The organism is Streptomyces sp. NPDC017979 (assembly GCF_044328175.1).
Classification (GTDB): Bacteria; Actinomycetota; Actinomycetes; order Streptomycetales; family Streptomycetaceae; genus Streptomyces.
This window is the reverse complement of sequence record NZ_JBIRGU010000023.1, coordinates 1-54,799: the sequence shown is the minus strand read 5'-3', so window position 1 is coordinate 54,799 and position 54,799 is coordinate 1. Positions and strand designations below refer to the sequence as shown.

General features: G+C 70.6%; 57 protein-coding genes (1 of these 57 cut by a window edge). 21 read left to right on the top strand and 36 right to left on the bottom strand.

Annotated elements, in window-relative coordinates; translation table 11 throughout:
- The 3 genes from ACH4E8_RS34560 to ACH4E8_RS34550 all read left to right on the top strand — a co-directional run.
- On the top strand, window positions 1-159 hold the 3' end of the coding sequence (locus ACH4E8_RS34560) for a hypothetical protein (protein ID WP_398455626.1). The gene continues 186 nt to the left of window position 1, outside the view; the window shows 159 of its 345 coding nt (coding positions 187-345); the start codon falls outside the window, past its left edge; its stop codon occupies window positions 157-159.
- A 396-nt stretch (window positions 160-555) separates the two neighbouring features.
- Complete coding sequence (locus ACH4E8_RS34555) at window positions 556-1,290, top strand: hypothetical protein (RefSeq protein ID WP_398455625.1); 735 nt, start codon at window positions 556-558, stop codon at window positions 1,288-1,290.
- Window positions 1,291-1,352: 62 nt separating this feature from the next.
- Window positions 1,353-1,691 (top strand): hypothetical protein, encoded by a 339-nt coding sequence (locus ACH4E8_RS34550; protein ID WP_398455624.1) that lies wholly within the window; start codon window positions 1,353-1,355, stop codon window positions 1,689-1,691.
- Window positions 1,692-2,561: 870 nt separating this feature from the next.
- Here ACH4E8_RS34550 and ACH4E8_RS34545 read toward each other — a convergent pair.
- Window positions 2,562-2,699, bottom strand: coding sequence for a hypothetical protein (locus ACH4E8_RS34545; RefSeq protein ID WP_398455623.1), 138 nt, complete (start codon window positions 2,697-2,699; stop codon window positions 2,562-2,564).
- 727 nt (window positions 2,700-3,426) lie between these two features.
- On the opposite strand from ACH4E8_RS34545, the gene ACH4E8_RS34540 reads away from it, so the two are divergent.
- On the top strand, window positions 3,427-4,008 hold the full coding sequence (locus ACH4E8_RS34540; protein ID WP_398455622.1) for a hypothetical protein: 582 nt from the start codon (window positions 3,427-3,429) through the stop codon (window positions 4,006-4,008).
- 141 nt (window positions 4,009-4,149) lie between these two features.
- Window positions 4,150-4,626, top strand: coding sequence for a hypothetical protein (locus tag ACH4E8_RS34535; RefSeq protein ID WP_398455621.1), 477 nt, complete (start codon window positions 4,150-4,152; stop codon window positions 4,624-4,626).
- A 98-nt stretch (window positions 4,627-4,724) separates the two neighbouring features.
- Here the strand turns inward: ACH4E8_RS34535 and ACH4E8_RS34530 are convergent, their stop codons facing one another.
- From ACH4E8_RS34530 to ACH4E8_RS34520, 3 genes are all read right to left on the bottom strand, one after another.
- Window positions 4,725-5,996, bottom strand: coding sequence for a hypothetical protein (locus ACH4E8_RS34530; RefSeq protein ID WP_398455620.1), 1,272 nt, complete (start codon window positions 5,994-5,996; stop codon window positions 4,725-4,727).
- Window positions 5,997-6,144: 148 nt separating this feature from the next.
- Complete coding sequence (locus ACH4E8_RS34525; RefSeq protein WP_398455619.1) at window positions 6,145-6,462, bottom strand: hypothetical protein; 318 nt, start codon at window positions 6,460-6,462, stop codon at window positions 6,145-6,147.
- Window positions 6,459-7,385 carry a ParA family protein gene (locus ACH4E8_RS34520; RefSeq protein ID WP_398455617.1) on the bottom strand — a complete coding sequence of 309 codons (927 nt, stop codon included), beginning with the start codon at window positions 7,383-7,385 and terminating at the stop codon, window positions 6,459-6,461. Before ACH4E8_RS34520 ends, ACH4E8_RS34525 begins: the two co-directional genes overlap by 4 nt.
- 282 nt (window positions 7,386-7,667) lie before the next feature.
- Here ACH4E8_RS34520 and ACH4E8_RS34515 point away from each other — a divergent pair, with 282 nt between their 5' ends.
- On the top strand, window positions 7,668-8,303 hold the full coding sequence (locus tag ACH4E8_RS34515) for a hypothetical protein (protein WP_398455615.1): 636 nt from the start codon (window positions 7,668-7,670) through the stop codon (window positions 8,301-8,303).
- A gap of 333 nt (window positions 8,304-8,636) precedes the next feature.
- Window positions 8,637-10,157: a hypothetical protein gene (locus ACH4E8_RS34510; protein WP_398455614.1), complete on the top strand. Its 1,521-nt coding sequence runs from the start codon at window positions 8,637-8,639 to the stop codon at window positions 10,155-10,157.
- An 83-nt stretch (window positions 10,158-10,240) separates the two neighbouring features.
- On the opposite strand, the gene ACH4E8_RS34505 is transcribed toward ACH4E8_RS34510, so the two are convergent.
- Both ACH4E8_RS34505 and ACH4E8_RS34500 read right to left on the bottom strand, forming a co-directional pair.
- Window positions 10,241-11,254, bottom strand: coding sequence for a hypothetical protein (locus ACH4E8_RS34505; protein ID WP_398455613.1), 1,014 nt, complete (start codon window positions 11,252-11,254; stop codon window positions 10,241-10,243).
- A gap of 248 nt (window positions 11,255-11,502) precedes the next feature.
- Window positions 11,503-11,769 (bottom strand): hypothetical protein, encoded by a 267-nt coding sequence (locus ACH4E8_RS34500; protein ID WP_398455612.1) that lies wholly within the window; start codon window positions 11,767-11,769, stop codon window positions 11,503-11,505.
- Between ACH4E8_RS34500 and ACH4E8_RS34495 the strand changes: the two genes are divergently transcribed.
- From ACH4E8_RS34495 to ACH4E8_RS34485, 3 genes are all read left to right on the top strand, one after another.
- Window positions 11,768-12,349 (top strand): 3'-5' exonuclease, encoded by a 582-nt coding sequence (locus ACH4E8_RS34495; protein WP_398455611.1) that lies wholly within the window; start codon window positions 11,768-11,770, stop codon window positions 12,347-12,349. The genes ACH4E8_RS34500 and ACH4E8_RS34495 overlap by 2 nt on opposite strands.
- A gap of 256 nt (window positions 12,350-12,605) precedes the next feature.
- Window positions 12,606-12,944, top strand: a complete 339-nt coding sequence (locus ACH4E8_RS34490; protein ID WP_398455610.1) for a hypothetical protein — start codon at window positions 12,606-12,608, stop codon at window positions 12,942-12,944.
- Window positions 12,945-12,974: 30 nt separating this feature from the next.
- Window positions 12,975-13,259, top strand: a complete 285-nt coding sequence (locus tag ACH4E8_RS34485) for a hypothetical protein (RefSeq protein WP_398455608.1) — start codon at window positions 12,975-12,977, stop codon at window positions 13,257-13,259.
- Between the two features lie 55 nt (window positions 13,260-13,314).
- On the opposite strand, the gene ACH4E8_RS34480 is transcribed toward ACH4E8_RS34485, so the two are convergent.
- From ACH4E8_RS34480 to ACH4E8_RS34450, 7 genes are all read right to left on the bottom strand, one after another.
- The gene (locus ACH4E8_RS34480; RefSeq protein WP_398455607.1) at window positions 13,315-13,794 is read right to left on the bottom strand and encodes a hypothetical protein; all 480 of its coding nucleotides are present in this window, start codon (window positions 13,792-13,794) and stop codon (window positions 13,315-13,317) included.
- Between the two features lie 133 nt (window positions 13,795-13,927).
- Window positions 13,928-15,043: an integrase gene (locus ACH4E8_RS34475; RefSeq protein WP_398455606.1), complete on the bottom strand. Its 1,116-nt coding sequence runs from the start codon at window positions 15,041-15,043 to the stop codon at window positions 13,928-13,930.
- Window positions 15,033-15,359, bottom strand: a complete 327-nt coding sequence (locus ACH4E8_RS34470) for a hypothetical protein (RefSeq protein WP_398455604.1) — start codon at window positions 15,357-15,359, stop codon at window positions 15,033-15,035. The genes ACH4E8_RS34475 and ACH4E8_RS34470 overlap by 11 nt, the downstream gene beginning before the upstream one ends.
- Entirely contained in the window at window positions 15,356-15,922 is a 567-nt protein-coding gene (locus ACH4E8_RS34465; RefSeq protein WP_398455603.1) for a hypothetical protein, read from the bottom strand. The genes ACH4E8_RS34470 and ACH4E8_RS34465 overlap by 4 nt, the downstream gene beginning before the upstream one ends.
- Window positions 15,919-16,593: a hypothetical protein gene (locus tag ACH4E8_RS34460; RefSeq protein WP_398455602.1), complete on the bottom strand. Its 675-nt coding sequence runs from the start codon at window positions 16,591-16,593 to the stop codon at window positions 15,919-15,921. The genes ACH4E8_RS34465 and ACH4E8_RS34460 overlap by 4 nt, the downstream gene beginning before the upstream one ends.
- 555 nt (window positions 16,594-17,148) lie before the next feature.
- Entirely contained in the window at window positions 17,149-17,580 is a 432-nt protein-coding gene (locus ACH4E8_RS34455; protein ID WP_398455601.1) for a hypothetical protein, read from the bottom strand.
- Between the two features lie 35 nt (window positions 17,581-17,615).
- The gene (locus ACH4E8_RS34450; protein ID WP_398455600.1) at window positions 17,616-17,924 is read right to left on the bottom strand and encodes a hypothetical protein; all 309 of its coding nucleotides are present in this window, start codon (window positions 17,922-17,924) and stop codon (window positions 17,616-17,618) included.
- 556 nt (window positions 17,925-18,480) lie between these two features.
- Between ACH4E8_RS34450 and ACH4E8_RS34445 the strand changes: the two genes are divergently transcribed.
- Entirely contained in the window at window positions 18,481-19,341 is an 861-nt protein-coding gene (locus ACH4E8_RS34445; RefSeq protein WP_398455599.1) for a hypothetical protein, read from the top strand.
- Between the two features lie 340 nt (window positions 19,342-19,681).
- Entirely contained in the window at window positions 19,682-20,680 is a 999-nt protein-coding gene (locus ACH4E8_RS34440; protein ID WP_398455628.1) for a DUF6083 domain-containing protein, read from the top strand.
- A gap of 981 nt (window positions 20,681-21,661) precedes the next feature.
- On the opposite strand, the gene ACH4E8_RS34435 is transcribed toward ACH4E8_RS34440, so the two are convergent.
- The 3 genes from ACH4E8_RS34435 to ACH4E8_RS34425 all read right to left on the bottom strand — a co-directional run bounded on the left by ACH4E8_RS34435 (window position 21,662) and on the right by ACH4E8_RS34425 (window position 25,842).
- Window positions 21,662-23,446 carry a UvrD-helicase domain-containing protein gene (locus ACH4E8_RS34435; RefSeq protein ID WP_398455598.1) on the bottom strand — a complete coding sequence of 595 codons (1,785 nt, stop codon included), beginning with the start codon at window positions 23,444-23,446 and terminating at the stop codon, window positions 21,662-21,664.
- Window positions 23,447-23,794: 348 nt separating this feature from the next.
- Window positions 23,795-25,111: a hypothetical protein gene (locus ACH4E8_RS34430; RefSeq protein WP_398455597.1), complete on the bottom strand. Its 1,317-nt coding sequence runs from the start codon at window positions 25,109-25,111 to the stop codon at window positions 23,795-23,797.
- A gap of 341 nt (window positions 25,112-25,452) precedes the next feature.
- Window positions 25,453-25,842 carry a hypothetical protein gene (locus tag ACH4E8_RS34425; RefSeq protein WP_398455595.1) on the bottom strand — a complete coding sequence of 130 codons (390 nt, stop codon included), beginning with the start codon at window positions 25,840-25,842 and terminating at the stop codon, window positions 25,453-25,455.
- Between the two features lie 198 nt (window positions 25,843-26,040).
- On the opposite strand from ACH4E8_RS34425, the gene ACH4E8_RS34420 reads away from it, so the two are divergent.
- The 3 genes from ACH4E8_RS34420 to ACH4E8_RS34410 all read left to right on the top strand — a co-directional run bounded on the left by ACH4E8_RS34420 (window position 26,041) and on the right by ACH4E8_RS34410 (window position 28,938).
- Entirely contained in the window at window positions 26,041-27,315 is a 1,275-nt protein-coding gene (locus ACH4E8_RS34420) for a hypothetical protein (RefSeq protein ID WP_398455594.1), read from the top strand.
- Window positions 27,300-27,845, top strand: a complete 546-nt coding sequence (locus ACH4E8_RS34415) for a GNAT family N-acetyltransferase (RefSeq protein WP_398455592.1) — start codon at window positions 27,300-27,302, stop codon at window positions 27,843-27,845. The genes ACH4E8_RS34420 and ACH4E8_RS34415 overlap by 16 nt, the downstream gene beginning before the upstream one ends.
- Window positions 27,846-28,719: 874 nt before the next feature.
- Window positions 28,720-28,938: a hypothetical protein gene (locus ACH4E8_RS34410; protein ID WP_398455590.1), complete on the top strand. Its 219-nt coding sequence runs from the start codon at window positions 28,720-28,722 to the stop codon at window positions 28,936-28,938.
- Window positions 28,939-29,046: 108 nt separating this feature from the next.
- Here ACH4E8_RS34410 and mobF read toward each other — a convergent pair whose 3' ends face one another.
- The 20 genes from mobF to ACH4E8_RS34310 form a co-directional block, all read right to left on the bottom strand.
- Window positions 29,047-33,264, bottom strand: coding sequence for a MobF family relaxase (mobF, locus tag ACH4E8_RS34405; protein WP_398455588.1), 4,218 nt, complete (start codon window positions 33,262-33,264; stop codon window positions 29,047-29,049).
- A gap of 494 nt (window positions 33,265-33,758) precedes the next feature.
- A complete protein-coding gene (locus ACH4E8_RS34400) occupies window positions 33,759-33,956 on the bottom strand; it encodes a hypothetical protein (RefSeq protein ID WP_398455587.1) in 198 nt (65 codons plus the stop codon).
- Between the two features lie 59 nt (window positions 33,957-34,015).
- Window positions 34,016-34,252: a pRL2-19 gene (locus ACH4E8_RS34395; RefSeq protein WP_398455586.1), complete on the bottom strand. Its 237-nt coding sequence runs from the start codon at window positions 34,250-34,252 to the stop codon at window positions 34,016-34,018.
- Window positions 34,249-34,869 (bottom strand): hypothetical protein, encoded by a 621-nt coding sequence (locus ACH4E8_RS34390; RefSeq protein ID WP_398455584.1) that lies wholly within the window; start codon window positions 34,867-34,869, stop codon window positions 34,249-34,251. The genes ACH4E8_RS34395 and ACH4E8_RS34390 overlap by 4 nt, the downstream gene beginning before the upstream one ends.
- Before the next feature lie 63 nt (window positions 34,870-34,932).
- Window positions 34,933-35,445, bottom strand: a complete 513-nt coding sequence (locus ACH4E8_RS34385) for a hypothetical protein (RefSeq protein WP_398455582.1) — start codon at window positions 35,443-35,445, stop codon at window positions 34,933-34,935.
- Window positions 35,446-35,558: 113 nt separating this feature from the next.
- A complete protein-coding gene (locus ACH4E8_RS34380) occupies window positions 35,559-36,023 on the bottom strand; it encodes a hypothetical protein (RefSeq protein WP_398455581.1) in 465 nt (154 codons plus the stop codon).
- Between the two features lie 61 nt (window positions 36,024-36,084).
- On the bottom strand, window positions 36,085-36,621 hold the full coding sequence (locus tag ACH4E8_RS34375; RefSeq protein WP_398455579.1) for a Pycsar system effector family protein: 537 nt from the start codon (window positions 36,619-36,621) through the stop codon (window positions 36,085-36,087).
- Between the two features lie 6 nt (window positions 36,622-36,627).
- Window positions 36,628-37,107: a hypothetical protein gene (locus ACH4E8_RS34370; RefSeq protein WP_398455577.1), complete on the bottom strand. Its 480-nt coding sequence runs from the start codon at window positions 37,105-37,107 to the stop codon at window positions 36,628-36,630.
- An 88-nt stretch (window positions 37,108-37,195) separates the two neighbouring features.
- Window positions 37,196-37,414, bottom strand: coding sequence for a hypothetical protein (locus ACH4E8_RS34365; RefSeq protein ID WP_398455576.1), 219 nt, complete (start codon window positions 37,412-37,414; stop codon window positions 37,196-37,198).
- Complete coding sequence (locus tag ACH4E8_RS34360; RefSeq protein ID WP_398455575.1) at window positions 37,411-37,776, bottom strand: hypothetical protein; 366 nt, start codon at window positions 37,774-37,776, stop codon at window positions 37,411-37,413. Before ACH4E8_RS34360 ends, ACH4E8_RS34365 begins: the two co-directional genes overlap by 4 nt.
- 66 nt (window positions 37,777-37,842) lie before the next feature.
- Window positions 37,843-38,031: a hypothetical protein gene (locus tag ACH4E8_RS34355; RefSeq protein ID WP_398455573.1), complete on the bottom strand. Its 189-nt coding sequence runs from the start codon at window positions 38,029-38,031 to the stop codon at window positions 37,843-37,845.
- Entirely contained in the window at window positions 38,028-40,181 is a 2,154-nt protein-coding gene (locus ACH4E8_RS34350; protein ID WP_398455572.1) for a hypothetical protein, read from the bottom strand. The genes ACH4E8_RS34355 and ACH4E8_RS34350 overlap by 4 nt, the downstream gene beginning before the upstream one ends.
- Before the next feature lie 103 nt (window positions 40,182-40,284).
- Window positions 40,285-40,656 carry a hypothetical protein gene (locus ACH4E8_RS34345; protein ID WP_398455570.1) on the bottom strand — a complete coding sequence of 124 codons (372 nt, stop codon included), beginning with the start codon at window positions 40,654-40,656 and terminating at the stop codon, window positions 40,285-40,287.
- Between the two features lies 1 nt (window position 40,657).
- Window positions 40,658-42,829: a hypothetical protein gene (locus ACH4E8_RS34340; RefSeq protein ID WP_398455569.1), complete on the bottom strand. Its 2,172-nt coding sequence runs from the start codon at window positions 42,827-42,829 to the stop codon at window positions 40,658-40,660.
- 138 nt (window positions 42,830-42,967) lie between these two features.
- Window positions 42,968-43,201: a hypothetical protein gene (locus ACH4E8_RS34335; protein ID WP_398455568.1), complete on the bottom strand. Its 234-nt coding sequence runs from the start codon at window positions 43,199-43,201 to the stop codon at window positions 42,968-42,970.
- On the bottom strand, window positions 43,201-43,665 hold the full coding sequence (locus ACH4E8_RS34330; RefSeq protein ID WP_398455567.1) for a hypothetical protein: 465 nt from the start codon (window positions 43,663-43,665) through the stop codon (window positions 43,201-43,203). Before ACH4E8_RS34330 ends, ACH4E8_RS34335 begins: the two co-directional genes overlap by 1 nt.
- Window positions 43,666-43,757: 92 nt before the next feature.
- The gene (locus ACH4E8_RS34325) at window positions 43,758-45,614 is read right to left on the bottom strand and encodes a hypothetical protein (RefSeq protein ID WP_398455566.1); all 1,857 of its coding nucleotides are present in this window, start codon (window positions 45,612-45,614) and stop codon (window positions 43,758-43,760) included.
- A 66-nt stretch (window positions 45,615-45,680) separates the two neighbouring features.
- Window positions 45,681-46,103, bottom strand: a complete 423-nt coding sequence (locus ACH4E8_RS34320; RefSeq protein ID WP_398455565.1) for a hypothetical protein — start codon at window positions 46,101-46,103, stop codon at window positions 45,681-45,683.
- A gap of 100 nt (window positions 46,104-46,203) precedes the next feature.
- Window positions 46,204-47,034: a hypothetical protein gene (locus tag ACH4E8_RS34315; RefSeq protein WP_398455564.1), complete on the bottom strand. Its 831-nt coding sequence runs from the start codon at window positions 47,032-47,034 to the stop codon at window positions 46,204-46,206.
- A 118-nt stretch (window positions 47,035-47,152) separates the two neighbouring features.
- Complete coding sequence (locus ACH4E8_RS34310) at window positions 47,153-47,539, bottom strand: hypothetical protein (RefSeq protein ID WP_398455563.1); 387 nt, start codon at window positions 47,537-47,539, stop codon at window positions 47,153-47,155.
- 538 nt (window positions 47,540-48,077) lie between these two features.
- On the opposite strand from ACH4E8_RS34310, the gene ACH4E8_RS34305 reads away from it, so the two are divergent.
- The 6 genes from ACH4E8_RS34305 (at window position 48,078) to ACH4E8_RS34280 (ending at window position 54,778) form a co-directional block, all read left to right on the top strand.
- Entirely contained in the window at window positions 48,078-48,809 is a 732-nt protein-coding gene (locus tag ACH4E8_RS34305; protein ID WP_398455562.1) for a GntR family transcriptional regulator, read from the top strand.
- An 807-nt stretch (window positions 48,810-49,616) separates the two neighbouring features.
- Window positions 49,617-49,772, top strand: a complete 156-nt coding sequence (locus ACH4E8_RS34300) for a hypothetical protein (RefSeq protein ID WP_398455560.1) — start codon at window positions 49,617-49,619, stop codon at window positions 49,770-49,772.
- Window positions 49,769-50,881: a helix-turn-helix domain-containing protein gene (locus ACH4E8_RS34295; RefSeq protein ID WP_398455558.1), complete on the top strand. Its 1,113-nt coding sequence runs from the start codon at window positions 49,769-49,771 to the stop codon at window positions 50,879-50,881. The genes ACH4E8_RS34300 and ACH4E8_RS34295 overlap by 4 nt, the downstream gene beginning before the upstream one ends.
- An 89-nt stretch (window positions 50,882-50,970) precedes the next feature.
- The gene (gene dnaB, locus ACH4E8_RS34290) at window positions 50,971-52,368 is read left to right on the top strand and encodes a replicative DNA helicase (protein WP_398455557.1); all 1,398 of its coding nucleotides are present in this window, start codon (window positions 50,971-50,973) and stop codon (window positions 52,366-52,368) included.
- A gap of 90 nt (window positions 52,369-52,458) precedes the next feature.
- A complete protein-coding gene (locus tag ACH4E8_RS34285) occupies window positions 52,459-52,803 on the top strand; it encodes a hypothetical protein (protein WP_398455556.1) in 345 nt (114 codons plus the stop codon).
- 1,387 nt (window positions 52,804-54,190) lie between these two features.
- The gene (locus ACH4E8_RS34280) at window positions 54,191-54,778 is read left to right on the top strand and encodes a hypothetical protein (RefSeq protein WP_398455555.1); all 588 of its coding nucleotides are present in this window, start codon (window positions 54,191-54,193) and stop codon (window positions 54,776-54,778) included.
- The last annotated feature ends 21 nt before the right edge of the window (window positions 54,779-54,799 follow it).

Sequence of the window (54,799 nt, the reverse complement as noted above, 5' to 3'; positions counted from 1 at the left end):
CCCTGGCCCAGGTTCCTGTGCCCGGAGTGCGGCAGCACCTGGTACTCCAGCGACACCCCGTTCGGGAAGACCAAGCGGTCCGACAGCCAGTACTGCTCACCGCGGTGCCGCACCAGGGCCTGGCGGAAGCGTTCGCGTTCAGCAGGCGTCACCGTGTGACGCCTACCCGTGACGCGATCGGGCGGGTCTGCGAGCTGAAGGCCGCGGGCGGGGATTCGCCGAGAGGCCGGCGATGCGGTGGCCCAGCCGGCGCGAAGGCGGCCGCGCCAAGGTTGACCCCGTTAGGTCCAATGGGTCCGACGGTGGCGTGCAGCCCCCGGAGCATGATCGGGGAACTCGGAGGCCGTCGCGCCGGGACAGGTGCTCCACGCACCCTCCAGAGCCCCTCCTCGGGCCTGTTCCGCATGATCGGCCGGCCCAGGGTGCGCGGGTATCCGTCCAGATCGCGCCGTGTTTCGGCTAGATCGTCCGCATATGCGATGTTCACTGAGTGAACGCTCAGCGTGGCCGTCCGCGAATCGCGGACGCGGTCGGTGGGGTGGCAGGCTGCCCGCCATGGCGAAGAAGATCGACCCCGAGGCCCGGGAGCAGACGCTGGAGGCCGCCGAGGCGCTGCTGAGGGCGAAGTACAGCGGCGGCCGCGGCTGGTACGACCCGGTGCGGGCGATGCACGCCGTGCGCGCGGCCGCCGACCGATACAGCCTCGACAACGCCGAGCAGGCGGAGGTGCCGGCCGACGACGTCCTCGCCGCGCTCACCCAGCTCGACGAGGCCCGCGCGGCGCTGGACACCCTGGAGCGCGACCTCACCCGGGCCGCCCGCCGGCGCGGGGCCTCCTGGCAGCAGGTCGCCGACTCCCTCGGGCTCGCCAGCCGTACAAGCGCCGAGAGCCGGTTCGTCCGCCTAGAGCGCGACGCCGCCACCTACCGCGGCGACCGCTATCCGGAGAAGCAGCGCGCCAAGCGGGCCCGCGACCGGGCCGAGGAAACTTGGTGCCGGGCCAACGCGTCCCGGCTGCGCGCCGCCGTGTGGTCCCTGGCCTGTCTGGACGACTCCTGGGAGCTCCTGGCCTGCACCGCTCCTGCCGAGAAGCTCACCGACTGGCACCGCGAACTCGACGGGCCCGGCCTCGCGGCCCAGCTGAACGCCCTGCGCCACGTCCTCGCCTCCCCCGGCTCTGCGCTGGGGGAGGTTGCCGCAGCCGCCCGCACCGAAGCCCTGGAGGTCTTGGCCGACCTGCGCGCCGCCCGCCACGGCGTCGAGACCCCGACCGACGGTTGGCCCCATTGACCCCAACAGGTCCAACCTCGTGCCACGCGCGCGCGTAGGACGGTTCCACGAAGTTCCACGAAGTGTTCCTTTCGCAGGTCAGCAGCCTACGGCTCGACGGCGAGCGGAACCGCGGCGCTGCCTGCCGTTCGTTGACCGGGCTGAACGACTTCGAGCAGTGGATGACGGCCGTCGCGGTGACGCCCGGCCCTGGCGAGGACCGCCTCGACCGGCTGCGGGACGGCAAGGGGATCGACGGCCTGGACGAAAGCGAACAGGCGGCGTGGGTGCCGGAGACGCCGGCCGACGACGCCCTCGACGTCGAGCTGCCGATCGGCGGCGAGGACCTGGTGCTCCGGGCACACCGGTGCCGGACGAGGGCTTGGCGGAGGCGTTTGCGTTCAGCAGGCGCCACCGTGTGACGCCTGCCTGTGACGCGATCGGGCGGGTCTGCGAGCTGAAGGCCGCGATCGGGCGTTCGCCGAGAGCCCGGCGGTGGCGCCGAGGTTGACCCTGTTGGGCCCAATGGGTCCGCCGGCGGTGTGCGGTCCCCGTCGGCATCCTGCCCGCGCCGAGGCCATGCGCATCTCGCGGTCGAGGCGAAGGCGACGCCGGAGGGCGGCCACTGCCGGCTGTACGGGCGGTCGGGTGAGGTCGTGCTCGCGCGGCACTGCAGTCGATGGCCCTACCAGATGACGCCCCGCGCGCATGCTGATTCCCCGCTGAAGACCACTCGAAGGATGGGGAAAGATCACGAGAGGTTGTCGGCGCCGTGGCGTACGGTCGGGGCCGCCTTCCCCATCCGGGTGAACGGCTAGCTCAGTGCCGCCCCTTTGTCGGTGGGCGCCAGTAAGGTACCTCCCTCCACTTTCGGAACGCCTCATTCCGACCTTTGCATGAGGGAAAGTCCCGGCAAATGCCTCAAAAGACAAGCGCTTGAGTGTCCACCCCCTCACCCATACGTGGCGTGATGTGCATCACTCATTTGAGGGGTGAAACCGGCCGCAACCCGGCTGCGGCCTGGGCCGTTACCGGACAAGCAGGGGTGAACTCCGCAGATCAACATGCGACCAGGCGGTGCGAAATCCCCCCCACCAAGGCAAGATGGGGGCACTGCGGCAATCCGGTGTGATCGATGTCACGCCCAGGGGGCTTTACCTTGCGCTTGCCGCGGTATCTGCATTCGGACATGCGGAGGGCCCCACCCGAAGCCCGCGAAGCATCAAGGTGAGGCCCTCCCTCAGCACTCCGCCTGCAGCGCGGCCCCGACCGTTAGGTCGGGGCTCTTCGCGTTACAACGGCCCGTAGTCCCGCACGATCCGGTAGATCGCGAAGGCCACCGGCCCCAGCCAGCGGACCGCCCGTCGGTGCGGCGGGACCCGCTTGCTGCAGCAGCGGCAGTGCCCCTCCGGCTCGTCCTGCACAGCCATCGGGATCAATCACCCCTTTCCGTGGGACCTACGGATTTCGTAGGACCCGTGGGTGGCCCACATCCTTCGTGGGCTCCCGCGGGGAGCCACGAGTGGTCTCGGGCCCTGGGGGTGACGAATGCACAGCAGCGTACCCGCACGGTGCGGATTCCGCGTCTGACGCCAACTGCCCCCGACAACCGGGTGGATGGGGCACCGAGTGCCAGCTCAAACAGGTGCAGGAAGCATGCACCCTCAACTGGAGGCACCCACCGCACCCTTCGCCCTCCGCTGGGCTGCGACTACGTCCGGAACTGAGTGCCGGGTTCCCCATCGCAAAGTCGCCTATCTCACACATGCATGTGCGGTTGCACGTGAATCGCCCTCCACAACAGCGTTAAAAATATGACTAGTTGGGTGAAATCTCGCCGCCCGTGGAGACCGACAATCAGGCGAAGAGCAAACGATCTTGTTCGCCTGGGCGCCTTCGCGCCCGCCCTGCCGCAGGCCCCGCGCCGGCCCCCGCAGCCCCTTGAACAACGAACTACCCGCCGCCGGCACCGAGGCCGCGGTCGCCGGCGACGAGATCCTTCCGCTCCTGGCGGAACCGCTTGCCCCGCGCCATGGGACGGACGTCCCAGCCGAACGGCATTCGGGCGCCCTCACAACTCCCACCCCCGCCGAGCACCGGCTGCTGCACCGACCGCCCTTGAGGCGACCGAAGCACCTCCGGCTCGTTGTCCACGGCATGAACGACGACAACTTGTACGACCGCGCCGCCGTCGTCCTCGGACAGGACGAGTGCGGCATCCGCTGGCCCTACGGCCTGACGCCCCCGCCACCGCGACTGCGCCATGCCGACCCCGCGGAGTACGACGAACGCGCGTTAAGGGCCCGGGCCCGCCAAGAGGTGGTGGTCGCCTGGGCGGAGCGTTACGGGCTGCGCCTCAGCGAGGCCGGCTGCTGCCCGCTGTGGCTGCGTCGGGACAACAACCAGCCCTGCCGCCCCCGCTACGAAGACGGCGGTCCGTGCACGCGCTACGGCACGCCCCATCTCGACAGCGGCTGGATGGACCACCAGCTCGCCTGGCTCAAGGACGCCCGGCCCGCAGTACTCACCGCCGCCCCGTACGAGGTCGACGAACGCGACGAGTCGCGCCTGGCCTACTGGGAACGCACCGACGCGAGGCTGCGGGTGGCCCGGGGCGCGGGCTGGTACGGCTTCGGCACCGAGCAGATCGTAATGTGGCGCAGCGACCTCCTCACCGACGTCCTCCCCGCCAAACTGTCAGTTGGAACTGTTGGGACTAACAGATCCAACCGTTCCTAAGCAGGGGCTTCCGGACCGCGGGCAGTCCAGGCAGGGCTCCTGATCGCAGGCGGGCATCGACTGATCCGCTGACGCCCTGGCGCGGCTCGAACGGCAGCGTGTCTCCTTGAGCCGGTAGGGCGAGCTGGCAAGGCTGACTCCGTGAGCGAGACAGCGACGAAGAACCGGCTCGCCGCCCGGCAGAACAGGGCGGCGAGGGTGCAGGAGTCGATCGCCCGGGCCGTCCGATGCCCGCGGTGCCCGGACATCACTGCGGAGGAGGGACTGGAGATCCTCGCCCGCGCGTTGGATCCCAAGAACCACCGGTGGTGGAAAACGTCCAGGCCGGTCCAGGAGCGCGCACTGCGGCTCACCGGTGACCCCGCATGGCGCGAGCAGGCGCTGGCCTGGATCGACGCCTACTGGGATGAACACGGCCACGGCCCGACCTGGCGGCACTTCTGGAACGCGCCCGCCCTGTGGCCACAGGACACCACCGGCTCCTTGCTGAACACGGTGATGCGCCAGCTCACGGCGAACGGCTCCTTCGACGGGACCATGACCCCCTTCGGGCTGTGCCGCCACACCGAACCGGAGCCGCTCAATGGGCTTAGCCCTAACAGGTCCAACGCACGCTGACCTCGACGCAGCCCACGGCACGTTCGACTCCCAGCGACTAGGCGAGCCCCACTCGCCGGGGCGGGCAGGGCTCGTTGGACCTGTTGGACCCAATGGGTCTACAGCGGGGTGAGTCGGGCCGCCCGGTCCAGGGCGCGGAGCAGTTCGGGCTCCCACCCGGCGCGCGGGGTGCCGTAGGCGAGCAGGCCGGAAGCGCCGAGGACGTCGAGCTGCACCTGGTGCTCGACGCCGAGCCGCCACGCCTCGCGCAGGGTGCCGCGGGCCTCGTCGCGGGCCCTGCGGCCGGTGGTCGCGGTGGCCCGGGCGTCGGGCAGGGCGGCGAGTTGGCGGCCCGCGTCCTCCAGGCGGCCCATGAGAACGGCGGCCTTCTCGGCGTCGGGGCGCGGCGGGACGAGGTGGAGCTCGGGCGCGGCGACGCCGCGGCGCAGCTGCTCCATCCGCTCCGGGAGCGGGCTCCAGCCCTCGGTCCCACCAAGCTCGATGTTCACCTTGGCGACCGCCGCGGCGTACGCCCGGCCGGCGCCGCGCGGCTGCAGGGGGGTTCCGGCGGGCCGGTGCCGTGGGCCGGTCTCCTCGTCGATGGTGCCGGAGTGGTTCCCGCGCACCGAGACCCACAGCGCGTCCGCGCTGCCGGTGAGCTCGTTCATCAGCAGGCGGCGCACGAGGAACCAGCGCTGCAGAGCGGCCCGGGTCGCGCGGCGCAGCGGGTAGACCTCGACGGAGACCGGATCGTCCGGGCGGGCGTTCTGCGGCCGGCGCACGATGCGGACCTCCTCCAGGGTGGGGGAGAGGTCCTGCAGCCGGAGCGCGCACAGCTCGCCGACCCGGGATCCGGTGTCCAGGGTGACCGAGGCCATCGCCAGCATCCGTACCCAGCGGGGGAAGCCGCGGGTGAGCAGGCCGCCCTCGGCGGTCCAGTGGGTGCGCCGCCCGATGTAGTCGGCGACGGTTTGCAGGCTGGCGCGCATCCGCTCGCGCCGGGCGACGTCGACCGGTTCCTTGCGGGGCTGTTCCTCCTGCGGGCGCAGGTGGACGACCTCCAGGCCAAGCTCGCGCTGAAGCAGCGTCATCACGCCGGAGCGGACGTTCGCCGTGGCCTCGGAGGTGGGCCGCACCCCGCCCCGGGCGCGCAGTTCGCCGGCGAGGGCCAGGCGCTCGTACGCCTTGAGCGCGTCCCGGTCGAAGACGTCCGCCAGGTCCGCGTCGACGTCGAGCGGGAAGTCGGCGTGCCGGAGGGCGCGGACCAGCTCGCGGGCGTGAGCGCGGATCTGCCGCTCGCGGGCCTCGGACGGTGCGGCCCGGCACGCGGAGACGACCGCCTCCTTCAGCTCGGGCATCTCGTCCAGGACGTCGTCGGGCTTCTTCTTCACGGATCGCACGGTAGCCACGTCCGGGCCGCCCTCACGCCAGAACAACTAATTAGACCCATTAGAACTAACAGGCCCAACTATTGCTGGCATGCGGATACACGACAGCCCCGCCATGCAGGCGGGGCTGTCGGAGCCGAGGCGGGCCGGGCTACTTCGTGACCGGCGGCCCGGTCTTGAGGTTCTTCTGGCGGCGCTGCGGGAACGGGTTGCCGCCGTTGTACTCGCGCTCGTCGCGTCGGATCTGCGCGAGGACGGCGGCCTCCACGTACGCGGACAACGACACCGGTACGTCGGCGTCCTCGTCGTCGATCCGCTGCAGGGCGACCACCGTGTTGCGCAGCCGGTTCATGACGGCCGGGGTGACGTAGGCCGGGATCTTCTCCTTGGTGCCCGGGCTGGCCGGCGCCTGGCCGCCCAGTTCCTTGCCGAGGATGCTCCCCTGTCCGAACGGCAGTCCGTTACTCATGCTGCTTCCCCTCGCGGCGCCACCAGCATCCGACCGAGCTGGTCGAAGTCGCGGGTGGTGGTGGACCGTTTGCTGTACTCGCGGATCGACTTGTTGTCGCCCGGTGCCGTCTTCGCGTCGACGGACTTGCGCACCGGGCAGACCAGAGCGCCCGGGTAGTGCTCGGCCATCTCGTTGCCGACTTCCTTGGCGATGTTCGTGATGTCCCAGGCGGACAGGACCGCGGCCACGACCTCGACGTCGTACTCGTCCTGAGCGTTGGCGATCGTCTGCCGCAGGGACTCGCTGGACTTGGCGTCCAGCGCGCTGACCTGGCTCGGCACGATGACCTTCCCGCCGATGGCGAGGGTGAAGGTCGACAGCTTCCCGACCTTGGGCGGGCAGTCGACGATGGTGATGTCCACCGGCGCCTCGCTGCGCTTGATGGCGCGGCGCAGGATGCGCTCTCCGTTGACCGCCGGGTCGTACTCGGCGACCGCGCAGTCCTCGTAGCTCGGGACGATGTAGACGTTCTTGTACCGCGTGTAGTAGGTCGCCTCGTCCAGGCCGACCTCGCCGTACAGCACGTTCTTGAGCGACATCCGGTTCCTGGGCGCCAAGTCCTCGGGGTAGACCGGCTGCAGCCACCCGGTCAGGCCCGCGTCCTGCGGGTCGGCGTCGATGATCCTCACCGTGTAGCCCATCGCGGCCCAGGCGCAGGCCAGCTCCAGGGTGGTGGTGGTCTTCCCGGCGCCGCCCTTGCGGTTGAAGACGATGAACACCCGCTGCTCACCGGGGAGGATCTGGCCCGGGCGCGTAAAGGTGGAGGGGAGCAGGATCCGCGGCTTGAGCCGATTGGCCGGCTCCGTCCACGCCCGTTCGAAGACCGCGGGCATCAGCAGCCGCTCCGGGATCCTCAGCGGCTCCAGCGTTACCTGGACCATGGCTCTCTCCTCATCCGGGCCTGTCCCCGTGCTCGCGTCACCGCCCGACCGTACCGCCTCGTCCGGCGACGGGTGCACCACGCCCCGTTCCGGAAAACCGCAGGCCAGCCCCTTGCCCCCAACAGGGTTGACCCCGTTAGGTCCAACAGGTCCGAGTGGGCTGCCCCGTTGACCAGCAGGAACCCGGACGGCCCACATGCAGGCCCGCGCGCGTGAGGGCCTGTCGCAGAACGCGCGATACGGTCGCGACGGTAGCGGTCGATGTCCGTACGGTCCGCCGCCATGAGATCGAACAACCGCCGCCCCGGCCGCCCCTGCCTACTCACCCCTGAACGGGCCGACGCCATCGAGCGGGCCTCCGCCGTCGGGGCCAACACCTTCCTCGCCGCCGAGGCCGCCGGAGTCTCCCGGGCCACCGTGGCCCGGTGGATGGCCCGCGGCCGCGACGCCGCCGAGGCCCGCGAGAACGGCGAGGACGCCGACCCGCGCGACGAGCCGTACGTGGACCTGCAACGGCGGGTGGAACTGGCCCGCGCGCGGATGGCCACCAGGGCGCTCGCCCGGGTGCTGCAGGCCGGCGCCGGGAGCCTGGTCCTGGAGGAGCGTGTGCGCACCTTCACCGACCCGGTCACCGGCCAGGAGATCGAGGAGCGCCAGGTGCGATACCTGCGGCCGGACTGGCGGGCGGCCGCCTGGTGGCTCGCCCGGGTCTTCCCCGAGCACCACGGGCCCAACGCCAAGAGCTTCGACCAGGTCCTCGACGAGGTCGCCGCCCAGGAGCTCCACCACGACGGCAACAGCTCCGAGCCCACCGAGCTCGCAGGTCTTGCCGACCGCATCCAACTCGCACTCACCCAGGCGGCATCCGACGCTTCGCCGCCCGAACTGCCTGTTCCTGGCCCGGCGTCCTCCGCCTGATGCTCCGGGCCTTTCTGTCACACCAGTCCCACCCGCCACGAATTCCTCGTTTCCTGCTCTCCCTTGTCTTCGGGTGGCCTCTCTTGCTCCCCAAGCGAAGAGGGAGGCGACCCGCGCGATCTCCGAGCGGGCTGTCCGCCACTCCCTCTACTGTGGAACCCAACGGCTAGACGCGTACTGCCGTGCACCGCTGTCCTGGCGCCCACGCCGCCCGGGACGCCGTCGGTCAAGGTCTCTCGGGGCCCGCGAGTTCAAGCACTGCTCTGTCCTGGATCGGCCCCGACGTACACATGGCCGGCGGGAGCGTGGGAGACCGCTGGGTCTGGAGTACGCATGTCGCCGAAGAAGCAGAGCACCGCGGGCAAGAGGGCCCGCGCCGCCGCCCGGAAGGGCGCGAAGTACACCGAAGCCCTCCGCGCCGCCTCGCCCGATCCCGCGTCCCCGGAGTGGGACGACCTGGTCGTGGCCGCGCTGTCCGACGTCGTCGCCGAGCACGGCATCGTGCCCGTCACGGTGATCTGGAACGAGGACGCCCGCCACTCAATGGTCCAGCGCGACAACGGCGTGCGGTGGGGCGTCGCCGAGCCGGCCGCCGACGGCGTCGTCATCCGCGAGGTCCGCGGTGACGTCGGGGTGGTGCCCAAGGGGACTCGGGTGCCCGTGCCGCACCGCCGCGGCGACGGCCAGGTGGACGTCGCCTCCCTGTGGCCGGTGGTCTGGTGCTCGAACGACCAGCCGTTCTGGCGCTACGTCCACAACGGCTGGTCGGTGGAGCAGCCCGGCACCTTCCCCCACGCCCTCGATCCGGTGTGCCCCAGCCCGGACCTGCCGTACGAGGTGCGGATCTACAACGTCCCGGACGGGATCGTGGGCGAGGACCACACCGGCACCACACCGCACTGGTGGACGCGGGCCTGGTGCGACCGTCTCGACAAGGCCGTCCTCCTGGCCGACGTCCTGGTCGCCCACCGGCTGGGCCGCCCGTCCCGTCCGGCCGGCGGGGACTGCGGCGACCTGCGCGCCGAGGTCTGGCAGCACTCCATCGTCGACCTGGGCACCCTGCCCGCCCGGGTCCACCAGGTCGACGCCGACCCCGACCGGCCCGTGGTGCCCCGGCTGCCGTTCAACGCCTGGCCCGAGGGCCGTCCGGCCTCGGCCGAGCCGACGCCGGAGCCGGTCTGGTTCAAGGGGGAGAAGCACGCCCCGACGTACGACCTGCGGGTCTGGTCCGAGACGGACGGCTGGACGACGCTCGCCTGGTTCGTCGGCGGCCGCGGCCCGGCCGGGATCGCCGCCGGCCTGCTGCGGGTCGGAACCGGCGGCCCGTACGCGTGGGCGGAGACCTGGGGGCCGCGGCACCCGGACGCCTGGAATCACGACTGGACGCAGGAGGGGCGGGGCCTGATGGACCGCCACCCGGATGAGTCGTACGCCGAGGGGACCGCCCGATACGACGCGCAGCGCCTTCAGGAGATGGCCGACCTTGCAACCGCGCTCGCCGCGCGCAGCCGTGGTGCGCTCACCACGGAGGAGGCCGCGGCCCGGCTGGAGAAGGGCGGGCAGGAGTACCGCGATTTCCTGCGCGTCGGGCAGGTCTGCGTCATGGACGCCCTTCACGAGAAGCGGCGGGCCGCCGAGGGGGAGGAGCGGCTGCGGGTGCGCGAGGCGCTGGACGCTTTGGAGAAGCACCACCGGGTCGACGGCTGGGTCATCGAACTGACCCGGGCGCACATGGCCGCCAACCGGCGCGATGCGCACTACACGGAGGGCGCGAAGCGGTGGCGGGAGCGGGCGCTGCAGGAGTACCTGGAGCCCAGCCAGGACATCGACGGGGTCGACGGCCTGACCGCCTGAGACCTGTTTCTGAACTTGGCACCCGTCGTTAGGCCGGGGCAGCGGGGGCTGGGGGCCGGCGAAGACCCCCAGCCCCCACCGGGCTACGCGTCGTTCAGCTCTCCCGCGACCTGGTCGCGGGAGACGAGTTCGTCGCGGAACGACGGCACGAGCTTCCCGGCGTTGCCGTACTGGCCCGGCTCTAGCTCACGGACGCGATAGGCGACGGGTGCGCCGGCCTCGCTCCACTCCACCGCGTACACGACGGCGGGGCGCCCGTCGGTGAGGCGGATCCGGGCACCGTCGCCGTGGCCACCGTGCTGCTCAACCAGAAGGTCGTCCAACCAGCTTTTCGGGGCAAGCCACAGCACGCCGGGGGCCTCCATGTAGCCACTCGTGTTCCGGCTCTTCGTCCAGCGCCTGCGCCACTTTTCGACCAGACGGCCGATCGCAGCCCGGTCGTCGGCCTCCTGCCACGTCAGGATCTCCCGGTCGTCGGCGTCGATGAAGTCCGCGTACGCGTCCAGCTGCGGCTTCACCTCGCTCCACCACCGCTCGGCCTCCTTCGTCATCAACCGAGCCGCCGCGCGGTCCAGCGGCTCCATCACCGCGTCGACCGCGGCCTGGTCGTCCGCCTCGACGGCCGCCCGCAGCTCTGCCCGGCCGGGGCGGAACTCGGGGTGCTGGTCGGTGAGCATCGCGTAGACCAGGTCCAGCAGCCACGTGGCGTCGCGGGCGAAGAACGACCCCTCGGGGTAGGTCGCCGTCGGCGGCTCGAACCGGTTGCACAACTCTCCGGCCCGGCCGATCGGCAGCCTCGCCGCCCGCTGTACTTCGAGCCGGACAGCCTTGGAGTCCTCCGGCCGCCACGGCCGGCACAGCCCGCCCGGGTGCACCGTGCCGTCGCAGTCGGTCGCGCACACGGCGCCGGCAATCGGGTAGAGACGCGGGGGAGTGGACTCCCGGTCGGCCTCGGCGGCCGCCGAAGTGCCTGTCAGCGAAGCGCTGACATTTACTTCCGGGGTGGCGGTGAGGCGGCGACGGGCTGCCGTGTACGAAATTCCTTCGCGCTCGGCAAGCTCGCGGGCCGCGTACTTGAGATGCTTGTCGGTGGTCACGGTCGTCTCCAGACAGGCGAGAGATCCCACGCATCCCCCGCCGTGGATAACCACGGACAGCGGACCAATGCGGCACGTGAGGCTGAGCCCCTTGTCCTCAGTGCCGCTCCCGGCGTGGGCGGGATCCGGCTCGGAGTCAGGCCGACGCGTGACGGCCACTCTCAAGGTAGCGGGCCGCCCGGCGGGCCGTCAGCCCATTAGACCCATTAGATCTAACAGGCCCATACGGCTCCTTGAAGGGCGGACGCTCAGGCCCCCGTACGGATGCCTTGGAAACCCGGGCCGAGGCCGCGCCGCCTCGGCGGCCTGCGGAGCGCGGACAGCGGCGGCGCGGCGGAGGGCTGCTCCGGCTCCTGGCCGTCGACGTCGATGCCTAGAAGCCGGCGGGCGACGTCGGTCGCGGCCGCCACGGCGGCCAGAGCCCGCGCCAGTTCCGGCCCGGCACTGCCCAGGGCGTCCGTCAGGGTGTCGATCGTGTCGAGGACGTCCTCGGCGGCCGACGAAGGCCCCACCATGGCGGCGGTGCGCCGGGAGCTGGCCGACGACCCCGGCGCCGGCACCTACGCCGCCGAGATCACCCGCGAGGCCCTCCGGCTGCTGGAGCCGGGCGCCGCGGTGGTCCTCGACACCGAGACGACCTCTCTCCTGATGGACACGCTGGTGAAGCCCACCACCGAGATCACCCCGGAGGCCCGGTGGGTCCACGGGATCTCCGACGAGGACGTCGCCAACGCCCGCCCGTTCGACAAGGTCCTCCCGAAGCTGAGGACGGTCACCAAGGACCGGACCGTGTGCGCGTACAACGCCGACTTCGACCGCACGGTCGTCCTCGGCGACATCGCGCGGGCCGGCAAGAAGCCCATGCACCTGGAGCCCTTCGGGAACTGGTACTGCCTGATGGAGGCGTACGCCGCCTGGCTCGGCTCCCGCCGCTGGCTACGGCTCGGCGGCGGCCACCGCGCACTCGGCGACGCCCAGGCCGCCCGGACCGTGCTGATCGAGATGAGCAAGGGCCGCGGGACAGAGTTCGCCCCGCGCCCGCCCGCCCCCGGGCGACCCCGTGCCCGGCGCCCCGGCCGGTACGGCCCTCGCTGAGGCCAGCACGCCGGGCCGCCGCTAGACCCCCGGAAGACCATTTCCATACTCCGCCGTCGGCCCCCATTAGACCTGTTAGAACCAACAGGTCTAATGGGGGCCCGTCCGGGCACCGGCCGCCTCTCGGGTGAGGGAGTGGCGTCGGTGCCGCCCGGAGCCCGGCGCACGGTCTACCAAGAGGGGAGACCGGACTGGAGCAGAGTGGAGAGCGGGGAAGCAGATGACTTATCGGCCGTGGCGCGAGGAGCCAGGAGCCATGGAGTGGTTCAGGGAGGTGAACGCCGCGGACGAGCTGCGCGGGCCCGGCGTGCCGTTGGAGGAGCTCCCGGGGTTCATCGCGGGCCGCCTGGCGGTGGAGCGGGCCTGGCGGCTCCTGGACGACCCGTCGGCTCCCGGAGCTCTGACTGAGTCGCGGACCGGGCTGCGGTCCGCGCTGGCGCTGCTTCCGCAGTCGCGCCCGGACCAGTTGTGCTACGAGGAGCGGTGGCGCAGCCGGAGGCGCTACGGGGGCGAGTCGCTGGTGTGCAGTCGGCCGACGTGCGGCCGGTGCCTGCCGCTGAAGGCCGCTCTGGAGCACGGCTCCCCAGTGGCGTAGCAGAAGCCGACGTACGGGGAGAATGCCGGGGTGACCTCCACTCAGTCTCCCCGCGACCGTGACCGATCCCCCCTCGGGCGCGGCGTCTCCACCTTGATCCCGCAGTCCGCTGCTCTGTCGCCGACGGACCGCGCGGCGGCCGCGCTCGCGGCGATCCACACGGTCCCCGTCCACGTCGGCGTCCTCCAAGCCGCGATCGTGCTGCTGGAGGAGATGGGCCGCGTCTCCGAAGACGAGACCGCCAAGGCCACGGTGGACAGCACGGTCGCCCTGCTCCGCGAGGCGGTCGAGCAACGGCCGGACCGCGGCAGGTAGAGCGGGCCCGGGCGGCACGTCTTATGGGACGGCGGGTTCCCGTCGGTGAAGCCCGTCAGGTGCGGGCAAGCGCCCTCTCCTCCTCCGCGTAGACGGCCAGGCGTCGCGCGACGTCCTCGGTGAGCGCGCCGCGGTCGACCATGCGCTGCTGGGCAGGGGTGAGTTGCACCCATGCCGGCACCGGGGGCTCATACGAGGGAAGCGGCAGTTCGTCGAGCCGCCCCAGGTACTGGAGCCTGACTGCGGCCATCACGGTGCTGGGCCGGGGCACCGCCTCTCCCTCGATGAGCTGGTGGGCCTCGTCGAGCATGTGGCCCTGCGCGTCGATCCGGTCGCAAGACCAGCCCCCGGCGAACGGGTTCCAGATGAGGACGTGGGTGCCGTGCAGACCGATGCACAGCGCCACTTCGGGGGCGGTCACATACCGCTCCGGCCAGGTGAACCCGCTGGTGTCCCAGGTATCCGGGCCAAGCACGGCCACCACCGCGCGCAGGTAGGCGGAGGCGGGCCCGTCGGGCGTCGAGAAGGTGTTCATGTCCGTCATGGTGCCGATCCGGCCCGCCCTGCGAGCCCTGACGCGCCGCAGCGAGACGTCTCGTACGCGAGGTGAAGCCCCAGACCTGTTGCGGTCCGGGGCTTCACCGGGGGTGTGGGCTTTCCGCGCCGGGTCAGGTGAGTCCGGCGGAGGCGTTGTCGTCCCAGCCGTCCTCGCGCTGCATGTAAGCGAGCATCGAGCGGGAGTGGCGGGCCCAGCCGCCCTGGTCGGCAATGGCGACGGCGTCCTTGCCCTTCGTCCGGCCGATGGAGGCCAGGGCGATCCGCAGGGAGTGCCCGGTCCAGTCGATGGGAACTCCGGCCCGGGCGGAGATGCGGGTGATGGCGCGGGTGACGGAGTCGGGGGTCATGCCGCCGGTGACGTTGCCCCAGCGGTCGATGCCGACGAACGCGGGGGCGGACGACGCGCTCCAGCGGGGGTCGGCCTCGGCGGCGAGCCGGGCGCGGTACGCGCTCCAGGCCCGGACCGGACAGATCACCGGGTCGCCCGCGTACAGGATCTTCGCGTCGCGCACCGAGTGCTTGGTCTTGCCGGTGAGGACGGAAACGACCAAGCCGCGCGGGTGCCCGACGACGTCGGCGGCGAGGAGTCCGGCGGGGTCCTGGGAGCGGGAGGCGTAGTGGAAGCCGGTGAACACCAGCGCCTTGTCGCGGTCGCCAGTCAGGGTGTCGGGGCTGGTGCGGGCGATGGCGTACAGCCCCTCGACGGTGCCGCCGACCGCCTGCCCGCGGCCGCGCCGCTCCCCGGCCTGGAGCAGCCGGACGGCCAGGCCCTCCAGCGCGGCGCGGGCCTTCGCCTGGTCGTCGCCGGAGACGGTGACACCGCGCTGGCGCAGGCCGACGACGGCCGCCGCGAGATGGGTGGAGGCGGAACTCGGCGCGTACCCGGCGCCGTTCTGCTGGCCCTCGCGGAGCATCCAGGTCACGAACGCGACCAGCGAGCCGCGGGTGGCCTCGGTCTCGGGCAGGCCGGTGGCGGCGCAGAACCGGGTCCACACCGTCCACGACTTCCGGTAGGTGTCCACGGTGTTGTCCGGGGTGATCTCAGCGGCGACCGAGTCGGCCAAGTCCTCGGCCTCGGCGAGGCGGCGGGCGGCGTCGATGCCGTGACGTTCGGCCCATCGCTCGATGAGCGCCTGCCGTTCGGCGGCCGCCGCCGTGTCCAGTGCCGGCGAGAACCCGTCCGGCTCGGCGAGGCCAATCGCGGCCGTTGCCGGCTCAGCGGTCACCGATCCCTCCCTTCGAGCAGCCGCGGGCGGCCAGCCACCGCTCCACCGCTGCGAGTTCTTCCTTGGCTTGGCGATACGCCGCCCATGTGCCCCGACCGTGAAGAGCACACCCTGCGGACAGTGCGTTGCTATCGGCCCACTGCCAGAAGGACCGCATGGTCAACTCGGTCATCTCCTCGTGCCGCTCCCAGGCGATGCGCTCGGTGGCCGCGGCCTCCACCAGGAGGGGGAAGTGCTCAGCCATGTAGGCGGCGCGGTCATGGAGGTAGGCGGCGAAGAAGGCCCGTGCGGTCGCGTCGTCTTCCAGCGCCGTCATCGCTTCTCCGGGACCGGGACGACGGTGAGCCGGGGTGGGCTGTACCCGGCGGGGGCCCGCTCGGCGACGAACAACGCCCGGGCCATGTCGTGCTCGCTCCGGGTCGACCGGCCGGTGCGCGGGTGCAACCGGGTGCCGGCCGCGAGCAGTTCCTGAATGTCCGGCTCGTCCTCGGGCACGTCGGCGCGCTCCGGGTACGCGGTCGTCTGCACCAGCGTTGCGATATGGCGCAGCAGGGCGTAGAGCTCGTGGGTGTCGCTCGACTTGGCAGCGCCGTCGGCGACGGCCCGAGCGAGGGTGCCGTCCCGCCGGGAGGCGATGGCCCTCGCGGCCCAGGCCCGGTCCGAGGGCGAGCGCACGTAGTCGATCTTGCGGTCGCGCATCTCTGCGTAGCGCGGCCCTGCGAGGGCAGCGTCGACGAGCTCGTGCATCCCCTCCACGGTGGGGCCGTCCGCCCAGCTGACCATCCACCAGGCTCCGCTATCGAAGGCCAGTTCCACGCGGGCGCCGGCGGTCTCAGATAGGTGTCGGGCCAGCAGAGCGGCCTGACGGCTGCGGCTCACCGTGCCTCCCCCTCGACGCCGCGGCCGGCGTGCTGGTGCGCCGTGGCCAGGGCCGTCGCCCGGCCGAACAAGTAGGGGCTGGTGCCGGTGAAGCGGGCGTGCTGCCAGGCCGTGCCGTCCCAGTGGCGCCCCTGAGAGCTGCCCTCGAAGACGGCCCACCGGTCGGGAGTGTCGGGGTCACGGGCAACGACGAACTCGCCGATGCTCTGCCCACCGTCCCGGGGGCAGGGGACGCGGTACTCGGAGACGAAGGCTGCCATCTCGGTCGACGACGCTTTCTCCTTCTCCTCCCACTGCCGGAACTCCTCCTCGTCCTCGGCGTCGTAGAAGCGGACCTCGCACCAGCGGGTGTTGTCGAACCCCTCGACGTCCTTCCACTGGGAGGCAACGGCGACGAGATCGTTCCACGTGCTGGAGATCTTCTGGATGCGTTGCAGGCTCGCGACGCCGCTCGCCTGCGCCTCGGCCACGACCTCGTCGCGGAACTCGTGGCTGAGAGAGCCAGCGAAGCCGGGCACCACGGTGCGCAGGGCGGCGTTGGTCCGGAACTCCTCGGTGTCGACCTTCACCGCGGGCCGTTGGTGGATGAGCCGGGCCATGAGGAAGCGGGTGAGCGCGTTCACGTCGTCCAGGGCGAGGTCGACGGCGTAGCGCAAGGGATCGGTGGTCATGCGGCGGGTTTCCCTCCCTATCTCCGGCGCCCGGGTTGACGGGTCGCCATGTCCCGTTCTGTCGCGTCGGATAAGGAGAGGTTATCCGACGTCATGCCGCCGAACGAGGAGATCCTCGCGCCCCGTTCCGACTGTTTTTGTGATCTTCCTGGCGTACCCGGAGAAGTCGGCTAACCGGCCCCGCGACGGCCCGTAGGGCTGCCAGACTCGGCCTTCCAGGAGGGCACTTCCTGGCACACCCCCTGAAGGAGCGGGGGGCAACACCGCCCGGCGAGCCGGGGGCGGGTGCCATCACCGGAGAAGACACGTCACGTACAGGAGTACGGCGCGGGTCCGGCTCCGTGCGCGCCGGAACACCTCTGTGTACACCGACATCCTCCGCGAAGCCCTGCCCGAGTTCCTCGGCAGCCTCGCCGCCACCCTCGCCGTCCTAACCGGAGCCGGGGTTTTACGGAAGGTGCGCGCCCGTCGCAACGCCACGCGACCTCCCCTCCCCCCGGTCCGGAACGAGGACGCCAACTGACACGCCGCCCTGACGCCTGACCGCTGTGCCGGTCAGGCGTCAGGGCGGCGCCGTTCCCGGTACGCCTTCTGGCGGCAGGCTCCGGAGCAAAAGCGCCGTGGCCGCCCAGTGCGCTGGAGCTTGTTCCAGGTGGCATCCATCGGGCGTCGGCACTGAACGCACAGAGCGGCGAACTTCTCCTCCATCCGCCACTCCCGGAGCAGCGCACGCAGGCCGGCATCAATGACCAGCATCCCGTCGTCCGCGTCGCTCATAGATTCGCGGACATGCATGGATCGACTCGGGTGACGGAGGAATGAGGCGCCCAGGCTGCAGAGCCGGGGAACCTCGTCCAACGGGATCTGGAGCTCCTCTGCTATCCGTTCGTTCGAAGCGTTGTAGAGCACAACTGCCAGGAAGGCGACGGCGTAGTTCCGGTCTATGGTCCGGAGGAGCTCCGTGATCTCGTTGGTCCGCTTGACCAACGGCCGAGGCGTGGTTCTTCCTCGCCAGCGCTGGCTCACTGCTCTCCCCTCCGGGCGACAGCCGGCGTCATCCGCACGAGAACCACGGAGGGGTCAGCGGCGTCCGCTTCGGGGCTCGGCGCCTGAGGGAGCGCAGGGGGCGACACCGGCTTCCCCCAGGGCAGCAGTCCGCACAGCGACGAAATGACGTGGCTCAACCCCAGCAGTACCTGGGGCAGATCCCTGCCATCGGCCCGCCGAAGGATCAGCACGATGAGAACGCTGACAACAGCCAGGATGCAGAGCAGCGCAACAAGAGCGAACGCGGCGAGCCAGACGGGCACGCCGGCCACGGAACCGATCATCACGAGAGCCGAGCCTCCGGATACGAGAAGAGCCCCCGGCGTCTTCTCCGGGGGCTCGGCTGGAAATGCAGAAGGCCCCCGCTTCTCACCAGAGAAGGAGAGCCCACAAACCAAAAGGGCGCACTGGTGCGCCCTTGAATGCAGGCTCTCACAGGACGTCCAATGGCGTCAACCCTCGCCCACCTGCAACTTGTTGGGCCCGTGAACGGGTCAGGAGTTTCGTAACGCACCGCGCTGCATCCACAACCTGACCAACGGGGTGGGTCGCCTCATCGCCGTTACACCGAGTGGAGGGGGAGTCTCGCATTCGGTCGAGGCCGAACATCCGGTTCACTGCCTGCTTGATGGTGAGTCCGCCCTGCTCCCGACGGAGACACCGATGTCGAACGCCACTGATCGGGTCGCCAATCGCCACCAGCTTCGTGCCGGTGCGTTGCACCCGTCATGAGGACGGCGGCCTGCGGTCGTTGGACATGGTGACCTCGTCGACGACCAGGACGTAGGCGCCGGCGAGGGGCATATCCGACGCGATACCGTTCCCGGCTACCGTTCCGCCATGACCAGCACACCGCCCCGCCCCCGCTTCTCCATCCGCGTCGGCCTCACCGCCGCACCAGATGACGACGGCCCATTCGAGGACGTACCCGAACACCTGCTCCGGCCCCTCCAAAAGTGGGTCGACAGTGCGCTCTGCTACCAGGGGCACCCGCAGCCTGAAGTAGCCCGTCCCATCTGTCTGCGCCTGCGCATACCCCCATCCCTGAGCCGCTACGGCGAGGAGCAGTACGTGCTGCCACTCAGGCAAACCACAGGCCCTCAGTTGCTGGATGTGGTGGACGAAATTCTCCGTTCCCGGGCTGCATCTGAGCGGGAGATCGAGGTCCTCGGCGAAATGCTCGACGACGCCGGATCGGCCTACCGGGTCAACGAAGCCTGGGACGGGCTGGAAGAACGGGTCATTCCGACGATCCGCGACGCGGTGCGCCAGACAATCTCCGACGCGGTGGCAGGGCCCGCCGCCGGGTCAGCCGCCGACCACCTCGCTGCGGCGTGGCAGGCAGCCTACGGGCGCGGCCCGGACCCGGTACGCGCATACAGCGAGGCCATCAAGGCGGTGGAGTCCGCGGCCCACGCCGTCGTCCAGGCCAACCATCCGAAGGCGACCTTGGGCACGATGCTCGGCGAGATGGGCAACGCCCGGCACAAGTTCACCACCGCGATCCCGGCCCCGGCTGGCCAGGACCCGCTGGCCCCGGTCGAGGCGATGATGCGCGCCCTGTGGCAGGGGCAGACCTCCCGGCATGGCGCGCAGACCGTCACGGTGCCCGAGACCCTGGAGGCCGCCAGGGCCGGCGTTCACCTCGCGGCCGCCCTGGTGCAGTGGTTCGTCGCCGGCGCCGTCGTGCGCACGCCCTGACGGGTAGTTGGCCTGATCTGCCGCAGGGCAGTGCGTTGTCGCCCCGTACCGACGCCGCGAGAAGACCTCAGATTTTCTCGGCGCCCGGGCCCGACTCGCAGAAAGGATTCCTCCGGTAGACGTGCTGTGATTGCACCGTCAAACCGGTGATTCCGACGTAGCCCACACAGACCCGCCGCAACGGGTTCAATGGGTGAAGCGCCTTCGCTCTTCTCCGTGTCGGCTTCCATCCCGGTCTCGCGGACAATAAGACGTTTGCGTGAGCGGCTGGTATTGGGATGGTAGTCCGATCCTCAATGACGAAGAGGATGGATCGTGGCTCGGCGTGCGTCGCAGCAATATGCGATTGCACAAGAACAGCGCGTCGAAGATGCCTCGAAAGCCTTGCGTTAGAAGGTGCATCTACTGCCATCATCCCGTGGATTGGTACGAACGCCACGACACCAAAACATGGCTACCTCTGCTCCTTCAGGAGTTCCCTTCCCCTCTACTCCCCAGGCGTTACCACTGGTCCGTCTTCAATGGTCTCGCATACCTCGGTGATGGCGGAACCAGCTACTGCCGCATTGCTCATCCGGCAGTCTGCTCAGCGCTAGAGCATGATGACGAGCGGGTGCTTCGGGGACTGCGCCGGCGGTATGCGGTCGAAACCAGGTCGTGGATCGAGAAAGGTGAATTCGTTCCGGCACCTAGGGAGGTGTTGGAACATGATGTCGTCGAACAGCACGTCCCGAGGGACGTTGCGATCCGGCACGTCATCACGTACACCTGTTGGACCTGGCTCGCCCCTGCGGCAGTGGATCAGGTTCAGTGTGTTGCCCTGGCTGCGTCCACGGGCGAGCGTTGCAAGAATACGGTACTTGACGACGATCTCTACCAGGGACATTGGGCGCAGGTTGACATCCCTATGCCGCCCGGTAGGGCAGGTCAGGAGACTTTGTGGGCGGGGCAGCAGATGTGGGTCTACGATCTGAACGCCCTCTTCCCGAATGAATACAGTCGGTGGCGGCACCAGCGCTGCTCACTCCACGAAAGCGGCGGTGCGCCAGATGCGACGATGCCGCAGTGGGTCACGTTCGACACCTTCCGGCACCAGGATTTCGTCACCTACGAGCGGCCGAAGATGTCTCATGAACGCAGGCGCGAAGACCACCCCCTGCTGAGCCTGTTGCGCCCGGTGAAAGACGCTTCCCAATGCAACGCCGACAATTGCACCAATCGGAGCTACCAAAAGGAGAACGAGAAGTGGCTATGCTGGGAATGTAATCCCATTGCTATTCGGCGAGCGAAAACGCATGCAAAATGGCAGAGGGAACCTCAAGAGGACCCGCCATTTTGATTGAAGCAGCCTCTTTGCGTCGCCGATGGTCTACTTACTACCTGCGTTCGCAGATCTCATTCCCTAGACAGGGGCTGCGGATACCTCTTTGAGGATATCGGCCCGCCACATCACAATTTGAGTAGTGCCGGATCCGTACCAACCCGTTCCGAGTGCGGTGCGAAGGCGTTGGTCCTCTCCGGTCCACCAGGACAGCCGTTGCTCGTCCTCGTCCAGCACGGTGTAGGGAGCTGCGGTGAGGGCGGCAGGGCGGCCACCGTGAAGCCAGAAGGTCACGTGATCCAGCCAGTGCGCGTCCTCGGCCGGCGGGGCGTAGTACGCGCAGTCGCCTGGGCAGCGCCTGCTGGCTCGTCGCTGAAGCCAGCCGGGGCAGCACCCGGAGGTGCTCGCCTTGAGCCCGTAGTGCTCTGCCCAGGCGGTGATGGTCTCCTGTGCTCCTCGGCGGTCTACGCGAGCTTCTTCGTAGGCAGCGTCGGAATCGTAGGTGCGTCGTAGGGGTGTGGCGAGACCGTATGGCCACGCCACACCGCGGGGCGAGCGGCCGAAGACGGTGGTGGCGCGGGTGATCAGGTCGGCACCCCGGTTCGGTGATGAGGGCTTCGCCGTTCTGGGAGCGGAGGGTTGGCCGATCGTCCCGTAAGTACGTCCCGCCACCCGCTCTTCGGGCACCGGGGCTTGCCCGACGTCCCTCCGCCAGTGCCGGAGACCGGCGTCAGCCCGAGCTGCATGCATGCTGCGCAGCGGATCTTGCTCGACGGGATCGAGGCTGAAGCGGACGGCGATCTCGGCGACTCTGCGCACCGCGGCTTGCTTCCGGGGGGCTTGGCACGGAGTTCCCGGTGTGGCGCCGCAGCTGGTGCACGCGTGGGCCAAGGCGTATTCGTGCAGCGGGGGAAAGGGCTCCGCTTCCGTTCCCGAGCGTTGTGTGACCGCCATGCGCTTCTCCTCAGGTCCGTGCCAGGGGCTGGTTCTCCCTCTGGGTCAGGAAGGTGAGGGTCCGAGCCGGTCCCACGGGGAGGAGGGCGGCCGCTCCGGTGGTGCGGGATGTTCCGTACGGGGCGGCTGGTTCGCGGGGTTGCCGTCGGGGTGGTTCTCGATCCAGGAGAGGCCACCAATATCCAGGTGCCGTCGTGCTCGCGTGACGGCGACGTACGCGAGCCGGGCATCTTCCAAGTCGAGTTCACCCGGAAGGGCGTTGCCCTCCAGGTCGCGCTCCCGGGAGATGGGCTCTCGGAAATCTTGGGCGATGCAGACGGTGTCCCATTCTCGGCCCTTCGCCTTGTGCGCGGTGGAGACGGTGACCTGGGCTTCGGACTCGGAGTGGAGGCGGTTCATGGCGTCGAGCACCTTTGCCACCCCGTGCTTTTCGATGATCTCCACCAGCGGGAGGAGGTCTTGGCCGTCCGGGTCCTCCTCGGCGTACTCCATCAGTTCGTCCCAGGACTGGAAGAGGACGAGATCGGGGTGAGAAGCACGGCGTCCGGCCTTCAGGTCGCCGGCGGCCTTCGCCAACTCGGTCAGCGACTTCTTGCCACCGACCAAGGCGACTCGCTGTCCGTCGTCCAGCAGCTTGAAGATCTCGGCGATCGCGCCCCCGTTGGTGCGGCAGAGCACCGCCTCCGCCTTGTCCAAAGGGCCGATGCGGGTGTCGATGCTGGGGGTTCCGCGTAGTCGCAACGGCGACTCCACGATCGTCAACCAGCGGTTTGCTTCCTCGGCGAGCAGCTGGCCGAACCGGAAGGATTGGGAGAGCGTCAGCTGCTGTCCGTGGAAGTCGGTCATCACGTCGCGTGCGCCGCGCCATCCGTAGATGGCCTGGGCCGAATCGCCCACCATGATGAGCTGTGCGTGTGAGCGCTGAGCGGTGAAGACCTTCTCCATCACCGGGTTGGTGTCCTGCGCCTCGTCCAGCAGCAGGTAGTCCACGTAGAGCCGAGGCTCGGTCAGAGCCCAGATCTTTAGGGCATGGTTCGGGTCGAACCGCACGAGTCGACCTTCTGGGTTCTGCACGTCGGCCCAGGCGCGGCGGGCGTACGGGAGAACGATGGCGGCGAGGTCTCCTCGGAATGCATCGTCGAGGCCGCGGAGTCGGGGGACGTGCCGCGGCCCGATATCAGCGTCGTCCGAGTAGCAGAAGCGAGCGAGGGTCGCCAGGGAGACGTAGGAGATGGTCTTGTGGGTGAGCGCACGCTGGCCCAGGCGCAGCATGGACTTCGGGGAGATACCGAGGCGCTGTCCGACCTTCCAGCTGGGTTCCCGGGGTTGCCCCAGGCGTGCTCCGTATCGTGCTCCGACTGCCTTCATCGCCAAGGAGTGCCCGGTCCGGCATTCCACGTGCGGCGGGAACTTCAGTTTGGCGTCCTCGACAACGGGCCTGTTGAACGCCAGGAACATGCCGCGTCGGGCGTCTTCCCGAGCCAGCATGGTGAGGGTGGTGGTCTTACCTGTCCCGGCGCCGGCTTGGAGCACGAAGTGGTCGCCGGCGCGCTTCGCCTCGATCGCGAGTTCCTGCTCGTGCGTGGGCGGCGGGCCGGCCTGCCGGGACGTGCGGGTCCGCTGCACCGGCATGTTTCCGCTGGCGTGCTGGCCTGCTGTCTGTGCGGCTGGTCGGGATAGGGCGTCGAGGTACTGCTGGGCGAGGTTGATTCCCTGGTCCAGGAGTGCGTCGGAGGCGCCGGTGCGGGTGCTGATGCCGAGTCGGAGGTTCAGGCTGGCGTTGATCTCGGCGTAGGCACGCCCCGTGCGCAGAGCGATGATCGTGATCATCTTGTTCAACCGTGCGCCACGCGATAGAGGCTCCGTCGGGCGCTGAGGGACCGGTTTGGTCTTTCGCTGGGGTGTGGCGGCGAATAGGGACATCTGGTCGTCCGCCGAGCCGTCGCCGGGGGGAGGTTCTGGTGTCCCCTTCGGCTTTCTGACCATCGTGGTCCCCTTTCTGCGGGACGCGACCGCCGGACGAAGAAATGCCCATACAGGCATGAAAAGCTCCTATACCACAGGTAGTGACAATCTCTCTGCGGTAGAGCTCCGTGTTTCCCCGGTGACCGCTTCGTCGTTGACGGTCAGCCTGAAGCGGGACCTGAGAAATCTCGGTCGCCCGGTGCCCGGGTTCGGTCACTGGCGGGGAGGACGACAAGACGCGCATAGCGGGTTCGCTCCGTCACCGTACCGACGGGTGAGGCCCCTGCACGTTGCGCACGGTCCCACTTGCTCAGGCCCACATCCCAGGCGAACCGCCACGGCTGCGCGGTCCTGCGGTGGCTGAGGCACCGTCGGTCGTGCCGCTGTGGGTGCCGCGCTGGGCGGGCGAGCAGGCGGTCGCGGCTGCGGGGGCACGAAAGCGGCCAGCGGCCGCTGGTGGAGGGCCTTGGGCTTCGCACCGAACTGTCTCGTCGACGAAGTGGTCGACGAGGCCGGGCTGGGGAGGGTGATGCCGGCCGGGATGAGGGCGGTGGTCTCCCGTGGCACGCTGGTGGCGCGGGACTGCTCCAGCCGCTGCTGGTAGGAGCATTCCCGGGGGAGTGGAAGGCGCTCTGGCTCGGCGGGGTCGTGGTCGTCGACCGCCCCCGGTTCGGGATCAGCCACCACGTCGGTGGTGGCGTCCAGGTACCGCTCTCGGTCGTGGGCGGTGACCCACATGTGTGCTGCGCGGGGGCGCCGGCCCGGCTGGACTGGCAGGTAGAGGGAGACGTATTCGCCTGCCGCGGTGGCGGGGATGAGCCGGTCGAGGTACATGCCGAAGGTGGGGGCCCAGGTTCCGTGCCACTGATTGCAGCGGCCGTATCCCCGGTCCGGGCACGGTAGTGGGTTGCGGCTGTCGCACTTCTTCAGCTTCAAGTCCTTGACGCCGCCGCGCACCAGGAGGGCGTTGCCGCTGGAGAACGCCTCCAGGGGCATCTTGTCGATGCGGGCCCAGGGGGTGCGCTCGATCAGGGGCGCGCTCTCGTCGTCGGTGGTCCACAGGGGGCTGAGCCCGTCGGCGCGAGCGATGTCGCTGCGTTTGGTCACGGCCTGGGCGGTCGCGTAGGAGAGCTGGATCTCGCAGCCGAGTTCCACTCCGGCTCCGTGGACCAGGACGTCGGTGCGCCGGCGTCCGTTGGGTGCGCGCGCCTCCAGTTCGGCGGTGAACCCAGCCCTCTCGGCGGCGGTGGCGATGCGCTCTTTCAGCGCCCGGTGGCGTGGGCTCTCCGGCGCGGTCGGGTGACGTGCGGCCGTGCTGTAGTGCACGGCGACCGGACGCCCTCTCTGGAGTCGCAGGAACATCCACTGCGGGCAGCCTGGGTCGTTCTCCCGGCACTCCAGGCACTCCAGATCGCCTTTGGCGGTTTTGCCGTACAGGGACTCCCACAGGAGCCGGTCTTCACGGACGTCGAGGTCCAACTCGGAGAGGTTGATGGCCCCGAGCTGCTGGTGGAACACACCATGCGCCATACCTATGACGCTACGACCAGCCACTGACAATTGACAGAGCGTGAAACTCTGTCCATGGTTCACCTCTCGTGGGCCGTCCTGCGTGTGCTGCTGTGGCCGCGGCGATGACGAGGACGGCTCCTACGGTGCGGGGGAGGCGTCTGGTGTTTTCGGGGCAGGGTGGTCGAGGGCGCCCGGGTCGGTGGTCCATTCCGTTCCTCCGCCGAGCGGTCGGAGCCAGGCCATCGGGCGTGGTGGGTCGCCGTCGGGGGCGATGGCGAGCAGGGTTCCGCGTTGGCCGGTGGCGGCGTCTTCGACTTCTCGGCCGAGCCAGGGGTGATCGTGGTGGAGCAGGCCGCGGCTCACGAGGTCTCGCCGCCTGAGGTGGCGAGCGGTGCCCAGGTGTAGCGGAGGCGTACGCCGCGCTCGTGGAGCCAGCGGGTCTCGCGGTGGCGAAGCTCGTGCGCGGACTGCGGGGCGATGGCGGCGGGCCAGCGGACGAGCACCGTGGCGACGGCGCCGTTCTGCGCGAGTTCCCGGACCCGCCGCCATCCTGCGCGGCGGGTCGGGTCGGGTTCGCCGTACTCGTCGGTGACGACTTCGGTGATCGTCAGTCCGCGTTCCCGGGCGACGGCCTCGCCTTCCGCCAGGGCGCGTTCCGTGGGCAGGTTGGGCATCAGGGTGCCGCGGTCGACGCAGACGTACAGCACGGCCCGAGCGGTCTCGGTCCGGGGTGTTCCTGCACTGGTCATCGCTGCCTCAGCAGGTTGGTCACGTTGGCGCCCCGCCGCGCCCCGGGGGATCGAGCGCGGCGGGGCCGTACGCGACACCTAACCGCCCGTCTCCGCCTGGTGGGTATGACGAAGTCGGCCGGGATGTCCTCGGCGCGACTGACGAATTGGCCGTTCCATTACCTGCGGTCGGTCGGGCGCAGGCCCTACGGTGCTGCCGTGGCGGAGACCAGGAACGCGTCCTTGGCCGCCTGGATGGCGGCGCGCCAGATGTCGGCCGCGGAGTTAGCCGACGCGGTCAACGGCGCCATCGCCGGGTTCACCGGCCGGCTCGGCACGACGTCCGAGCGCACGGTGTTCCGTTGGCTGTCCGGTGAGAGCCGGTGGCCGCAGGAACGTCAGCGTCGTGGGTTGGAGATCGTCACCGGTCTGCCCGCCACGGCTCTTGGCCTTCTGCCTCGGGGGAGATTCCGGCCCGTTCCAGCACTGGAGGACGCCGACGTGCGCCGTCGTCAATTCCTCGGCGCCGTCGGTACCGCGGTCGCCGCCACGCCTCTTCCCCTCGCGTCGGCTCGGCCGTCGCGTGTCGGCACCGGTGATGTGATCCGGCTCCGCGACGACGTCGAGCGCCTGGTCGCGGTGGACGCCGAGCGCGGCGGGAACGGCTTGGAGCAGGCCGCTCTCGACGGGGCGGCTGAGGCGCTGCGGCTGCAACAGCAGTCCGCCACGCAGCGCGTGCGGAGAGGGCTGTTCTCGCTCGCCTCGGACTTCACCGCGACCGCGGCGTGGTCGCTGATCGATGCCGGCCGGCTCGATGGTGCCGACCGGCACCTGGACCGGGCGCTCACCCTCGCGGGCCTAGCGCAGGACTCCGAGATGACCATGCAGGTGTGGAACTTCCGGGCGATGCTCGCACGCCAGCGCCGCGACTACGCCCAGGCCGTGGCTTCCGCCCAAGCCGCCCAGGCGACGGGCATCGCCCGACGCAGCCCACTGCACGCCTCCCTCGCCCACGCCCGAACCGCTGTCGGCCTCGCACACGGCAAAGATGCCCGCGCTGCGCTGCGCTGCCTCGGCCGCGCTGAGGACGCCTTGGCCAAGGCGGACCTGCGGGAGCCGCGCTCCACCTGGATCGCCTTCTACGGGCCGGCGGAGCTGTACTCGCTGGCCGCGATCGTGCGGGACGTCGCGGGCCACCCCGGGCCGGCGGAGGCCGCCGCGCACCACGCTTTGGCCGCGCTGCCCGAGGGCTATCGGCGCAACCGCGCGCACACCACGGCCCGCCTCGCCCTCGCGCAGTTGCACCAGGGCGACGTCGAGGAGGCGTGCGCGACCGGCACCACCGTGTTCTCGATCATGGCAGGCACGCCGCTGCCGGGGCGGCTGCAGCAACTCCTGGGCGACTTCCAGCGCGAACTGATCACCCACGCCCCCTCCGCACGCGCCACTCGCGCGTGGATCGACCGCCACCAGACCGAATGGAGCAGCCTGTGACCGGCACCGTCGAACTCCGCCGCTTCCAGCACGAAGACCTGCCAACCATCCGACAGGTCCTGCTGGACGTGCACGCGGACGCCTACGCCGACGCGATGGACGACGAGTTCAACCAACGGTTCCCCTGGTTCGTGGACCACTGGGGCGGCCAGGCCGGGTTCGACTGCGTCATCGGCTACGACGACGAAGAGCCGGTCGGATTCGCCTACGGCGCCCCGGCCACTCCCGGTCGGGAGTGGTGGCGCGAGCACCTGGAAGAACCGCCGGCGAACGACTCGACCTTCAGCGTCTCGGAGCTGATGGTCCGCCCCCGGTGGCGGAAGACCGGCACCGCCGAACGCCTCCACACCACACTCCTAGCCAGCCGCCGGGAGGCACTGGCCGTCCTCCTGGTCGACCCCGACCACCCCAAGGTCCAAACCCTCTACGAGACCTGGGGATACACGAAGGTCGGCAACCGACAGCCATTCCCCGACAGCCCGAACTTCGCCGTCATGCTGCGCGATCTGCGCAGGCCGTCCCCTTCCTGACCCCACCCGTCAGCACAGCCGCAACGCCCGGGGCACGTCGTTGCTGTCCAGCGGATATTGCCCCTGTTAGGCCCAATGGATCTAACAGGGGTCGTTCATCGGAATCACCCGGAGGCCGGCCGAGATGCCCGTGCGGTCTCGCCAGGAGAACCCCTCGAACTGCCCCCGGTGAAGGGCGATTCTGCGAGGATGAGCGCGCTCGTGTTATTGACCGCACGAGAAGGCAGGCCGCAACCGGAACACACCGGACGCGGAAGACAGGGGCCGCCCGGCGAGCCGGGGGCGATGCCGACAATCCGGATGCGACACGCGTACAAGGAGTACGGCGCGGGTCCGGCTCCGTGCGCGCCGGAACACCCTTGTTTCAGCTTCTTCGTGACGCCCTCCCCGAGTTCCTCGGCAGCCTCGGCGCCGGTCTCGTCCTAGCGGTCGCTGCCCGCCTCTTACGCCGGCGGCGCAGGGACGACCCGCCCCAGCAGACCTCCGACCACACCGGACAGTCGCAGTAACGGAGCCGTCCACCCGCCCGGGGCCGGCCAGCACGTTGGACCGGCCCCGGGGCCCGAGGACGATCCACACCAGGGTGGTGCCCATCGCGCCCCGCTTGCACGGGAAGAACGGGGCCGGAGGCGACGCGGAGAAGAAGGAGCTTGTCCGCGATGCGCGGACGTCATCGGCCCGGGGCGGGCTCCGCGTGAACGGCCTCCGGTATGTCGGGTTATCCCGACATACCGGGGCCTTGTGTCAGCCCCATGCCGACATAAGGCCCTCGATGTGTCCGGGAAACCCGACACATCGATCTTCGGGTGGATCTGCCCGGGCAGCCGCCCCGGACTCGGTGGCGGAGCCTCCGGGCGCAGCGCAGGCTGGAGCCATGGTCCCGATTACCGTGCACGCTCCGAGCCGTACCGGGGGCCGCAGGGTGTCCGCGGGTGATCAGATTCTGGGGCTGGCGTTCTCGGACCACGACTTGGTGGTCTTCCTGGAGCGCGCGGGCTTGGAGGAGGCCCAGGCCCTCGTCGACGCCGACTCCGCGCTGATCGAGTGGCGCGGCGCCCCCGCGCACGTCTACCCGAGCCCGGCAGAGCACTGACCGGGCGCGAGGTCGCGTCGCTGCTGCTCAGCACCTGTTGACCCTATTGGGTCCAATGGGTCTATCGAGGGGCTGGTGTCGGAGGGGAGGGGTCGCTCGGGCATGCGGTCAGTACTTCGCTCCTCGCTGCTGGTGCCGGTGCTGGTTGGCCGTGGGGGCGGCGGACTGGTGTTGGGCGGCTTGCTTGCGGCTCGGGGCGGCGGGCTGCTCGGCGCGGTCGCGGGTCTCCTGGTCGTGCCGTTCGGGATTGGTCTCGCGGATCGTCCTGCGGATGGTCTGCTCTCGATGGATCGTGTCGATGTAGGCACGCCAGTCGGCGGCCTCCCGCGTCGCGGACTCGCTCCGGCCGTGCGCGTCGTTGCGGCGGCGCAGGTCGCGGGTGTCCATCGCCAAGGCCCGCTCGGGTAGGGCGGTGCGCAGTTCCTGGAGGCGGAGGGCGAGGTCCTCGATGGTGGCCGGGTGGTCGCCGGTGGCGCCGAGGGCTTGGGTGTCCGTGCTCCCGGTGAGCGTGGTCCAGGCGGCCTTGTGGGCGTTCTCGGCGGCGTGCTGGGCCCGCTTCTGCTCGCTCTCGGCCGCGATGCGTTGCTGGTCGAGGTGGCTGGTCGCCTTCTTCACCCCGCGCTTGGTGGAGAAGGCGAGGGCGAGCTTGAGGTGTCCGGCCTTGCGGGCGGTCGCGGTCTGGTCGTACTGGTTGCGCAGTTCTAGCGCGTGCTGCTCAGCCGTGCGGGCGGCCTTCTGCTCGGCGCGGGCGCGGGTCAGCAGGTACTCGGCGGCGGTGAGGACGATGTCGGCTCGGGTGGCGAACTCACGGCCGCGGCTGGTTCCGCTGGCGGCCGCGCGGGTCAGCTGCTCGGCCCGCTGTCGGTACTCCTCACGGGCTTGACCGGCGACGCTCTCCGCCGCTTCTGCGGCCTGCAGATACGCGGCCTGTCGGCTGCGGAGGTCCTGGTCGGACAGGTCGCCGTACGGGCGGGCGTCGGCGGGCGGGATGGCCCGCAGTTCCTGCGCACGCCGGATGGCGTCGAGCCGGGCTTGGTGGTCGTCGGACAGCCGCAGGCCGTCCGCGCCGCCGGTCTCCCCGGTGTCGTACGCGGGCAGCTCGGCGTCGTCTGGACGGTGGTCTGGCCCGGAGTGCTCGCGTTGGGCGCGGCGGGCGGCGTCTTCCCACAGTTGCCGCTTTACGAAGGTGGACTTCGCCCGGGCCGCGCGCACGCTGCGCTCGCGGGCGGCGCTGGCGTTGCGTAGGGCGGCCGCGGCCTCCTCGTGCGCGGTGAGGCGGTCGGTCTGCCGGGGCAGCGGGACCGGTTCGGGGGCGGCCCGGAGTTCGTCGGAGATCATGCCGTCCGGCCGCGACTGCCCGAGGTAGGTGGCGAACGCGTGGATGCTGCGCTGCAGGAGCTCCGTCTCGGTGCGGGCGGCGCCCAGTGCGCGCTGGGTGCGTTCGTCCTCGACGACGTCCAGCGGCAACCAGAGGTGGTTGGCGTCCTTGCCGCGGGTGATGCCGGGGTAGGTGGCGTAGGCGTTGCAGCCGTGCCCGTACAGCAGCGCCGTGTGGCAGGTCATGCCCTGGGAGGCGGCGACCGTCATCGCGTAGCCGAGGGAGAGGGCGCCGCCGGCGATGGCCTCGGGGTCCATCCACGCGGACACCTCCGTGGTGCCGTCGGGGGCGGACAGGTCTTTGGCCCGCCAGGTGATCTGGACGCGGTGGTCGTCGGTGATGGCGGTGACCTTGGCGCGGTAGCCGTTGAGGACGTCCGGCTGGGCGGGGTCGCGGCGCGAGCGGTAGTCGTTGACGCGGACGCGGACGACGTCGTTCTCGGAGAGCACCAGGGTGCGCCCGCCGGGCAGGGCGTAGGTGTGCATGGTGTCGCCCAGCTCGCCGTTGTGGCGGCGCAGCTCCTGGGCGCCGGCGTTGAGGAGGTCGACGTCGGCGTTCCGGGCCGCGAGGACGGCGAGGTTGTCCAGGAGGTCGAGTTCGTCGGGCCAGGCCGCGCGCAGCTTGTCCCAGGCCATCAGCATCTGGGAGCGGGCGTCGTCGGCGGTGGCGGCCGGGTGGACGCGCTCGGCGGCGGCGAGGAGTTCGAGGGCCTGGCGGTGGTCGCCGGTGCGCCAGATGTCGAGGGCGGCCCGTTCGGAGTCGTCGCGCTGGCGCCGGTTCTCATCCAGGGTGAGGCCGCCGACGAGGCGGTGCACTTCGCGGAACCATCCGCCGATCCCGACGGCCTGGAGCTGGAGCGGGTCTCCGATCGCCAGGACCTGCGTGCCGGTGCGGGCCGCCTCGGTCAGCAGCTTCGCCGCGGACCGGTCGTCCGTCATCACCGCCTCGTCTACCACCAGGACGTCGATCCCGGCCAGGCCCTGGCCGGACTCGATCCGCTTCAGCCAGGACGCGACGGTGCGCGCGGGGATCGCGGAGGCGTCCTGGAGGCCCTGCGCGCCGACCGCCGACAGGCACGCCCCGGCGTAGGTGGTGCCGGTGGCGTCCCACGCGATCCGGCACGCGTCCATGAGCGTGCTCTTGCCCGCGCCGGCGACGCCGACGACGGTGTCGATGCCGTTCCCGGCGGTGAGCAGCCGGGTGACCACCGCGCGCTGCTGCTCGGACAGCTCGAACCCGGCCGCCACGGCGAACACCGACATGGCGGCGTCGGCCTGCTCGGTGGTGAGGCGGACGGTGTTGTCGCCGAACCGCGCGCGGGCCTGGGTGACGGCGACGTCCTCGGCGCCCAGGACGTCGCGGGTGGTGTACCGGTCGGTGCCGCTCATCACCGTGGAGCCGAGGTGCGGCAGCGCCACGGCGTAGCCCTCGACGCGCAGGACGTCGTCGACCAGGCGCTCCAGGTCGGTGAGGTCGGCGCTGCCGAAGCCGTACGGCAGGGCGTTGACGACGGCCGCCATCAACTCGGCACGGGTGAAGTCCTTCTTCGTCGCGGTGACGCCCGTCTCGGGGTCGAAGACGACCCTCGCGATGTCGTCGGGCGGTGGGACGCGCGGCCCGCCACCGGGACCGTCGACCGCGGCTCCACCGCCTGGGCCGGGCGGACCGGGCGCGGCCGCGGCGACCATCGCGTCCACGTCGACGCCCAGGGCCTCGGCGCGCTCCCGCCAGCTGGCCCGCATCCCGGTCGCATCCGCAGTGTGCTTCGCACGGCGCGTGGCGGCGGAGACGCGCAGCTTGTCCTGCAACGAGGCGTCCTCGCCGGCGGTCTCGTTCACCAGGGCGCCGCGCCGGGAGAAGCTGTCGCGCAGCTGCTCGGGGACTCCCTCGACCTCCCACGCACGGGTCGTCTCCGCCTGCACGCGCCGTACGCCGAACCGCTCGTGCGCCAGCTCCCGGACGCGGGCCTTGAAGACGGCGTCGAGCACGGCGGCGTGCCGGTACAGGTCCCGCCCGGAGTTGGCGATGCTGCGCCACTTGCCGTCTTCGCACAGCGCCATGTTGGCGATGACCACGTGCAGGTGCAGGTGCGGGTCGCCGGGCTGTCCGTCGCCCATCGGACGGGAGGCGCGGTGCTCGACGGACCAGCCGAGCAGACCACTGGTCGCGATCCGTACCGGCTCGCCGTCCTCGCTGCCGACCGCGTAGCCGATCAGCTGCTCCGCTACCCGCAGGGTCTCGTCCTTCGCCTCGTGGACCAGCTCCCGGTACGCGCGCTCGTCCAGCTCCGGCAGCAGCGCGTCCAGCGTGCTGTCCGACTTGGGCAGGTCGAGCACGAGGTCCCACCCGCGCACCCGGGAGTCGACGCGCAAGTCCTTGTGCCCCCACGCGGACGCGACCGCCTCCTTGCCGTACACCGCATCGAGGTCGATGCCGGTCGCGCGGGCGAGCTTGTGCACGGTCTCGATGTGCAGCCGCTGCGCCTCGCCCTTCCGGTTGACCATCCGCTGCTGCTGCGCCAGCACCTTCTGCTGCTTCGCCTTGCCCTCCAGCAGCGCGGCGGGCTCGACGCCCTCAGTGGCGGCCTTCGCCTTGATGGCGCGCAACAGCGGGGCGACGCTCAGCGTGGCCTTCTCGTCGGCGCGCACGGACGTCTTGGTCGTGATGAGCCGGGCGCCGGTGGTGGGGTGGCAGCCCTTCATCAGGCGGCGGGCCGTGGCCTCCCCTTCGACCGTCATCACGGTGCCGGACTTGAGGCCGACGGTGTCCAGACCGGAGCCGACCCACACCAGGACGCCGTCCGCGTCCGATTCCAGTCGGTAGTCGACCTGGTCGTCCTGCCCAGCCTCGGCCTGGCGGCCGGCCCCGTCGACGACGCCGCACCCGGCCTGCCGGCCGAGCCGGTAGTCGACCTGCTCGTCGGCGTTGATCTCGGTGACCCATGCCATCCGGCGGCCCCTCCCCGTTCCCGCACCCTGTGCGGTTGTGCAGTCGTTCGTCCTCCCGGCCGCGGCCGGGGTTCCCCGACAGGGGAACCCCCTTTGTCCATGCCTGCTTTTCGATCTTGATCAACAGGAACAGCCGCCTCATCAGGCGCACGGGCAACAGGAGGGTCGTCGACAGTAACTCCGGATCTCCGGCTGACCAAGAAGCCCCTGATCAAGCATCCGGTTCAGGCCGGTATGACCGTTGCCCTGTGCCGCCCACGGTCTTCCTGCGACGCAGCCGGTCGGACCAGCCCCGGGCCCCGCTGCCGGCCCGCCGAGCCGGTCACCGAGACCGGAGGGGGTGTCCGCGGCGCACGGGCACTGACAGCAGAATGATCACGGACGGTGAGCAGCAGGCGGCCTCCACCCGCCATCGGGACCGGTCCCTAAACACGACGAGGCCCCCGTCCGCAGGGATCGCGGACGGGGGCCTCGGGTGGTGCACGCTGGGCGGGTCAGGCGTCGTTCGGCTCGCCACGGGTGAGGAGTTGCCGCAGCATCTCCCGCAGCTCTTCCTGCCCCTTCTCCAGCCGGTCGAGGGACGCGGTGTGGTTGGCCAGGGCGATGGTGTGCTCCGTCTGCTTGTCGATCACCCGCTGAATCTTCTCGTTCAGGATGCGGGCCATCTCCTGGCCGATCGGGTCCTCTGGCATGGCACCTCTCGTTTCAGTCGTTGTCCAGTGTGCCGTGTCGTCAAGCACGGCGGGGTCGATCAGAGGTTGCGGACCTCGACCCCGGCGCCGCGGCCAGGCGGGCGGGGGACGACGGACAGCCGGACCGTCGTGGCGTCGAGCGGGACGAACTGCATCGCGTGGTGCGCGCCGCGGCCGTCGCCCAGGGCGTCGGGCTCGAACGCCTCGGCGGGCAGGTCCATGCTCCCGCCGTTGTGCATCAGGAGGGCCACCAGCGCGGCGTGGGACATGTCCGCCGGGCTCGGCAGGCCGCTCACCAGTGGCCGCCCTCGGCGCCGACCGTCTTGGCCACCAGCGGGGCGACGTGGCGGTTGATGGCTTCCACGGCGACGGCGACGGCCTGCTTGGCGTCGTCGACGAGCAGTTCCTCGACCGGCCACTTCCCGGCGGGCTGGTGCAGCGTCCAGCCGTCCGCCGGCACGCGCAGGGTGGCGGCCAGGAGCAGCGCGGGCTTGGACTCGTCCTCGGGGGCCTGCAGGGGGCGGGGGCCGTCGGAGGAGTACGCGTACCGGTCGGTCTCCCAGTCGCGGACGGCGGCGTACGGCGGGCGCACGCTCGGGGCGAGCTGGCCGTGCTGGACGGGGGTCTCGACCTCGACCAGGAGGCGGCCGTCGTGCTGGGACTGGGTGATCCGGACGGCGCCGACGTCGGGGCGGATGCGGACGTAGCCGGGGGACATGATCGGCCCGGTGCCGACGCTCCAGGCCCACACGAGGAAGGCGGCCGGGTCGGTGCGGTCCTCGTCCCACAGGTCTTCCAGGTGCTGGGCGAGGTAGCGGCCGAAGCGGCTGTCGAGCGGGGCGTTGCTGTCGCCCATCTCGCGGTCGTAGTCGTCGGCGACGGCCACGAGGGTGGTGCCGGTCCAGGGGGTCACGTTGAAGCTCCTCAAGAGGAGCGGGGCCGGTTTCGGCGGCCCCGCCGGGTTGGTCGGGGAAGGTCAGCGACGGAACGGGTTGCCGAGTTCGCCGTGGACGAGGGCCCGGACGATCTCGGCGACCTGGGATGCGCCGGCCTGCGAGGCCGGGGCGGCGATCGTGAGGAGAGGGGCGCCGCGCGGGGTGTCGGCCCCGCGCTCGACGATGACGCTGGCGCGGGGGCCGAGCTTCGCGCTCAGGCCGATCTCGTCGGAGGTCAGGGCCTCCAGCAGGTGCCGGGCCAGGGTCAGGGTCTCCTCGACGGTGCGCTCCTTCTCCGGGCGCTCGTAGCGGCGGGCGACGACGTCGAGCGCTCCGCTGGCCAGGTCGACGGTCCATCCCCACTCGGCGGCGGTGACGCCGTGGCGCTCGCCGGCGGACCACAGGTCCGTGAGGAGTTCGGCGGCCTGCTCCAAGACGCTCGGCACGTACAGGGTGTTGCGGTGGGAGCGGCCGGCCTTCACGACGGCGGCGTACGCCTCGCTGGAGTAGGCGGGGCCGACAGCGGCGACGCTGTCGGCGGTGGGGTCGGTCATGGTTTCCTCTCGGTGGGTCCGGGGGCCGGTTTCGGCGGCCCCCGGACCCATGCTGTCGTGCCGGGTGACGGTGCGGGCGACTTCCCCGGACGTCCCCGTTGGGGGTGTTGGGTCTAATGGGTCTGGTCGGTGCGGACGCGGTCGCGGCGGGGGTTCCAGCCGGCGCAGTGGGTGCGCTCCTGGCCGCCCGCGTCGCGCACGGTGATCTGCCAGACCGGCCACGTCCCGATGGGGCGCGGGCCGGGGTCGATGGCGACGACGTCGTAGGCGCTGGCCTCGTCGCCGTGGTCGTAGCGGCCGCCGACGACGCGGGGCCCGATCTGGGTGGCGATCCACTCCTCGTACGTCATCTCGAAGCCCTCCTCCCGGTCACCCAACAGCTCGGCGGGCATGGCGTTGCCGCACTCCTCGCAGTCGCTTCGCCCGCAGGTGGTCACGGTGCCGCAGGCGGCGCAGGTCCACGACGGGCGGCCGCACTTGTGGCAGGCGTCGTACGACGGCGGGTTGTCCGCTCCGCACGTGCACCCCCACGCGCGGCCGGCGCGCTTCGCGGCGGCGAGCTCGGTTTCGTAGGTCATGTCGCTCCTTGTCAGAGACGTTGGCCCTGTTGGGTCCAATAGGCCCAACAGATGGGTGGGGTTAGGCGAGGGCCGTGAGAATGCCGGCCGCAAGGGCGACGAGGGCGACGGCGGTGAGGTCGACGGCGAGGCGCAGTGCCGCGTATTTACGGCGGGCGATCTGGGAGATGTAGATGAGGTGCCCGGCCCGGTCGACGGGGCTTCGCAGGTCGTCGAGCACCTCGGTGGGCGTGCATTTCGACCAGTACAGGAAGCTGCCGCGGCGGGCGCCGCGCAGGCGGGGGCGGACGGCAGCCAGCAGGACGGTGAGGGTCGCCGCGATCAGGCTGGCGGTGCCGGTGCCGAGGAGGACACTGGCCTCGGCGGATAGGGCTCGGCCGGGCATGAACGCGAGGAGGGCGGCCAGCGGCAGGGAGAAGGTGCTGAGCAGCACACCGCTTTTGGTGTCGGTCCGGCTGATCTCGGCGAGCACGGTGGCGGTCGCGGCTTCAAGGCGCGCGTCGATGTCGGCGTCGGCGTCGCGTTCGGGCGCGGTCTGCTCCACGGTGTTGGGTGACAGGTGGATGCCCAGGCGGCCCAGGAGCACGGTGACGGTCACGGCGGCTCAGCGGACGTTGTTGTGGTTCTTGGCGAACAGGCCCTTGGTCGTGCTGGAGACGTTCGTCGTCTCCTGGCGGACCGTGCCGGCGTAGTGGTGGTGGTGCTCGGTGTGCGCGTCGGCCCTGGCTGCGCCGAGGGACCGCAGCAGCGACCCGACGGCGAGGACGAGGGCGACGGGGGCGGCCGCGCCGATGGCGAGCGCTGCGGGGTCGACGGTGCCGAGGGTGTAGAGGACGAGGCTGGTGGCACCGCCGAGGGGAAGGGAGGCAGCGCCGGCGGCGAGCATCACGCCGGAGACATCCGTCGCCTTCTGGGACATCGGCGGACGGCCCGGCTGGACGACCGGTGGAGTGGTGCCGACCGTCGGGAGTGGCGCCGGGTCGCGGTACGACGTCGGCCCGTACGCCGCGTCGATGAGCTGGCGGGCGGCCTCGGCCTCGTCGTTGGTGAGGGGGCGGTCGGCGGCGGGGCGGTCGTGGTCCACTGGGGGCTCCTTCTTCGTCGCGTTGGGGAAGGGTGGCCGGGGCCCGGAGGCGTCATCTCCAGGGCCCAGGTGCGGTGCTGGGGTGCTGCTACAGCTCTTCGGCGTTGAGCGACCAGAAGTGCGTGATCGGCGGCGCGTAGGTGCGACCGCTGGGGGCGCGGGCCATCATGCGCGTCACCGCCTGCTCGACCACGAAGTCGTAGACGGTGCTGCGGGTGGTGCCGGGGTCGACGGTGATGACGTCGTTCGCGGTGACGAGTCCCACGCCGGGGATCTCCAGGGTGAGGACGTAGTGGAAGTGCCTCACGCGGCGTCACCGTCCTCGGCGCGCCAGGTCCACGCGTCGCCGTCGGCGGCGGCCCGTTCGGCGGCGTCGGCCAGGAGCGCCGCGGTTCGGGCGTCGGCCGGCTTCATCCGGTTGCGGGCGAGGCGCCGCAACGGCGGGGCGAGCGTGGCGACCTGGGCGGTGGGGATGCTGCGCGTGGTGCCGGCGGGGGAGCCGGCCGCCTCCCGCAGAAGCTGCACGACAAGCTCGCGCTCGTCATGGTGCAGCAGGTAGGCGTATTCGGCGACGGAGAGCAGGACCCGCGCGGGGTGCCGGTCCTCGCCGTAGAAGTCGCCGCCGTGACTGGTGACCAGAGCAAGGCGCGATGCCTCGGTGGTGGGCATGGTGCGTACCTCCTGAGCTGAGTGGTGGTGCTCGGTTAGCTGGTGAGTTCGGTGCAGGTGGCCGTGTCAGGCGGGGTGGTTGGGGCAGCGGTCTTCGAGGCGTCCGTTGCTGCGGGGGCGGCTCCAGCCGCGCTCGATCCTCAGCAAACGGCGCAGTTCGGTGTGGGTGTAGGGGATGTGGCGGACGGGCCAGTGGCCTTCCGCGTCACAACCAGGGGCGTCGCAGCGGACGACGAGGTAGCTGTCGGCGCTCATTCGCTGGTGAGTTCGTTGTAGGCGGCGGTGATGTCGGCTTCGGTGAGGCCGTCTTCGGCGACGGCGTTCAGGACGAGGTCGAGGTCAGCGCCGGGCATCATGTCGAGGAAGGTCTTCACGCGGTCGCGAGCGGCCGCCTTCTTCGTGCCGCCGCCGCGGCGGCGGCGGCCGGTGCTGCTCTCGCCGGCGCCCTCTTCGGCGTCGGGGTCGGGGGCGTACCAGTCGTCCAGGAGCGGGCCTAGTCCGGTGGTCTCTTCGTCGGTCAGGCGCCCGATGGTGTCGGGGAAGAGGTCGGCGAGGACCTGTTCGCGGTCGTCGCCGCCGAGGTCGACGTAGAGGGTGCGCATGAGCACGGGCTTGCCGCCTCGGACGACCCAGCCGATGCCGCCGATGCCCTGGGCGTCCTCGGGGTCCTCGGCGCCGTCGGCGATCTGCTGGAGGGTCAGGGTGGAGCCGCCGTACTCCTGGGGGAGCGGCTCGGGCATGTCTTCGGCGCTGATCAGTCCGTTGAAAGCGCGGCGGACGGCGCTGACGTCGCCCACGTTGAGGGTGATCTGCCGGCCGTTTAGCCGGAGCTGGTTCCGCATCGTGCTGGTCTGGCCGTCGTCGACTTTGCCGTCCTGACCGGAGACCTTGATCCCGATGCCGTATTTGCGGCCCTGGACGGAGATGCGCTCACCGAGCTGGGTGATCTCCTGGCCGTAGCGGGGGCATTTGGTCGCCGCGTTGAATTCGTCCAGATACAGCGACAGCCTCCCGTAAGCATTGTCGGGGGCGCCGGGGATCCAGTCGTGCCCGACCTTCTGTCCCATCCGGCCGCGGATATCCATGAGGGCGACAGCCGTGCGCAGCAGGCGGACCATGTAGAGGGTGCCGAATCCGAGCCGGTCGACGTGGGCGCCGGCGAGGCGGAGTTTGGCGTCCTCGGTGGCGGCGGCCCCCCACACGGTCGCGCCGTCGAGGGAGTCGGCCGCCATGTAGACGATGACGAGCTGCGTTTTCCCGGAGCCGGAGGCGCCGAGGAGGAGGGCGTGGGCGGCGCCGCCGGGCAGGTAGAGGCGGCCGTTGACGGGGCGCCCGTCGAACGCCGTCCCGGCGCGGAAGAAGCCCTCACGGTTGGGGGTGATCAGTTCCCGGGTGGCGTGGACGGTGTCGGCGAGCGGCGGCTGGTCGAAGACGGAGACGAGGAATTCGTTGCCGCGGTCGGTGACGAACACCCGCATCTCGTCGGTGTCCGCGCCGAACGCGGTGCACAGCTTGCGCATGTTGATGCGGACCGGTTCGGACGGGTCGTCCATCTTCGCGAAGTGGTGCACCACGCCGGGGCGTTCGGCCTTCCCGGTGCGGGTGGATCCGGGGGCGGCGCCCTGCTCGCGGCCGATGTTGTGGGCCCACCAGTCGGCGTCGGTCTGCGGCTTGTCGCGCTCGGCTTCCCAGGCGTCGGGGGTGACGGCGATCTCGGCCCAGCCCGGGCCGCCGGTCGACTCGATGATGGTGACCGCTTCGGCGTGCACGCCGAAGGCTGCGGCGACGTCGCGCTTCTTCAGCTCCGGGACGGGCTTGCCGTCGGGGGCCTTCACCAGCGCGGTGAAGTCGAGGCCGTCGGGGCTGTGGCGAATCACCTTGTACAGGCGGGTGTCGCCGGGAAGGGCGGCCCGCTCCCACATCGCGCGGATGGTGCGGGTGAACTCGTCCGCGTCGTCCTCCGGCCCGCCCTCCGGCTCGCCCTCGGGCTCGGGTTCCTCGATGGCCTCCAGGACCTCGACGGCCTGGCGCAGGGGGCGCCCGGAGCGGGACAGCGGGGCGAGCAGCGCCATGGAGACGCCCCAGCCGCCGGCGATCAGGGCGTCCCATCCGGCGCCCGGCAGGTAGAGGGCGGCGCCGTCAACGGCGGCCGCGGACAGGAAGGGCAGCGCCCGCATGCTGGTCTTCAGCGAGGACGCGTCCAGGTTCTGGGCCTTGCGCCAGGCGCGGGCCAGGCCCAGGCCGGCGGCGCCGGCGATGGCCGCGTGCGCGCCGAGGGTGGCCGGGGTCAGGTCGGCGTTCGGCAAGATGGCCAGGCCGATCGCCGCCCCCAAGTACGTGGCACGTTCCAGGTAGACGCGGCGCGGGGTGCGCCGCGGGACCGTGACGGTGGCGATGGTCGCCATCAGTTCCTCCTTCGGGTCGTTCGGGATCGCGACAGAACACAGGGGGGCGGGCCCGAGCGGGCCCGCCCCCCCCTTGTGCCGTCGCTCGGGGAAGTAGCGGGGGTTAGTCCTCGTCGAAGAAGCCCGGCTTCGGGGTCTTCGTCGACCGGGTGGTACGCAGCTCGTCCAGCGGGCCGTACTTGCTCTTGTGCCGGGCCGCGGCTTCCTGGGCCGTGCTGCCGACGTCGGCCGCCGCGTCGCGGGTCTGCCTCGTGTCGATCACGACCCCCCACAGCAGGGTGCTGATGGCCGAGGTCATCTCCACGTAGCGCGCGTCGCCATCGGCGTCGTCCAGCAACCCTGCGGTCTCAGCGGCGAACAGGGCGTTGCCCTTCATCACCGCCTGCACATCAGCGAGGGCGTCACAGGCGTTCTCCATCGCGGCGGCGATGGTGCGCAGGGTTCGCTGGAGCGTGGTGTAGCTGGTGTCGCTCACGTCAGTCCTCCAGGTGGTGCGAGGCGGCGGACGTGGATGCCAGCCCCGCGTCGTTCTTGAGGTCCTGGTCGCGCCGGTAGTCCGCGTTGACCGCGCGGGCCGCCATCCGCGTCTGGTCATACGCCTCCTCGCAGCTGCGGGACATGCGCTCTGCCCGGTACGCCAGGAGGGCGGCCTCCTCCATCATGGTGTCCATCAAGAGGAGCAGGCCCGGGTCGTTGACGTTGTCATCGCTCGCCACGGCCTTGAACATCGCGGTGAGCGCCTCGTTCGCGTTGCTCATGATCTCGGCGGTCTCCGCCGCCTTCTCCTGCGCGCTGCCCGTACTCAACGCGATCCGGGACATCCGCCCCAGATAGCCGCCGAGGTTCAGCTCAGTTCTGTGCTGGACCGCGACGGTCCCGCCGGAGGTCCGGACCTCCATACCGCTCATCGTCGTCCTCTTTGTCGGGGGTGGGTCCGCCGCGCGGGGGGTGTCGTCGGCGGGGGTGATGGGACCGTCCGGCTCGGGGTCGGGGGCGCTGGTTCCGGGCCGTTCGGTGTGCGGCTCCGGCGCCTGCGGCAGCGCCCGCTGCCCGGTCGTCACCGCGGGCCGCTCCGTGGCTGTCGGGTCGTCCCGCGTCCACAGGAACGGGTCCCTCGCCGGCCCGGTGGCCCGGCGCGCGGACGTGGCGGCGTCCTCCCGGTCCATGAAGAAAAGGTCGTCCGGGCCCGCGAACGCGGATTCCGCCTCCGGGTCACCGGCCGGCGAGGACGTCTCCTCACCCTCGTCGGTAGGCGTGGAGGTCTCGGACGCCTCCTTCACGAACCCCGTGTCGTCCGTGAAGAAGAGGTCATCCGGGCCCGCGAACGCGGATTCCGCCTCCGGGTCGCCCGCCGGCGAAGAGGTCTCCTCACCCTCGTCGGTAGGCGTGGAGGTCTCGGACGCCTCTTCCGCCTCGCCCTCGCCGCGCTTCTCGTCGTCCTCGTCGTCCTTGTCGAGGCTGATCACCGGCTTGTCCAAGTCCTCACGACGTTCCTTGAGACGTCGCTCCAACTCGTCGGCGACGGCCTCCGCGAGGGTCTTGTCCTGGGTCTTCGCCTCTTCGGCCTTCTTCGCCGCCCGCTCGTCCTTCGCCGTGCGGTCGGCGTCCTTGCGCGCCTGGTCCCGGTCCTTGGACCGGTCGGCCAGATCCGCGGCCTGCTGCGCTGCCCGCCGCTGGTCCCGGGCCGCCTGGCGGCCCGTGGCCCGCTCCTGACGACCACGGGACCTCTCCAGAGCGGGTGTCGATGAACCCCCAGGCTTGCCACCGCCACTCTTGTCCGACCCCGAGCCGTTGCTCTTCCCCCCGGACTTCCCGTCCCCGGGCTTGCCACCGCCGCCCGAGCCGTTGCTCTTCCCGCCGGGCTTCCCGTCCGGCTTCCCGCCGCCGGACCGGCCGTCCCGCAGCTTCGCCCCGTCAGCGCCTGACGGCTTGCCCTTGCCGTTGCCCTCCGGCTTCGGCTTGGGCTTGCCATCGTTCTTGCCCAGCCCGCCGCCGTTCTTCGGGGCGGAAGTGTTCTTCGAGGCCCCGGTGCCGGAAGACCCCGAGCCCGAAGACGGCCCCGGCTTCCCGCTCCCCGCCCCCTTACCTCCGCCGCCCGACCCTGCGGATCCGCCCGAGGGCACGGTCTTCTGCTGCGCCTGCGCCTGGCGGAGCTTGTTCGCCAGCTCCTGCATCTTGAGCACATGGCCGGCCCGCTGATCCGCGGTAGCGACCTTCGCCTTCATCTTCGCCTCGCGCAGCGGGGCGCTTTCGGTGTGCGCGTCCGCCCGTCGCTGCCGCCAGTCGTCGATCGTCGTGATGACGGTGCGCAGCACGGCCAAGGCGACGGCGAGCGGGGCGGCCGCGGCAAGCGCTCCCGCCCCGGCAGGGGGTTCGGCGGTCGCGGCCGGGCTGGAGCGGAAGGTGTCCGGGAGCCCGGGCATCGACGTGGTCGTGCGCGTCGCCTCGCCGATCCGGGCGGCGTCATCCGCCGCCGAGACCCGGTCGGGTACAACCGGGAGTTCCAGCGTGGTCTCCTCCGGCGTCTCCTCTACCGGGCCGACCCGACGGGGCGGGGGGAGAGGCGGAAGGCCAGGAGGACCGACCGGCGACGCCGGCTCCCTCCTTGTCGGGAGGTGGTGGACCACTCCCTCGTCATCGTCAGACATCCATTGCTCCTTGACAGAGAGTCACGATCTCGTGTACGCGCGCGCGTGTCCGCGCGTCCGCGTGTCCGCGCCTCCGGTTGGGGCCCGGATCAGGGGCCCAACTCGGGGGTTGGGGCCCCTGACCCGCCCACGCGGTGGTTACGTTCGGTAGTGGTTGGCGAAGTGCTCCAGGAGCCGCGCGAGTTCCGCGACGGCCTCCGGGTTGCCCTGCCGCTCCTGCTCCTTGGCGACCCGGCGGGCCTCCTCGGTCCAGGCGAGGACGACCCCCCAGGCGCCGAGGCGCTGGGTGTAGTCCTCCAGCCGGAGCTGGTGGTGGGCGTCCTGCCGGAGCTGGCGGGCCTCGGCCCGCGTCATCGGCCGAGTCGCCGCCATCAGGCGCCCTTCCGCAGGTCGTGCAGCGACGCCGGAACGCCCTTGTCCTGACCGGTCTTCTCCTCGGGCTTCTGCGTCAGCGCGCCGGCGGTCTTGTTGAGCGACTTGGCCGCCAGCTCGCCCAACGCCGCGCTACGGCCGGCCTTCGCCAGCGCCTTGGCCCTGCGCTGCTCGGGCAGCGCCTGGACCAACGCGCTGTGGTCGGCGTGCGCCAGGAGCAGGGCCTCCAGGGCGGCGTACTGCATCTGCGCGCCCTTGACCAGGCGCTTTGCCTGCTTCTCCAGCTTGCGGGACCGGCGGGCGCTCGCCCTGAACCGGTCACCCTCAATGTGCTCGGCGCGGTATTTCGCCCGGATCGCGGCCAGCAGGTCGTCATACACCTCGTGGTCGGTGCCGTGAGACCGCCGGCGCTCCTGGACGAACGTGGCCAGCGCCTCCGGACTCAACAGGTTGGACAGGTCCATCAGGGTCTCCTTCTCGGGGGGCCCGCCCACAAAGGCGAGCGATGAGCGGGCCCAGCCCGCGACGTACGTACCGGCCGGCCGCCGTACGGCCGTCACGGGGGGAGGTGCTTGGCGGTGTCGGCCGGGCTCAACAGCCCCGCCTCGTTCAGCAGCCGTACGGCCCGGTCGCGGTTGCAGCCGAGCGCCGTACGGGCCGCGTTGACGGTCACGAACCCGTCGTCCGTACGGGGCAGCTCCCGCAGCGCCGCTACTGCCGCAGCGTCCGTACGGGCTGCGGGCGCAGAACCCGTACGGGCTGTACGCGCATTGCCCGTACGGGGCGCCGTACGGCCGTCCGTACGGGGCCGAGGCGTACGGTCCGTACGGTCTGCCGTACGGCCGTCCGTACGCTCCTCCCGTACGGGCGGCGTACGGTCCCCGTACGCCGTCGTCGTACGGTCGCCCGTACGGGCCGGCTCCGTACAGGCCGGCTCCGTACGGGCCGTACGGTCGTCGTCCGTACGGGACGGCTCCGACTCCGTACGGACCGCATCCCCCTCGCCGTCGCCCTTCTTGTCGGCGGGCTTCATGAGCTTGTGGACGCGCCAGACGACCGCGACGAACATGATGCAGACGGCGATGATCAGCAGCTGCTGATCATCGGCCTCGGGGGTGGCGAGGTGGTAGGTGATGTTCGCGCTGAGCATCAGCAGCAGCGCCGGGTACACGTCCCGCTCGCGCTTGAACGCCACGACGCAGTAGATGTCGATGCAGACCGGCAGCAGCGGAGACCAGGGGCCGAAGCCGACCATCATGGCGAGCTTGTACTCGCCGCTGGCGGCCAGACCGATGGCGGCGAACAGCGCGCACCAGACCATCAGGTCCCAGAACATCCGGGACATGCTCTGCTTCCGCTTCGCCCACGTGTTCTTGCGGGCAGCCGCGGCACGGGCCCTGCGCAGATCGGACTCGGCGCTGCGCTGAAGCTTCTCGGCCCGCTTGGTGGCCTCGACCGCCTCCTGCATCACCTGCGTCTTCTCCCGCGCGGCGTCGGCGAGGATCGCCTGAGCCGCCTTACGGGCCTCGGCCTCAGCGTTACGCCGCATCTGCGCGGCCTCAGTCTCCAGCCGGTCGCGCTGCACTTGGCGGTCGCGTTCGTGCTGCTCGCCCAACTCGCGGAACCGCTCCTCGATCTCAGCGCGGGCCTCGGCAGCCTCCTTGCGGTGCTGCTCCAACTCGTCCTCGATCTCCGCCCGCCGGGCGGCGAGTTCCTCGTCCAGGTCGATCCGTGCCCGGCGTCGAGCTAGGTCGAGGTCGGTGTCCAGCGCGGCGCGAGCCGCGGTGATCTCCCCGGCCTGCTGCTGCGCCTCGCCGAGGATCCGTGCCGCGTCCGCCAGAGCGGTGCGGTACGCGGCCTCGGCCGAGGTGCGGCGCATGTCGACCAGTTCGACCGCCCGCTGCTCGGCGTCGGCCAGCAGCAGGCGGGCCTGCTCGTTGGCGGCCGCCGTGACGTCCTCGGCCGTCTGCTCGGCTTCCGTGCGCGCGGCGTCAAGGAGTTCCTTGGCCTCCTGATCGGCGGCGGCGCGGAGGGTGTCCGCCTCGCCGCCGGCCCGGTACAGCCGGTCTTTCGCCTCGTCAGCGGCCTCGGCCCTGATCTGCTGGGCCGCCTCGTCGGCAGCCTGTCGGATCGTGTGAGCCGTCTCCTCGGCGTGCTCGCGCAGGAGGGCCGCCTCCTCGGCGGCCTGCTGGCGGGCGAGGGCGAGGGTGTCAGCGGCCCGGTCCATCAGGTCAGCGGACCGATCGCGCATGTCCGCGATCCGGGCCTCCGCCTCTTCCCGCACCTCCGGGCTCGGCGGCACGGGCGCCGCCGGCTCGGAGCTGCGGCGCTGCGGCGGGGGCATTGTCTTCGGCGGCGGCTTCGCGGCCGCCGTCTTCTTCCGGGTGCTGCGGGTGCCGGTTCGGGCCGCCACGCCAGCGCTCCTTTCGTGCAGGAGGTGGCCGCCGGGAGGCGGCCACCTGGTGTAGTGCGGTCCGTTTCAGTGCCGGTGGAGTCGAGCGGCGAGCCGGTCGACCTCGCCTCGGACCCGGGCACCGGCGTGGATGATCCGCTGACGGATCAGCAGGTCGCCGCCGTAGCGCAGGCGGTCGTCCGCCCGCCGGCCGGGCCCGACGAGGACGTAGGCCAGGTGGTAGTCCAGCCACGTCGTCCGCGGCCCGCGGATCGCGGACGCCAGCGTGGTGACCGCGTACAGGACGGCCGCGTAGGCGATGACGGCGACCGCCGTCGTACGCCGGTAGGCCCTGGCCCCCAGGCCGCCGATCGGCCCGTGGGCCAGGGCGATCTCCAGCAGGTTCTGGTAGACCTCCAAGTCGACCGTCGACCACGTCTCGACGTCGCCGTGCTCCCGGCGGAACTGCTCGACGGCCATCACGGGGCTGGCCATTTCGGTGCGAGGCATCCTGTATCCCCTCAGTCCTGGTCGTAGGGCTTGCAGGGGTCGGTGTCCTTGTTTCCGCACCAGTCGCAGCCGGTCACGGGGCCGGCCATCTCGGTGGAGGTCATCGGGCTTCTCCCTCAGTCGCGGCCGTGCTGGAAACGGCGCCGGCGGGGCCGGGGCCGTGGGGGTCGATGCCGAGCGTCTCGGCGTGCTGGAGCAGCAGGCGGGAGACCTCGCGGACCGCGCCGGCCGGGTCGCTCGCGGACAGTGCCAGCGCGAGTTCGGACGCGATCTCCGCGACGTGCGCCCGGTACAGAGCGGCGGCCACGGACTCGGCCACCAGCCCGACCGCGGCGGTCTCGGCGTTCTGCACCGCCGTGTCCCGCTCGCGCTCCGTCTGCTGGAGCCGGCCGGCCTCGGCGAGTTGGTCAGCCGCCGGCCGTTCCAGCCGCTCCATCAGCTCTTGGATCTCGCCCGCGAAGTCCGGCGCGGGCAGCCGCGGCAGCGACTTGGTGCGGATCTTCCAGCCCTCGGCCGGCCCGTCGGAGCCCTCGCCCACCTCGACCCAGTCGTCCCACGGGAGTCCCGAGGCGACCATCGCCGACTTGGGGTCGCGGTACACGCTGTGCACCACCCCGTCGTTCACCAGGACCGATACCGGCGCTTCGGCCGCCTTACCGGTGTACGCCAGCGCGCCCAACAGCAGAGTCGTCAGCCGGTCAAGGTCCGCGGTGCGGATCTCGGCGGCCACCCGCTCGGTACGCAACTCGGCGATCGTCTCCGCCAGGTGCTCGCGGACCTCGTCCTGACCGGCCAGGTCGACGCGGTAGGACTCAATCGCGGCCACAGCCGCGGCGAGGTCGGTGCGGAGGGCGGAAGCGAGTTCCGCGCCGACCTTCAGGGTTCCGAGCGTCGACGTACGGATCAGCCGGACGGGCAGACGCGGCTTCATCGACGGCCTCCGACCCCGGAGACCGCCTGCCCGTGACGCCGAAGCTCGGCCTCGGCACGCCGTCGGGCCTCTTCCGCCTTGCGAACGGCCTCAGCAGTCTCCGACTGCTTCTTCGCGCTCACAGCAGCGTGGAGGGGTCGACGGTGGCGGCGCCGGTCAGCACCGCAAGCTCCTGCGAGGTCGCCCAGCCCTCCGGGATGAGCACCCGGAGCTGGACGGTGCCCTGGAACATCGTGCCGCAGACGGCGAGGCGTCCGCTCGCCAGCTTCCCGGGCCGTGCGTCGTCGATCTCGGCGAGCAACACGAGCAGAACGCTCTTGGCGGCGGGGGTCACCGTGATCGTGGCGATGATGCTCGACGGGGCCACGGTGAACTCGATGTTCAGGCCCAGCCGGGCCAGCTTCTGAACCTGCTCGAACAGCGGGAACGCCTCGGCCGTAGCGTCGGTCAGCTCCTCGGTGAGCCCGATGTGGTCCAGCGGCAGGCCGGACGGCATGATGGTCATGCGGATCAACTCCCTGTGAGTTCTGGTGGTCCGTGCAGACCCCCGGCACACATGGCGGTGCAACGCCGTGCCGGGGGTCGCGCCGTCTGTACGGCGCGGTGAGCGGACAGGGACTCGCACCCCGGCCCCACCCCTGGGGCCCACTGAAAATCCGCTCTCGGGCTGCCAGCGGCCAACCCCCCGCTCAAGACCTCACCGGCTGCAAATCCGCTGGTGAGAGGGTCATCTCGTCCCGAAAGACGGCAGGGGCGCCGCGCCCGAATTTCAAGTCCACTGTTCAGTTCTCAAGCTGCAGTCGCTTCCTTCAGGCCGCCATCACGCGCTGCCCTCCGGGCTGAGAGCCACGAAGCCCTCGTTGCCTCAGCTCATGCCAAGGTCCTCACCTCTGTCGGTTGCCCGGTCAGCGGTGCACGAGAAAAGGTATACCACTAGCGCCATTTATCGCTAGTGGTAGCGACACTAGTGGTTGTGAACTACCCTTACGCGTACACCGCTGCACCCTGCAGGTGCAGCGCTAGGCGAGGAAAGGAGGATGGACATGTCCGAGAAAGTTGGGTACGCCGAGATCGCGGCGCACTACCGCCGGCAGATTCAGGACGGGACACTGCCCCCAGGCGAGACGATGCCGTCGCTTCGACAGGTCTGCGAACGGTTTGGCGTTGCACAGACGACTGCCAATCGCGCATACCGAATGCTCAAGATGGAAGGTCTGACTCTCCCTAAGTCCGGCGTCGGCACCGTTGTCGCTGGCCCCATCAGCAACAACATCGCGTCCCGAGTTGCCATGCACGAGAGCACGGGGAAGGCGCTGGGCGGCGGCGAGACGTCACAGATCTTGGAAGTAGGCACCACCGGCGCTGACGAACTGGTGGCTCCGCGGCTCGATGTGGCCCCTGGAACGCCGGTCCACGTTCGTCGTCGCCTCGTGAGTCGAGGTGGTGTACCGGTGCACCTAAGCAGCTCCTACTACCCGGCTTACGTGATCGCTGTGACGCCGGAGCTCACCGAAACCGTGTCCACAGGCGGTTCCCGAGAACTCGCCGCGGAGCGGCTAGGTGTGGCCCAGCAGCAGGTGCTGGAAGAGGTCACTTCTCGCTTCGCCACGGAGTCTGAGAAGGCCGCCCTTGGCCTGACTGCCGGGGACGTCATCGTCACCCAGGTGGTGCGCACCGTGACCCTGACGGATGACCGCGTCGTGGAGGTGGCGGTGAAGGTCACAGGAGGGGCAACGATCCTCCGGTGGTCGACTTCACTCAGCGCTCGTACATGAGTTGAGGTGCCTCAACCACGCCCCGCCCTTGGTGTCGTCGCTCTCGTGCCCCTGGCGCACCAGGGGCACGAGAGTAGGGGTCTGCCGGCTTGAGCCTGGACAGGCCACCAGCCGTCCCGACACACCCAGAATCCACTGGGAAGCACATGCCGGCGGTGGCGAGGAGGATGATGGCCCGCGAAACGCGAACAGGCCCCCGCGGGGGCCTGTCGGTCGCGCTCGCCGGTTGTGGAGGTCGGCGCCGCGATCAAGCACCTGAGAAGGAGGTGCCTGCGATGCGCAGGCTACGCGTGCCCACTGACGGTGGGCCAGCGGAACACCGCGACACGCCGACAGTTGTCAGTGGCGCCCGTCTTGCGGGACGGGTTCGCAAGTTCTCTCCTGGCAGACGGGAAACGGCACCGTTCGCGTGCAGGATCAGGTACAACATCACACCGGTGCCCGGCACGACCGCCGGGTGTACCGCCACCTCATACCAGTTGGTCGCCGGTTTCCCCAACCGGCGGAAGGGGACGACCATGGTCGCCATGTACGCGCGCGCTCCGTAACGCCGAGAGCCGCCCACCTGTTCCAGCAGGTGAACGGCTCTCTCACTGCTCACGACTCGCATCGGCCCACGAAAGCCACTGATCCTGAGTCGTACGTCGGCGGTAACGCCGGGCTCCCGACCCCTCGGGGCCCGGTCACCACCAGCCAGGATAACCGGCCAGCCAAGGTTTCCGCAGCACCGCTCGTGGACCTGTCTAGTTAGCTGGTGATCATCACCGACGTGCGGCTCTCTACCCCGATTGGGAGAGTTCGCACCCCATGCACCGCCCCCTCCGGCTCGCCTCCGCGGAGCACGCGACGCTAACCCTCGCGGCCGCGTACGAAGGCGCCGTGACGAAGACTTCTAAGCAAAAGTGCGCCCTGACCTGCCCCGCCGCCCCGGCCCAGCTCGCCGCCGAGGGGGTGGCCCGATGAGTACCCAGGGCCAGGCATGGGTCGACAAGGTCGGCATCGAGGGCTGCAAGAACTCCGGTGAGCTCCTGGTCCTCATCCGCGTGGGCAACCACGTCGGCGGGGACATGCGCGGCTGCTTCGCGAAGGCCGCGACGCTCGCCAAGGAGTGCCTCATGGGCGAGTCGACGGTCCTCAAGCACCTGCGGAACCTCAAGGCCACTGGTGTGCTGCTGCCGGGCGACGAGAAGCTCGTCGACCACATCCGCGCCGACAAGCGTCCGCCCGTCTACGACCTCGCTGGCGGCCACGAGACGGGATGCCCCGGCGGGCACCCCTCCGACGTGCTCTGCGAGACCGTCATGGCGACGGGTGTTCAGATCAAGCACCCGACGAAGGGAGCACCAGCCACGGGTGCTCGATCTGAACACCCGCAGAAAAAGCCCAGGTCAGCGGGTGCTCGATCTGAACACCCGACCACTGATGCGGGAGTTACGGGTGTTCAAATCGACGCGTCACGGGTGTTCAAATCGAGCGGTAGAAGTAATAAGGAAGTGAAACTTCCTCTCTCTCTACCGGCCGGTGGTCTGAACGGTCTGCTGTTGCCGGGCTCTTCGGCCCCGAAGAACGAGAGAGAGAGCGATGCTTCGCTCGACAAGCCCGCGGCTTCCGCCGCTGCTGCTGCTGCGCTGGTGCCGCCCCCCCGCCCTGAGCCGCATGGTCAGGCCCAGCCGACGCAGCTGCAGGTGGACCTCAAGACGGTCATGGATGCGTACATCGGTGCCCTGGGCGTCTACCCGACGCCGAGCACGGCCGCACGGATCAAGGCTGACGCTGAGGCTCTGCTGGCGCTGGCCTGGCCGGTGGAGCACGTCGCGAAGCTCGCCGGGCAACTGCCGGGCCTGGGCTATACCGACCTGTCTCGGCACGCGGACCACAACCCGCCGCCGGCGCCCAAGGCTGCCCGGCCGTCCGGGCCTCCGAAGTGCGAGCGGCACCCGGCGTACGGCGAGGGCGACTGCCCGCCGTGCGTGATGGCCGAGCGCGAGCGCCAGCGGCGCGGGAAGTCCGCTCCCGCGTCCGTCGATGGCGCTCGGCTGCTCGCACGGCTCCGCGCCGGTCAGAACGCCTGACCGTCCAACCGACGCCCGAACACGGCTGCGGCGGCCACTCCCGTCAAGAACCGGCCGCCGCAGTTGGAGAACCCCCGAAGGAGATCCACATGTCCATCGTCGCACCCGCCGGTCCCGCCGACGGCGCAGACGAGCCCCGACGCCGCGGCTCCGCCGACGGTTTCGAGCGGGTTCCTCCGCAGGACCTCGATGCCGAGCAGTCGGTCCTCGGCGGAATGCTGCTGTCCAAGGACGCCATCGCCGACGTGATCGAGGCCCTGCAGCCCAGGGACTACTACCGCCCGGCCCACGAGACGATCCACCACGCGATCCTGCACCTGTACGGCCAGGGCGAGCCCGCCGACCCGATCACCGTCGCCGCAGAGCTCACGAAACGCGGCGAGATCACCAAGGTCGGCGGTGCCTCGTACCTGCACACTCTGGTGCAGGCGGTGCCCACGGCCGCGAACGCCGAGTACTACGCCGACATCGTCCACGAGCGCGCGGTGCTTCGGCGGCTGACCGAGGCGGGCACCCGCATCACCCAGCTCGGCTACGCGGGTGAAGGCGAACTCGACGAGGTCAAGAGCGCCGCCGAGGCCGAGATCCTTGACGCGCTCAAGGGCCGGGAGCAGTCCGCCGGCTACGCCCCCGTCAGCGAGGACGTGCCTGCCTTCTGGGACCGGCTCGACGCCCGGATGAACGGCACCGCGAAGATGACCGGCCTGCCCACCGGGTTCGCCGACCTCGACTCGCTGACCAACGGCTTCAGGCCCGGCCAGTTCATCGTCATCGGCGCCCGCCCCGCCATCGGCAAGTCCACCCTCGCCCTGGACTTCGCCCGCGCGGCCTCGGTCAAGCACGGCAAGACCAGCGCGTTCTTCTCGCTCGAGATGGGCCGCGAGGAGATCGCCAACCGTCTCTACAGCGCCGAGTGCACCGTCGCCCTGCACCACATCAACGCCGGAACGGTCACCGAGGATGACCTCAACCGCATGGTCCGGCGCACGCCGGACATCGAGGAAGCGCCCCTGATCGTGGACGACTCGCCCAACTTGACTCTCATGGAGATCCGCTCGCGGGCCCGCCGCATCAAGCAGGCCCGGGGCCTGGATCTGCTGATTGTGGACTACCTGCAGCTGATGCAGTCCGGCAGCAGCCGCCGGGCGGAGAACCGCCAGCAGGAAGTCTCGGACATGTCCAGGAACCTCAAGCTGCTGGCCAAGGAGCTGGAGATCCCGGTCATCGCGCTGTCCCAGCTCAACCGCGGCCCGGAGCAGCGCACCGAGAAGCGACCGGTGATCTCCGACCTGCGCGAGTCCGGCTCGATCGAGCAAGACGCGGACATGGTCATGCTGCTGCACCGCGAAGACGCCTACGAGAAGGAGTCCCCGCGCGCGGGCGAGGCGGACATCATCGTGGCCAAGCACCGCAACGGCCCCACCGCGACGATCACCGTGGTCTTCCAAGGCCACTACAGCCGGTTCGCGGACATGACGACCTCCTGAAAATCGTATGTGTGTGCGAATGTGGCCCATCCTGTGCCGTGCCGTCCGGCGGGCCGCCAGGATGGGCCCGCGACCGACCCGAGGGGAACCATGACCAGCAGTGCCGTGAGCGACCAGCCGAGCGAGGGCCGAAAGAAGTACCACCAGATCGAGCAGGGCGACTTTCCCGACGTGGTGGTGGTGCCCTCCTCCGTGATCAACGATCCGGAGGTCTCCCCGAACGACCTCGGCCTGTACGTCCGCGCCCTGCACTACATCGCGCTGCACTACGGGCCGTACGACCTGGACGAACTCGTGACCTTCCTGACCGGTGGCCGGATGGGGCAGCGCGCCGACGGCAATGAGGCCGCCCTCCGCGCCGGCCTCCAGCGCCTGGCGGACGCAGGACACCTGCAGCTCACCTTCCCGGCCGCCGTGGCGAAGCCGATCCGCTGAGCCCGCGACGCTAACCGCAGCGGGGTGGCAGGGTGCCGCCCGTCTCGTCACACAGACCGCCCCCGGCGCACCTTTGTGTCGGGGGCGTCGTGCGTCCCGGGTACCCCGCGGTACCCACCCTCGTGGGGATGCGCCCGACGCTGTTCCGATTCGGAACGGGAGCACCGTTCCGATTCGGAACGCACCCGCTGTTCCGATTCGGAACGCGCGCCGGCCCCCTGCCCCGTCTCTGTTAACAGGCCGTTGCGCCCCCTCTCCAGGGCCGATGGGCGCGGCTAGTCCCGCGCCCATCACCCCAGCTCAGAGCCCTTCTCCGCCCCGCCCTGGCCCGGATGATCACGACCCCCTCACGCTGGAAGCGGAGCAGTAACCCGAGCCGGCGGCGGCGGCGGATTGCCGGGAAGAGGCGGGGTCATGCGCCGGACAAGACCCGTCGGTAACTAGCGCAAGGGCCTGTTAATAGCCCGTTGGAAGGGGGCGCGGCCCGTCACCCATTCGGGTGACGGGCCGCGCCGTGGGGCTGACTCTGAGAAAGAACATGCAGGTCAGAACCAATAAGGAGCCCTCCGGGCACGACCCTCCAAGCCCCATCGGCCCCGCCGATGAACACAGACGCGCTTCGCGCGGCGACCTACAGGAGCAAGGCGGCGCGTCCCTGAGCGGCGCTGTGCGGCTCTCAGGGACTGATCCGCACTCCCCGACGTCGACGTCGAGACAGGCTCCCAAAGGCCCCTTCACGCCCCGTCTCGGGGCTGTTCCGCAAGATCCCTCGGCCCCGAGCAATCGGCATCGCAGCAGACCAGACCGCATATGCGGTAGATCATCCGCATATGCGATGTTGCCCGAAGGAACGCGCGACGTCGCGACGTGGCTCAAGCCGGGCTGCGTGGTGCACGCCGTCGCGTGGCCGACTGGTACGGCGTCGACGACCAGGAGCAACTGGAGGCGCCAGCCGACGACGTCCTCGACGCCGCGCTCCCCCTGCACAAGCTCCGACGGATCTTCGGCTTCCTCGGCGCCGAGGAGCCCGCCGGCAGCAAGGCCACCGCCCGCGACGAGGTCCTGGCGCTTCTGGGCGAACTGCGCGCCGCCTGCACAGCGTCCAAGCGCGGGCAGGGCAGCCCCCGAGCTGACACCTCGACGTCACCGCCCGCCACGCCGTCGACGGCAACCCCGACGTCAGCCCTATCAGTCCCAACAGGTCTAACCCCCTGCCGTGGGAGGCGCCGTGGACGGCGAGAAGCCAGCCAGCCGCATCGGGATGCCGTTCACCGTGGCGATCGCCGGCATCCAGGCGGCAGCAAGGAGAAATCGAATCCGCAGGCGCACCGACCCCGCCATCGTGGACACTCAGCGCGTTGACCCCGCTACCGAGAGGAATCGCCCGATGGCCACCTGGGGAGCCAGCATCGTGATTGCCGAACCCGCACCCACCGCGGCGCGCCCGGCCCGCTACCTCGCTCCGAAACTCGATCCCGACGAGGCGAAGGAGGCCGCCGAGATGACTCCCATCGCCTTCCTCCTCCTGTCCGTCCTCTGCATCCTCGTCTTCGGGGGCGGCGGCGCCGGCGTGGGGTCCATCGCCGCGTCCGTCTTCGGCGAGAGCCTGCGCGTACCCGCCTGGATCGCCTTCGACGTGGCGATCGTCATCAGTCTCACCCTGTCGTACTCCCTGACGGCCCGCTACGGACTGCGCTTCCCCGACGAGCACCAGCGCCTGCGGAAGTTGGCCGAGACGGGCAACGTCGCCTGGTCCTGCCTGCCAGAACCGCAGAAGGCCGAGAACACCGAGCGGCTGCGCTCGATGAACGCCGCCGCCCGCCTGCTCGTGGTCAACTCGAAGAACGCCGAGGCCAAGAAGGTGCTGGAGCAGACCTCCCAACACCTCAACGACCTGGCCCTCGCCGTCCTGCCTGCACAGCGGAAAGCAGAGGCCGCGGCGATCGAGCCCGTCGGACCCAACGGGTCCGACTGAGAACCAGCCCCACAGCGCCCC

What these genes read in the sequence shown, in the direction of transcription:
- ACH4E8_RS34330 (WP_398455567.1), bottom strand. Translation starts at nt 43,665, where the DNA reads ATGGACCTGTCCAACCTGTTGAGTCCGGAGGCGCTGGCCACGTTCGTC.
- ACH4E8_RS34425 (WP_398455595.1), bottom strand. Translation starts at nt 25,842, where the DNA reads ATGACCAGTGCAGGAACACCCCGGACCGAGACCGCTCGGGCCGTGCTG.
- ACH4E8_RS34525 (WP_398455619.1), bottom strand. Translation starts at nt 6,462, where the DNA reads ATGAGTAACGGACTGCCGTTCGGACAGGGGAGCATCCTCGGCAAGGAA.
- ACH4E8_RS34400 (WP_398455587.1), bottom strand. Translation starts at nt 33,956, where the DNA reads ATGCCAGAGGACCCGATCGGCCAGGAGATGGCCCGCATCCTGAACGAG.
- ACH4E8_RS34510 (WP_398455614.1), top strand. Translation starts at nt 8,637, where the DNA reads ATGTCGCCGAAGAAGCAGAGCACCGCGGGCAAGAGGGCCCGCGCCGCC.
- ACH4E8_RS34300 (WP_398455560.1), top strand. Translation starts at nt 49,617, where the DNA reads ATGCACCGCCCCCTCCGGCTCGCCTCCGCGGAGCACGCGACGCTAACC.
- ACH4E8_RS34380 (WP_398455581.1), bottom strand. Translation starts at nt 36,023, where the DNA reads ATGACCTACGAAACCGAGCTCGCCGCCGCGAAGCGCGCCGGCCGCGCG.
- ACH4E8_RS34555 (WP_398455625.1), top strand. Translation starts at nt 556, where the DNA reads ATGGCGAAGAAGATCGACCCCGAGGCCCGGGAGCAGACGCTGGAGGCC.
- ACH4E8_RS34350 (WP_398455572.1), bottom strand. Translation starts at nt 40,181, where the DNA reads ATGGCGACCATCGCCACCGTCACGGTCCCGCGGCGCACCCCGCGCCGC.
- ACH4E8_RS34515 (WP_398455615.1), top strand. Translation starts at nt 7,668, where the DNA reads ATGAGATCGAACAACCGCCGCCCCGGCCGCCCCTGCCTACTCACCCCT.
- ACH4E8_RS34340 (WP_398455569.1), bottom strand. Translation starts at nt 42,829, where the DNA reads ATGTCTGACGATGACGAGGGAGTGGTCCACCACCTCCCGACAAGGAGG.
- ACH4E8_RS34470 (WP_398455604.1), bottom strand. Translation starts at nt 15,359, where the DNA reads ATGACGGCGCTGGAAGACGACGCGACCGCACGGGCCTTCTTCGCCGCC.
- ACH4E8_RS34445 (WP_398455599.1), top strand. Translation starts at nt 18,481, where the DNA reads ATGACCAGCACACCGCCCCGCCCCCGCTTCTCCATCCGCGTCGGCCTC.
- ACH4E8_RS34320 (WP_398455565.1), bottom strand. Translation starts at nt 46,103, where the DNA reads ATGCCTCGCACCGAAATGGCCAGCCCCGTGATGGCCGTCGAGCAGTTC.
- ACH4E8_RS34415 (WP_398455592.1), top strand. Translation starts at nt 27,300, where the DNA reads ATGGAGCAGCCTGTGACCGGCACCGTCGAACTCCGCCGCTTCCAGCAC.
- ACH4E8_RS34360 (WP_398455575.1), bottom strand. Translation starts at nt 37,776, where the DNA reads ATGCCCACCACCGAGGCATCGCGCCTTGCTCTGGTCACCAGTCACGGC.
- ACH4E8_RS34540 (WP_398455622.1), top strand. Translation starts at nt 3,427, where the DNA reads ATGAACGACGACAACTTGTACGACCGCGCCGCCGTCGTCCTCGGACAG.
- dnaB (WP_398455557.1), top strand. Translation starts at nt 50,971, where the DNA reads ATGTCCATCGTCGCACCCGCCGGTCCCGCCGACGGCGCAGACGAGCCC.
- ACH4E8_RS34315 (WP_398455564.1), bottom strand. Translation starts at nt 47,034, where the DNA reads ATGAAGCCGCGTCTGCCCGTCCGGCTGATCCGTACGTCGACGCTCGGA.
- ACH4E8_RS34385 (WP_398455582.1), bottom strand. Translation starts at nt 35,445, where the DNA reads ATGACCGACCCCACCGCCGACAGCGTCGCCGCTGTCGGCCCCGCCTAC.
- ACH4E8_RS34285 (WP_398455556.1), top strand. Translation starts at nt 52,459, where the DNA reads ATGACCAGCAGTGCCGTGAGCGACCAGCCGAGCGAGGGCCGAAAGAAG.
- ACH4E8_RS34500 (WP_398455612.1), bottom strand. Translation starts at nt 11,769, where the DNA reads ATGGTGGGGCCTTCGTCGGCCGCCGAGGACGTCCTCGACACGATCGAC.
- mobF (WP_398455588.1), bottom strand. Translation starts at nt 33,264, where the DNA reads ATGGCATGGGTCACCGAGATCAACGCCGACGAGCAGGTCGACTACCGG.
- ACH4E8_RS34480 (WP_398455607.1), bottom strand. Translation starts at nt 13,794, where the DNA reads ATGAACACCTTCTCGACGCCCGACGGGCCCGCCTCCGCCTACCTGCGC.
- ACH4E8_RS34460 (WP_398455602.1), bottom strand. Translation starts at nt 16,593, where the DNA reads ATGACCACCGATCCCTTGCGCTACGCCGTCGACCTCGCCCTGGACGAC.
- ACH4E8_RS34335 (WP_398455568.1), bottom strand. Translation starts at nt 43,201, where the DNA reads ATGGCGGCGACTCGGCCGATGACGCGGGCCGAGGCCCGCCAGCTCCGG.
- ACH4E8_RS34430 (WP_398455597.1), bottom strand. Translation starts at nt 25,111, where the DNA reads ATGGCGCATGGTGTGTTCCACCAGCAGCTCGGGGCCATCAACCTCTCC.
- ACH4E8_RS34495 (WP_398455611.1), top strand. Translation starts at nt 11,768, where the DNA reads ATGGCGGCGGTGCGCCGGGAGCTGGCCGACGACCCCGGCGCCGGCACC.
- ACH4E8_RS34305 (WP_398455562.1), top strand. Translation starts at nt 48,078, where the DNA reads ATGTCCGAGAAAGTTGGGTACGCCGAGATCGCGGCGCACTACCGCCGG.
- ACH4E8_RS34310 (WP_398455563.1), bottom strand. Translation starts at nt 47,539, where the DNA reads ATGACCATCATGCCGTCCGGCCTGCCGCTGGACCACATCGGGCTCACC.
- ACH4E8_RS34295 (WP_398455558.1), top strand. Translation starts at nt 49,769, where the DNA reads ATGAGTACCCAGGGCCAGGCATGGGTCGACAAGGTCGGCATCGAGGGC.
- ACH4E8_RS34280 (WP_398455555.1), top strand. Translation starts at nt 54,191, where the DNA reads ATGGCCACCTGGGGAGCCAGCATCGTGATTGCCGAACCCGCACCCACC.
- ACH4E8_RS34410 (WP_398455590.1), top strand. Translation starts at nt 28,720, where the DNA reads ATGGTCCCGATTACCGTGCACGCTCCGAGCCGTACCGGGGGCCGCAGG.
- ACH4E8_RS34450 (WP_398455600.1), bottom strand. Translation starts at nt 17,924, where the DNA reads ATGATCGGTTCCGTGGCCGGCGTGCCCGTCTGGCTCGCCGCGTTCGCT.
- ACH4E8_RS34355 (WP_398455573.1), bottom strand. Translation starts at nt 38,031, where the DNA reads ATGAGCGCCGACAGCTACCTCGTCGTCCGCTGCGACGCCCCTGGTTGT.
- ACH4E8_RS34520 (WP_398455617.1), bottom strand. Translation starts at nt 7,385, where the DNA reads ATGGTCCAGGTAACGCTGGAGCCGCTGAGGATCCCGGAGCGGCTGCTG.
- ACH4E8_RS34545 (WP_398455623.1), bottom strand. Translation starts at nt 2,699, where the DNA reads ATGGCTGTGCAGGACGAGCCGGAGGGGCACTGCCGCTGCTGCAGCAAG.
- ACH4E8_RS34435 (WP_398455598.1), bottom strand. Translation starts at nt 23,446, where the DNA reads ATGATCACGATCATCGCTCTGCGCACGGGGCGTGCCTACGCCGAGATC.
- ACH4E8_RS34440 (WP_398455628.1), top strand. Translation starts at nt 19,682, where the DNA reads ATGCGATTGCACAAGAACAGCGCGTCGAAGATGCCTCGAAAGCCTTGC.
- ACH4E8_RS34490 (WP_398455610.1), top strand. Translation starts at nt 12,606, where the DNA reads ATGGAGTGGTTCAGGGAGGTGAACGCCGCGGACGAGCTGCGCGGGCCC.